This window comes from Mycobacteriales bacterium, assembly GCA_035690485.1.
In the GTDB taxonomy this organism is placed as follows: domain Bacteria; phylum Actinomycetota; class Actinomycetes; order JAFAQI01; family DASSKL01; genus DASSKL01.
In genome coordinates, this window is record DASSKL010000082.1 from 1 (window position 1) to 57,385 (window position 57,385).

A 57,385-nucleotide genomic window follows, 5' to 3' on the forward strand; every position below is an offset into this window, starting at 1 on the left:
TGTCGGCCAACGCCCGCCGGCTGCTCGACCAGCTGCAGCGGGCCAAGGAACAGCCGCTGTGGCGGGTGCTGGTCGCGCTGTCGATCCGGCACGTCGGCCCGGAGGTGGCTCGCCCGCTCGCTCGCGAGTTCGGGGACCTCGAGGCGATCGCGACGGCGAGCCTCGAGACGTTGTCCGAGGTGGAGGGCGTCGGGCCGACGATCGCCCAGTCGCTGCTCGACTGGTTCGCCGTCGACTGGCATCGCGCGATCGTCGACAAGTGGCGGGCTGCCGGCGTGCGGATGAGCGAGGAGCGAGAGGAGGCCGGGCCGCGCCCGCTGGAGGGCGTGACGGTGGTCATCACCGGCTCCCTGGCCTCGCACTCGCGCGACTCGGCGACCGAGGCGGTGCAGGCCAGGGGCGGCAAGGTCGCCGGTTCGGTCAGCAAGAAGACGACGTTCGTCGTCGTCGGCGACGCACCCGGCTCGAAGTACGACAAGGCGGTCCAGCTCGGTGTGCCCGTGCTCGACGACGACGGTCTGCGGGTGCTCCTGCGCGACGGCCCCGAGGCCGCCGCGGCCGTGGCCCGCCCCCCGGAGGGCTGAGCCGCCGGATATGCGGCATTCGTCCGCGGCTCGCCGGATTCCGCTGGCCGGTCAAGCGCGACGCGGTGCCGGACACTCGCAGGCGTGCGCGCCCGACGTCCCAGCTTCGCGCGGCACGTCGGGCTCACCGCGGGCGCCGGCCTGCTGCTGACCGTGGCCGCCCTCACGCGGCTGGCGCCGGCCGACCTGCGCCGGATGGGCTGGAGCCTGGTCGTGCTGGCCGCGCTCGTCGCGCTGGCCGAGATCCGCCCGCTCGTGACACCGCGCACCAAGCAGGCCGGCGGGCTGCCGCTGTCCTCGGCGTTCGTCTTCGCGCTGCTGATCCACTGGGGCCTGCCGACCGCGTTGCTCGTGCAGGGGGTAGCCACCGTGGCCGCCGACCTGGCCCGCCGCCGTCCGGTGTGGCGCTCAGCCTTCGATGTCGGGCAGCAGGCCCTCGCCTGGTGCTCCGCCGCCATCGTCCTCGTACTGGCCGGGAGCCTCGGCTCGCCCGCGCACCCCGAGGTGCCGGCGGGCGCCGACCTGCCGGCGATCCTGGTGGCCGGCACCTGCTGCTTCCTCGTCAGCGAGATCCTCGTCGGCCGGGCGATCGCGGCCTACGACGGGAGCGCCGTGCGTGCCGCGGTGCGTGCCGACATCCGGTCCCGCGCCGCCACCGCCGGCACGCTGCTCGGCCTGGCGCCGGTCGTCGTGGTCGTCGTCGACCACGGGCCGGCCCTGGTGCCGCTGCTCGCGCTGCCGCTCGTCGCCGTCTACACGACGGCCGCCGTCTCGGTCGATCGGGACCACCAGGCGATGCACGACGCGCTGACCGGGCTGCCCAACCGCAAGCTGCTGCTGCAGCGCGCCGACGAGCAGCTGGCCGCAGCTCTCGCCGGTCACCGCACGGCCGCCCTGCTGTTGCTGGACCTCGACCGGTTCAAGGAGGTCAACGACACCCTCGGCCACCAGGTCGGCGACGACCTGCTGCAGCAGGTGGCGAGCCGGCTGATCGCGACCGTGCGCCCGCACGACACGGTGGCCCGGCTCGGCGGCGACGAGTTCGCCGTGCTGCTGCCGGCCATCGACCACCCGGGTCGCGCCCTCGACGTCGCGCAGCGGATGCGGCGCGCGTTGTCCGAGCCGTTCCGCCGGGGCGAGCTGACGTTCGACGTCGACGTCTCCGTCGGCATCGCGCTGTGCCCGCAGCACGGTGACGACGTGGCCGCGTTGCTGCAGCGGGCCGACGTCGCGATGTACCTCGCCAAGGAGACCGGGTCCGGTGTCGAGGTCTACGCGCCCGACCGTGACCGCCACTCGGCTGCGCGGCTGGAGATGCTCGGCGAGCTGCGCGAGGCCTTGGCCCGCGGTGAGGTCGTCGTCCACTACCAACCGAAGATCGACCTGCGCGACGGTGCGGTCAGCGGCGTCGAGGCACTGCTGCGCTGGCCGCACCCGACCCGCGGTCTGCTGAGCGCGGCGGAGTTCCTGCCGATGGCCGAGCAGGCCGGGCTCACTCGCGTGATCACGCCCTACGTGCTCGACGCGGCGACCGCGCAGGCGGCGCGCTGGTGGCAGACCGGTGTGCGGGTGCCGGTCGCGGTCAACGTCAGTGCGCGCGACCTCTACGACGGTCACCTCGCCGAGGTCGTCGGGGAGTGCATCGCCCGCCACGGCGTCCCGGGCAACGCATTGGCGCTCGAGGTGACCGAGAGCGTGCTGATGAGCGACCTGGCCCGGGCGGGGGAGACCCTGCACCGGCTGGCGGCGCTCGGCGTGGGCGTGTCGCTCGACGACTTCGGCACCGGCTACTCGTCATTGGTGCACCTCACCCAGCTGCCGGTGTCGGAGATCAAGGTCGACCGGTCGTTCGTGCACCGGATGGCCGCGCACGCCGGCGACGCGGCGATCGTGCGCACGATCGTCGATCTGGGCAGCGCCCTCGGCGTACGCGTCGTCGCCGAAGGCGTCGAGGACAGCGACGCCTGGGACCGGCTGGCCGTGCTCGGCTGCGACGCGGTGCAGGGGTGGTACGTCTCCGACGCGCTGCCCGCCGACGAGGTCACCGCCTGGTTGAGCAGAGTGGCGTCTGTCGGGGCCCACCTAGACTGACGCGCGTGGCAGGCATCACCCGAGCCGAGGTCGCGCACCTGGCGGGACTAGCGCGCATCGCGATGACCGACGACGAACTCGACCGCATGCCGGCGCAGCTCGACGTGATTCTGCAGGCGGTGGCGCGGGTCGCTGAGGTCGTCGACGACGACATCCCGCCGACGTCGCACCCGGTGCCGCTCAGCAACGTCTTCCGGCCCGACGAGGTGCGGCCGTCGCTGCCGCGCGAGCAGGTGCTCGCCGGTGCGCCGGACGCCGAGCACGACCGCTTCCGGGTGCCCCGGATCCTGGAGGAAGAGTGAACGCCGGCCGCGACGGCAGCGCCCCGGGACGGTCGACGTGACGGACCTGGTCCGGCTGACCGCCGACGAGCTGAGCCGGTGGATCGCCGCCGGCGAGGTCTCCTCGGTCGAGGTCACCCAGGCGCACCTCGACCGCATCGCCGCGGTCGACGAGCGCGTCCACGCGTTCCTGCACGTCGACGCCGAGGGTGCGCTGAGCGCCGCCCGCGCGGTCGACGACCGGCGCGCCGCGGGCGACCCGCTGCCCTCGCCGCTCGCGGGCGTCCCGCTCGCCCTCAAGGACGTGCTCACCCAGAAGGGCGTCCCGACGACCTGCGGCTCGCGGATCCTCGAGGGCTGGCGACCGCCGTACGACGCCACCGTCGTGCGCCGGCTCAAGGAGGCCGGCGTCGTCATCCTCGGCAAGACCAACATGGATGAGTTCGCGATGGGCTCGTCGACGGAGCACTCGGCGTTCGGGCCCACGCGCAACCCGTGGGACCTCGAGCGGATCCCCGGTGGGTCCGGTGGCGGTTCGGCGGCTGCCGTCGCGGCCTACGAGGCACCGCTCGCGATCGGCACCGACACCGGCGGCTCCATCCGTCAGCCGGCCGCGGTGACGGGCACCGTCGGTGCCAAGCCGACCTACGGCGGGGTCAGCCGCTACGGGCTCGTGGCGTTCTCCTCCAGCCTCGACCAGGCCGGCCCGTGCGCCCGGACGGTGCTCGACGCGGCGCTGCTGCACGAGCTCATCGCCGGTCACGACCCGCTCGACGGCACCAGCATCGACGCGCCGGTGCCCCCCGTCGTCGAGGCGGCGCGCGCTGCCGACGTCAGCGGCATGCGGGTCGGAGTCGTTCGCGAGTTCGCCGGCGAGGGCTACCAGCCGGGGGTCGAGGCGCGGTTCGCGGAAACCGTTGCCCTGCTGGAGGAGCTGGGAGCAAGCGTTGTCGAGGTGTCGTGCCCGCACTTCGCCTACGCACTCGCCGCCTACTACCTCATCGCGCCGAGCGAGGCGTCGAGCAACCTGGCCCGCTTCGACGGCATGCGCTACGGCCTGCGCGTCGGCGACGACGGCGAGGCCAGCGCCGAGGAAGTGATGGCACGCACCCGCGACGCCGGTTTCGGCGACGAGGTCAAGCGCCGGATCATCCTCGGCACCTATGCGCTGTCCGCCGGCTACTACGACGCCTACTACGGCTCGGCGCAGAAGGTGCGCACGCTGATCAGTCGCGACTTCGCCGCGGCCTACGAGCAGGCCGACGTGCTGGTCTCGCCGACGACACCGACCACGGCGTTCCCGCTCGGTGAGCGGCTCGCCGACCCGCTCGCGATGTACCTCGCCGACCTGTGCACGATCCCGGCCAACCTCGCCGGTGGAGCGGCGATGTCGATCCCGTGCGGTCGCTCCGACGACGGGCTGCCGGTCGGGTTCCAGGTCATGGCACCCGCGCTGGCCGACGAGCGGATGTACCGCGTAGCCGCCGCCGTCGAGGCCGCGCTGCTCGACCGGTGGAGCCACCCGCTGCTCGACGAGGCGCCGGCGCTGTGAACGTCCTCGGTCGTGGGGTCGACGCCGACCTCGTGCGGGCCGTGTCCGCCGTCCTCGCCGTCGCGCTGCTCCTGCTCGGCGTCCTCGTGGTCTCGGTGGCGGCGCTGGCGCTCGGCGCCCTCGCCGGGCTCGTCGCGCTGACACTGTTCCTGGTCCGGGCCGAGGACCGCCGCCACTCCGGGAGAGGATCCGCGTGACGACGACAGCCCTTCCGGCCTACGACGACGTGCTGACGCGCTGGGAGCCCGTGCTGGGCCTCGAGACCCACGTCGAGCTGGGCACCGCGTCGAAGATGTTCTGCGGGTGCGCGACGACGTTCGGCGCGGAGCCCAACACGCAGGTGTGCCCGACCTGCCTCGGGCTGCCCGGCTCGCTGCCGGTCACCAACGAGGCGGCGATCCGCTCGACGGTCCTCATCGGCCTGGCGCTCGGCTGCGACATCGCGTCGTGGTGCCGGTTCGCGCGGAAGAACTACTTCTACCCGGACATGCCGAAGGACTTCCAGATCTCGCAGTACGACGAGCCGCTGTGCACCGACGGGCACCTCGACGTCGAGGTCGGCGGGCGCACCTGGCGGGTCGACATCGAGCGGGTGCACCTCGAGGAGGACACCGGCAAGACCCTGCACGTGGGCGGCGCGACCGGGCGCATCCACGGCGCCGACCACTCGCTGGTCGACTACAACCGGGCCGGGATCCCGCTGGTCGAGATCGTCACCCGGCCGGTCGTCGGGGCGGGCGCGGAGGTCGCGCGGGCCTACGTCGCCGAGCTGCGCGACCTGCTGCGGACGCTCGGCGTATCCGACGTACGCATGGAGCAGGGGTCGCTGCGCTGCGACGTCAACGTCTCGCTGCGACCGCGCGGCGAGCAGCGGCTCGGCACCCGCAGCGAGACCAAGAACGTCAACTCCCTGAGGTCGGTCGAGCGGGCGGTCCGGCACGAGGTCGAGCGGCAGGCGGCGGTGCTCGAGTCGGGCGGCCGGGTGGTGCAGGAGACCCGGCACTGGCACGAGGACACCGGCATCACGACCTCCGGGCGGAGCAAGGAGACTGCGGAGGACTACCGCTACTTCCCCGAGCCCGACCTGGTGCCCCTCGCTCCTGCCCGCGAGTGGGTCGAGGAGCTGCGGGCCACGCTGCCGGAGCTGCCCGCGGCCCGGCGGGCGCGGCTGCGCTCCGAGTTCGGCTACAGCGACCTCGACATGGAGCAGATGACCAACGCGGGCGTGCTCGACCTCGTCGCGGCCACGGTGGCGGAGGGGGCGTCGGCCGACGACGCCCGTGGCTGGTGGCTCGGCTACCTGGTGGGTCAGGCCAACGAGCGCGGCATCGAGCCGGCCGATCTCGCCATCACGGCGGCGCAGGTCGCCCGCGTGGCCGGCCTGGTGGCCACGGGCACGCTGACGGCGGCGCTGGCTCGGCAGGTCGTCGAGGGCGTGCTCGCCGGCGAGGGCGAGCCGGAGCGGGTGATCGAGGCCCGCGGCCTTCGGGTCGTGTCCGACACCGGTGCGCTCGACGCGGCCATCGACGAGGCGATCGCCGCGCAGCCGGACGTGGCCGAGAAGATCAGGGCCGGCAACGCCAAGGCGGTCGGCCCGCTGGTCGGCGCGGTCATGAAGGCGACCAAGGGCCAGGCCGACGCCGCCCGGGTGAGCCGGATGATCCTGGAGCGCCTGTCCGGCAGCTGAGGATGGCCATGGCGTCTCCGGCCGATCGGCGGTAGGTTCCGGCGATCCGAGCACGGAGGGGGCCGTGTGATGAGGATGCAACGACCCTTCGCGGCGCCCGACCACGTGCTCAGCCGCCGGGAGTGGCGCCGGTTGGGGCGCCGGGCTCAGCGGGCCCACGACGACGAGCAGCTGGCCCGGCTGCGTGAGCTGGCGCGGGTCGCGGCGCCGGTGCTGTTCGTCGAGACGTTCGACGACCGGGCCGCCGCCCGCCTGACCCTGCCCGAGGCCCTGGTGCTGATGGTCGGCGTCTCGCCCCGCGGCCTGGGCATCCTGGGCGACGTCGCGGCCCGCGGCCCCGCCCGGTTCGCGGACGCCGGTCGCTACCTGGAGCACTGGTGGGTGGAGGTCGACGCAGGTGAGCGGCAGACCGTCCTCGCGCCACGCCTGCGGCTGGTGCCGACCGGTGAGGACGACGGCGAGGTCGTGCCCTTCAGGGGAGCGGGCCTGTGGGAGGACTACTAGGCAGACCGGCCGGCGGTACCGACGAGCTCGTGGGCCGGCGGGGTGGGCACCTCTCGCACGCGCAGTAGCCGGGCGAGCGGCGACGGGAACCACCAGTTCCAGCGACCGAACAGGCTGACCAGCGCCGGCAGCAGCAGCGCCCGCACGATCGTCGCGTCGAGCAGGATGCCGGCGCCGAGGCCGGTGGCCATCACCTTCAGGTCGGTCTGCGGCGCCGACGCCAGCGAGGCGAACGCCAGGAACAGGATCAGCGCGGCGCTGGTCACCAGCCGCCCGGTGCGACCCAACCCCTCGATCACGGCTTCGTCGGTCGACGCGCCGCGGTCCACCGCCTCGCGCATGCGGGCCAGGATGAAGACCTCGTAGTCCATCGAAAGGCCGAACAGGAACGCGAAGACCATCAGCGGCACCCAGAACGTGATCGCCCCCGTGCCCGCGATGCCGAAGACGGCGTCGGACCCGTGGCCCTGCTGCCAGAACCACGTCATGAGCCCGAACGTCGCCGCCATCGAGACGAGGTTGAGCGCGATCGCCTTGAGCGGCAGCACGATCGACCGGAACGCCCGTGCCAGCAGCAGGAACGTCAGCAGCGCGATGATGGCGAACATCAGCGGGAAGTTGCCGAAGACCGCGTGCTGGTAGTCGAGCTGGACCGCACCGTCGCCGGCGATCCCCACGACGCCGGGCATCCCGTCGAGGGCGTCGCGAGCCGCCTTGACCGGGCCGATCGTGAGGTTGTTGACCGTGGCGTCGCGAGCGATGCCGAGCACGATCGTGGTGCCGTCGCGGTTGCTGCTCGCGTCGGTCGGGACCGCAACGCTCACGATGCCCGGCACCTTCGCGAGGCGGTCGGCAGCGGCCTGGGCGTGGCCGCGGTCGACGAGCACCTCGAGCGGCGTGAGGACGCCGCCGGGCACCCCGCCGTCCTGCAGGCGCTGGTAGGCCGCATGAGCCGGCCCGGTCTTGGCCAGCGCGTCCACCCCGGTCTCACCGGTGGTCAGGGAGAAGACCGGGACGATCAGCACGGCGAGGACGGCGAGCGCGGCGCCGGCGGCCACCCAGCGTCCGCGCACGACGGTCCGCGCCCAGGCGGTCCAGCCACGGCTCGCGGCGTCCTCGTGGCGGATCCGCGGCCAGTCCACCCGCGGCCCGATGCCGCCGAGCATCGCCGGCAGCAGCGTCAGGGTGACGGCGGTCGAGACCAGCGGGATCAGCATGCCGCCGTAGCCCACGCTGCGCAGACCGGGCGCCGGCAGCACGACGAGCGCGAGCAGGCCGATCGCGACGGTGAGTCCCGACAGCAGCACCGCGCGGCCGGCCGTCGCCATCGCCGTGCGCACGGCCGTGTGGTTGTCGGCGCCCCGTTGCCGCTCCTCCCGCCAGCGTGTCACCACGAGCAGCGAGTAGTCGATCGCGACGCCGAGCCCGATCAGCGAGACGAGGAACTGCACGATGAACGACACGTCGACGAGGTAGGTCAGCCCCAGGACGACGAGCAGCGTCGACGTGATGGCGACCGCGGCGATCAGCAGCGGTACGAACGCCAGCAGCGAGGCGAACACGAAGGCGAGCACCGCCAGCGCGCCGAGCCCGCCGAACAGCGTCTCCACCAGCACGCCCGGGCCCTCGGTGTGGCCACCGGTCGCCAGCTCGCCGAGGCCGGTCGCCCCCACCGTGTAGCCGGGCGGCAGCGCGCCGCGCACGATCCCGGCCGCCGCCTCGGACGGCAGCTTCGCCGAGAAGCTGGCCGGCATCGGCGCGAAGACCATGGCGTACGTCGTATGCCCGCCGGTCGTGCGGAAGACCGCGTCGTGGGTGGTCGCGAAGTCGACGACACGCAGGTCGGGACGGGCGGCTCGCAGCCGGTCGAAGGCGCCGGCGACCGCCTGGTCATCGAGCCCGGCACCGGTCGGCCCGGTGACCGTCACGAGCGACGGATCGGTCAGGCCGCCGTTGCCGTAGTCGTGCACGATCTGCTTCGCCGTCTCGTAGCCGGGCTGGCCGGGCAGCGAGAAGTCGACGGTCAGCCGGTTCGAGACGTGGCTCGCGCCCGCCGCGCCCGCCAGGAAGGCGACGATCCAGAAGGCCGTGACCAGCCGGCGGTGGTGGAGGACCCAGTCGGCGACGCGCGCGAGCGTGCCGGAGGCGACGGTGTCGGACATGTGGCGTTTCCCCCGGGGAGGTAGAGGCGTCGTGTAGTAGACCGCACGCGCGGTACGGCGCACAGCGATTTGGACGTCGCCTGGATCAGGAACTCATCGCAGGTCGCTGCGGTCGGCGAGCTCGCCGACCCAGCGGGCGATCTCGTCGGGGTACTCCAGCGGCAGGAAGTGCGAGCCCGGCAGGATCTTGATCTCCGCGTGCGGGATCTGCGCCGCCGCCTCGACCATGTCGCCGACGAACGTGAGCACGTCGTAGCGCCCGGCCACCATCGTCACCGGCATCTCGAGCGTCGTCAGGTCGATCGGCGCGTGGTCCTGCGCGCCGAGGGCGAGCGTGAAGTACCAGCGGAAGTCGTGCGTGCGGAACTCCCGCAGGGCCGGGATCAGCCGCTCCGGTCTCGCGGCGGGCAGCAGGAAACCCGAGTGGTTGATGACGCTGGCGGTCGCCGTGTTCAGCGGGATCGTGCGGGCCAGCGCGTTGAGGGCCGGTCCGACCGCCCGCATGGCGCGGGCCGCGGCGACGCCGCTGTCGTGCCGGATCGCGCGCGGCACCCGCATGAGCCCGAACATCGCCTGGAACATCCCGCCCGGGACCCCGGCGACCGCCATGAGGCCGGCGACCCGGTCCGGGTGTTGCCGGGCGAACTCGAAGCCGACGCTCACGCCCATCGACCAGCACGGCACGATCGCCCGCTCGATCCCTTCGTGATCCATCAGCGCGAGCAGGTCACCGACGTGGTCGTCGATGCGGACCCGGCCCGGGTCCTGCGGCCGGCCCCCGCCGCCGGTGCCGCGGTAGTACCACGTGCAGACCCGGAAGCCGCTGTCCCCGCGACAGAGGGCCGGCCACGCCTCGGGAGACGTGCCGAGGCCGTTGCTGATGACGACGGGGACGCCCGTGCCGTCGTTGCGCCACCCGCGCACCCGGGTGCCGTCGAGGCTCTCGAAGTCGAACTTCCCCATGGCGGGTGATCGTTCCATGCGCCGTAAAGTCCCTTGTATGAGCAAGCCGGACCGCAAGCCCCGCAGCCGCGACGTCACCGACGGGCTGGAGAAGGCCGCCGCCCGCGGCATGTTGCGCGCGGTCGGCATGACCGACGACGACTGGGACAAGCCGCAGATCGGCATCGCGTCGTCGTGGAACGAGATCACCCCGTGCAACCTGTCCCTCGACCGGCTGGCGCAGTCGGCTAAGGAGGGCGTGCACGCGGCCGGCGGCTACCCGCTGGAGTTCGGCACGATCTCGGTGTCCGACGGCATCTCGATGGGTCACGAGGGCATGCACTTCTCGCTGGTCTCGCGTGAGGTCATCGCCGACTCGGTCGAGACCGTCACGATGGCCGAGCGGTTCGACGGCTCGGTGCTGCTCGCCGGCTGCGACAAGTCGCTGCCGGGCATGCTGATGGCCGCGGCCAGGCTCGACCTTGCAGCCGTGTTCCTCTACGCCGGGACGACGCTGGCCGGTCACGTCGGCGACCGTGACAACATCACGATCATCGACGCGTTCGAGGCGGTCGGTGCCTGCGCCCGCGGCCTGATCACCAGGGAGGAGGTCGACGCGGTCGAGCGGGCGTTCTGCCCCGTCGAGGGTGCCTGCGGCGGCATGTACACCGCCAACACGATGGCCAGCGCCGCCGAGGCTCTCGGCATGTCGCTGCCCGGCAGCGCGTCGCCGCCCGCGCCGGACCGACGCCGCGACGGCTTCGCCCGGCGGTCGGGAGAGGCGGTGGTCGCCCTGATCGACCGCGGCATCACCGCGCGCCAGATCATGACCAAGCCGGCGTTCGAGAACGCCATCAGCGTCGTCATGGCGCTCGGCGGCTCGACCAACGCGGTGCTGCACCTGCTCGCGATCGCGCACGACGCCGGGGTCGACCTCACCCTCGACGACTTCAACCGCGTCGGCGACCGGGTGCCGCATCTGGCCGACATGAAGCCGTTCGGGCGTTACGTCATGGCCGACTTCGACCGCATCGGCGGCGTACCGGTCGTCATGAAGGCGCTGCTCGACGCCGGTCTGCTGCACGGTGACGCGCTCACGGTCACCGGGCGGACCGTCGCGGAGAACCTCGCCGACATCGCCCCGCCCGACCCCGACGGCGCGATCATCCGCGCCCGCGACAAGCCGATGCACAAGACCGGCGGGCTCACGATCCTGCGCGGGTCGCTCGCCCCCGACGGCGCGGTCGTCAAGACCGCGGGATTCGACCGGGCGGTCTTCGAGGGCCCCGCGCGGGTCTTCGACTACGAGCAGGGCGCGATGGACGCGGTCACCGGCGGGTCGCTGCAGGCCGGCGACGTCATCGTCATCCGCAACGAGGGCCCGAAGGGCGGGCCCGGCATGCGCGAGATGCTCGCGGTCACCGGGGCCATCAAGGGTGCCGGGCTCGGCAAGGACGTGCTGCTGCTCACCGACGGTCGCTTCTCCGGCGGTACGACGGGCCTGTGCGTCGGCCACGTCGCCCCCGAGGCCGCGCACGGCGGGCCGATCGCGCTCGTGCAGGACGGCGACCGCATCCGCATCGACATCAGCGAGCGCACCCTCGACCTGCTCGTCGACGAGGCCGAGCTCGAGCGGCGCCGGGCCGACTGGAAGCCGCTGCCGGCGCGCTACGAGACCGGCGTGCTCGCCAAGTACGCCAAGCTCGTCGGCTCGGCCGCCCAAGGCGCGGTCACCGACTGACCGCTCGCGGAGATCGTCAGGCCACACCGCAGCAGCAGTCGGGATAGCCTTGGTTACCGTGGCCAAGACGTACGACGGCATCGACGCGCGGCTGCGTGCGTTCATCGCCGCGCAACACGTGTTCTTCGTCGCGACCGCCCCGAGCGGGGGCGACGGCCACGTCAACGTCTCGCCGAAAGGCACGCCCGGCACGTTCGTGGTGTTCGACGAGCGCAGGGTCGGCTACCTCGACCTGACCGGCAGCGGCGCCGAGACCGCCGCGCACTTGCGCGACAACGGCCGCATCACCGTGATGTTCTGCTCCTTCGACGGGCCGCCCAAGGTGCTGCGGCTGCACGGCACCGGCCGGTTGGTCGTCCCCGACGACGGCGACTGGCCAGGCCTCGCGGCTCGCTTCCCGGACCACCGGGGCGCCCGGGCCATCGTCGTCGTCGACGTGCAGCGGGTCTCCGACTCCTGCGGCTACGGCCTCCCGATCCTGGCCTTCCAGGGAGAGCGGGACCTGCTCGACCAGTGGACCGACCGCAAGGACGACGCGACACTCGTCGACTACCGGTTGCGACACAACACCCACAGCATCGACGGGCTCGACGCGCTCCCCGTCCAGACGCCGCTGCCGACAGCTCACCATGAGACGAGCGTCTCGACCGGCGAGACGCCATCTCGCCTCGGCGGTTGACAAGCCGGCCGTGTATGCGTCAACGTCGAAGGGTGCGAACCCGCATTCTCGTAGTTATGCAGCGCGCCGGCTGACCTCGTCCGCCCGCGCGCTACCCCTCCGTGCTCTGCACGAGGGGTTTTTTGTTGCCCGTATGAACCCTCGAGCAGGAAGCCAGTCATGACCGACCAGATCACCGGAGCCCAGTCGTTGGTGCGTGCCCTCGAGGCAGTCGGCGTCGAGGTCGTCTTCGGCATCCCCGGAGGGGCCATCCTGCCGGCGTACGACCCGCTCTTCGACTCCACGAAGCTGCGGCACGTGCTCGTCCGCCACGAGCAGGGGGCGGGCCACGCGGCCACCGGCTACGCGCAGGCCACCGGCCGGGTGGGCGTGTGCATGGCGACGTCCGGCCCGGGCGCCACCAACCTCGTCACGCCGATCGCCGACGCGTGGATGGACTCCGTGCCGATCGTGGCGATCACGGGCCAGGTGCCCTCGGCAGCGATCGGGTCGGATGCCTTCCAGGAAGCCGACATCTGCGGCAGCACGATGCCGATCACCACCCACAACTGGCTGGTGCAGCGCGCCGACGACATCCCGCGGGTCATCGCCGAGGCGTTCCACGTCGCGTCGACCGGGCGGCCCGGACCGGTGCTCGTCGACATCACCAAGGACGCGCTGACGGCGTCGACGACGTTCCGCTGGCCGGTCGAGATGGACCTGCCCGGCTATCACCCGGTGACCAAGCCGCACGGCAAGCAGGTGCGCGAGGCGGCGCGGCTCATGGTCGAGGCCAAGCGCCCGGTGCTCTACGTCGGTGGGGGCATCCTCAAGGCCCACGCGTCCGACGAGCTGCGCCAGCTCGCCGAGCTGACCGGCATCCCGGTCGTCACGACGCTGATGGCCCGGGGCGCGTTCCCCGACTCGCACCCGCTGCACATGGGCATGCCCGGCATGCACGGCGGCGTGGGCGCGGTGGCCGCGCTCCAGAAGGCCGACCTGCTGGTGGCGCTGGGCTCCCGGTTCGACGATCGGGTCACCGGCAAGCTCGACACGTTCGCGCCCGACGCGGCGATCGTGCACGTCGACATCGACCCGGCCGAGATCTCCAAGAACCGCGTCGCCGACGTGCCGATCGTGGGCGATGCGAAGGAGACGCTGACCGAGCTGATCACGGCTGTGCAGGCCGAGCACGCCAACGGCCACACCGGCGACTACGAGGCGTGGTGGCGCCAGCTCGACGGCTGGCGCAAGACCTACCCGCTCGGCTTCGAGCAGCCGGCCGACGGTCTGCTCGCGCCGCAGTACGCGATCGAACGCATCGGCACGCTCACCGGTCCCGACGCCATCTACGTCGCGGGCGTCGGCCAGCACCAGATGTGGGCCAGCCAGTTCATCCGCTACGAGCACCCCTACACCTGGCTCAACTCCGGCGGCCTCGGCACGATGGGCTACGCCGTCCCGGCCGCGATGGGCGCCAAGCTCGGCATGCCGGACAAGATCGTGTGGTGCATCGACGGCGACGGCTGCTTCCAGATGACCAACCAGGAGCTGGCCACCTGCGTGATGGACAAGATCCCGATCAAGGTGGCGGTCATCAACAACGGCTCGCTCGGCATGGTGCGCCAGTGGCAGACGCTGTTCTACGGCCAGCGCTACTCCAACACCGACCTCAAGCGCGGCGCCCGGCCTGTGCCCGACTTCGTCAAGCTCGCCGACGCCTACGGCTGCGTCGGCCTGCGCTGCGACAACGCCGGTGACGTCGACTCGGTCATCGAGAAGGCGCTGGCCATCAACGACGTGCCGGTGCTCGTCGACTTCGTCGTCTCACCTGACGCGATGGTCTGGCCGATGGTGCCCGCCGGCACCAGCAACAGCGACATCCGCATCGCGCGCGACACCGCGCCGGACTGGGACCGGGAGGACTAACGATGAGCAGGCACACGCTGTCGGTCCTGGTGGAGAACAAGCCCGGTGTGCTCGCCCGGGTGGCGGCGCTGTTCTCCCGCCGCGGGTTCAACATCGAGTCGCTCGCGGTCGGTCCCACCGAGCACCCCGACGTCTCGCGCATGACGATCGTCGTCAACGTCGAGGAGTCGCCGCTCGAGCAGGTGACGAAGCAGCTCAACAAGCTGGTCAACGTCATCAAGATCGTCGAGCTCGAGTCGTCGGCCTCGGTGCAGCGCGAGCTGCTGCTGGTCAAGGTCAAGGCGGACCTGGCGACCCGCTCGCACGTGCTCGAGACCGTGCAGCTGTTCCGCGCCAAGGTCGTCGACGTCGCGCCGGACGCCGTGACGATCGAGGCGACCGGCAGCTCGGACAAGCTCGACGCCTTCCTGCGCGTGCTCGAGACGTTCGGGGTCCGCGAACTGGTGCAGTCGGGCATGGTCGCCGTCGGCCGCGGGCCGCGCTCGATCACCGACCGCACGCTGCGTCCGGTCGACCGGCCGCCGGCCGAGCGCACGGCCTGACCGACAATCATTCGCGAACCCACCCAGTGAAAGGGATCATCGGTGGCTGAGATCTTCTACGACGACGACGCGGACCTCTCGCTCGTCCAGGGCCGCAAGGTCGCCGTGCTCGGCTACGGCAGCCAGGGGCACGCGCACGCGCTCTCGCTCAAGGACTCCGGCGTCGACGTACGCGTCGGCCTGCCGGAGACCTCGAAGAGCCGCGCGCAGGCCGAGAGCGACGGCCTGCCGGTCGCGACACCGGCCGAGGCGTGCGCGCAGGCCGACCTGGTCATGGTGCTCGCTCCCGACACCGTGCAGCGCAGCCTCTACGCCGAGGCGATCGAGCCCAACCTGCAGGACGGCGACGCGCTGTTCTTCGCGCACGGGTTCAACATCCGCTTCGACTACATCAAGCCGCCGGGCGGCGTCGACGTCTGCATGGTCGCGCCCAAGGGACCGGGCCACCTGGTGCGCCGGCAGTTCGTCGAGGGCCGGGGCGTGCCCTGCCTGGTCGCGGTGGAGCAGGACGCCGGCGGGCAGGCACTTCCGCTTGCGCTGTCCTACGCCAAGGGCATCGGGGGCACCCGGGCCGGCGTCATCAAGACGACGTTCACCGAGGAGACCGAGACCGACCTGTTCGGCGAGCAGGCGGTGCTGTGCGGCGGCGCCTCCGCGCTCGTGCAGGCCGGTTTCGAGACGCTGACCGAGGCGGGCTACCAGCCCGAGGTCGCCTACTTCGAGTGCCTGCACGAGCTCAAGCTCATCGTCGACCTGATGTACGAAGGCGGCCTGGCGAAGATGCGCTGGTCGATCTCCGACACCGCGGAGTACGGCGACTACAGCCGCGGCCCGCGGGTGGTCACCCCGCAGACGAAGCAGGAGATGAAGAAGATCCTCGGGGAGATCCAGGACGGCACGTTCGCCCGTGAGTGGATCGCCGAGGACGACGCCGGTCGCCCGCAGTTCAACGCCTGGCGGCAGCAGGGTGCCGAGCACCCGATCGAGGAGGTCGGCGGCCGGCTGCGCTCGCTGATGAGCTGGATCCGTGAGGACTAGGTAGACACAACGGGGTAACAGAGGGTCGTGGCCCTGACCATCGACCCTCGACACCTGCGCCGCTACCGGGACATCGCCCGCCTGCTGGTCAAGTACGGCCGCAGCGACGTGGTCCAGGCGGCCGGGCTCGACGCGGTGCTGCGCGACGAGCAGGCCGCCCCCGGCGAGATGGAGACCGCCGAGCACCTCGCGGCGGACCTGGAGGCGATGGGCCCGACGTTCGTGAAGCTCGGGCAGCTGCTGTCGTCGCGGGTGGACCTCCTGCCCAGCACCTACACCGACGCGCTCAGCCGGCTCCAGGACAGCCTCGAGCCGTTCTCGTTCGACGAGGTCGAGGACGTCGTCACCAGCGAGCTCGGGGTGCGGCTCGCGCGCGCCTACGCCGACTTCGACGAGAAGCCGATGGCGGCGGCCTCGCTGGGGCAGGTGCACCGGGCGGTCCTGCGGAGCGGCGACGAGGTCGTCGTGAAGGTGCAGCGGCCAGGCGTACGCCGCACCGTCGCCGACGACATGGACGTCCTCGGCGAGATCGCGGAGTTCCTCGACGAGCACTCCGCGGCAGCGGCGCGCTTCGCGTTGACCGGCCTGCTGGAGGAGTTCCGGCGCTCGCTGCTCGACGAGCTCGACTACCGGCGCGAGGCCTCCAACCTGGTCCGGCTCGGCGAGATCGTGGCCGACCGGCCGCGGCTCGTCGTACCCCGGCCCTACGACGGGCTGACCACCAGCCGGGTGCTGACGATGGAGCGGATGCGGGGCCACAAGGTCACCGAGCTCAACCCCGTGGTGCTCACCGACATCGACGGGCCGACGCTCGCCGCCGACCTCGTCGCGGGCTACCTCGACCAGATCCTCGTCGCCGGCTTCTTCCACGCCGATCCGCACGCCGGCAACCTGCTGCTGCTCGACGATGCGCGGCTGGCGCTGCTGGACCTGGGGCAGGTGGCCCGCCTCGACGAGCGGATGCGCGGCCGGCTCGTGCGCATGCTGCTCGCCGTCGCCGAGGGCAAGAGCGGCGAGGTCGCGAGCATCGCCGCGGAGATGTGCGAGCGGATGCCGTCGTACGACGACCGGCTCCTGCGCCGGCAGATTGCCGACCTCGTCGATCGCGCCACCCGCGAACAGTCGGAGATGCAGGCCGGATCCGTGGTCCTGCACCTCACCCAGGTCTGCGGCGCCGCGGGCCTGCGACCGCCGCCTGCGCTGGCGATGGTCGGCAAGGCGTTGCTCAGCCTCGACGAGGTCGCCCGCACGCTCGACCCGCACTACCGGCCGGTCGAGGTGCTGCGCGAGCACACGGTCGCGCTCGTGCGCTCCGGGCTGCGGCCGAGCCTCGAAGGCACGTTCTCGGCGATGCTGCAGACGAAGGACCTCGTCGAGCAGCTGCCGGGCCGGGTCAACCGCGTGATGGCTGCCCTCGCCGACGGCGACCTGCGGGTGCGGGTGCAGGCCTTCGACGAGAAGGAGTTCCTCGACGGGCTGCACCGGATGGCCAACCGGGTCGCGACCGGTCTGGTGGTCGCCGCGCTGGTCGTGGGCGCGGCCGTCCTGTCACAGGTGCACTCGACCTCGACGATCCTCGGCTACCCGAGCGTCGCGTTCATCTTCTTCCTCATCGCCGCGGTCGCCGGCCTGGTGCTCGTCGTCTCGATCGTGTGGTCCGACCGCCGGATGCGCGCCCGCTACACCCGCTCGAGGGACCGCTCCTGACCGATCCGGCGGACATCGTGAAAGCTTTCACAAGCGGCCGGTTAGACTCTGCGGTGACACTCCCGCTGCGTCCCGAGGGATCCCCGTGACCGCTCCCACTCGTCCCGTCGTGCTCGTCGCCGAGGAGCTGGCCCCGGCCGCGCTCGCGGTGCTGTCCGGAGACTTCGAGGTGCGCCACTGCGACGGCGCCGACCGCTCGGCGTTGCTGCCGGCGATCGCCGACGTCGACGCGCTGATCGTCCGCAGCGCCACCAAGGTCGACGCCGAGGCGCTCGCCGCGGCCAAGCGCCTGCAGGTGGTGGCCCGCGCCGGCGTCGGTCTCGACAACGTCGACGTCGAGGCGGCCACCGCCCGCGGCGTACTCGTGGTCAACGCACCGACGTCCAACATCGTCTCCGCGGCCGAGCACGCCGTCGCGCTGCTGCTGGCCGCCGCGCGCCACATCCCCGACGCCAACTCCAGCCTGCACTCGGGGGAGTGGAAGCGGTCGAAGTTCACCGGGCTCGAGGTCACCGACAAGACCGTCGGCGTAGTCGGCCTCGGCCGCATCGGCGTGCTGTTCGCGCAGCGCATGAGCGCGTTCGGCACCCGGTTGCTGGCCTACGACCCCTACGTCCCCGCTGCCCGCGCCGCGCAGATCGGCGTCACGCTCGTCACCCTCGACGAGCTGTTGCGGGAGAGCGACTTCGTCTCGGTCCACCTGCCCAAGACGCCGGAGACGCTCGGCCTCATCGGCGAGCGCGAGCTGGCTCTGATGAAGCCGACGGCGATCCTCGTCAACGCTGCGCGCGGCGGCCTCGTCGACGAGCACGCACTCGCGCAGGCGCTCAAGGCCGGGGTGATCGGGGGCGCCGCGATCGACGTCTTCGCCAGCGAGCCGTGCACCGAGTCACCGCTGTTCGAGTTCGACAACGTCGTCGTGACGCCGCACCTCGGCGCCTCGACCGTCGAGGCGCAGGACAAGGCGGGGCTCGCCGTCGCGCGCAGCGTCAAGCTGGCCCTGCAGGGGGAGTTCGTCCCCGACGCGGTCAACGTGCAGGCGGGCGGCAGCGTCGCCACCGACGTGCGGCCCGGACTGCCGCTGATGGAGAAGCTGGGCCGCATCTTCACCGGCCTTGCCGGCCACGTCGCGAGCAGCATCACCGTCGAGGTGCGCGGCGAGATCGCGCGCAACGACGTCAGCGTGCTGCAGCTCGCCGCCCTCAAGGGAGTCTTCGCCGACGTCGTCGAGGAGCAGGTCTCCTACGTCAACGCGCCGTTGCTGGCCAAGGACCGCGGCGTCGAGGTCCAACTGTTCACGACCGAGGAGAGCCCCGACTACCGCAACCTGCTCACCGTCCGGGGGACGCTGCCCGATGGCAAGGAGGTCTCGGTCTCCGGCACGCTGTCGGGCCCGCGCCAGGTCGAGAAGGTCACCGAGGTCAACGGTTTCGACGTCGAGCTGGTCCCGACCCAGCACATGCTCTTCTTCCGCTACGAGGACCGGCCCGGGGTCGTCGGCACCGCCGGCAACGTGCTCGGCAACGCGGGCGTCAACATCGCGAGCATGCAGGTGGCCCGCACGTCGCAGGGCGGCGAGGCGCTGATGGCGCTGACCGTCGACGGCGGGGTCGACCCGGCGACGCTCGAGGAGATCGCCCGCGAGATCGGCGCCGAGCAGGTCCGCGCGGTCGACCTGGTCGACGCGTGATCTTCAGCTCCTACGACCGGGCGCGCCTGTCGGTCGAGCTCGTCGGCGAAGGCCCGACGGTCATCTGCCTGCCCGGTGGCCCCGGGCGCGCGGCCGCCTACCTGGAGGACCTCGGAGGGCTGGGCGCGTCGCGTCGCCTCGCGCTGCTCGACGGCCGCGGCTCGGGTCGCTCGCCCTTCCCCGACGACCCGGCGACGCTCGCCTTCCCGGCGCAGGCCGGCGACGTCGAGGCGCTGCGCGCCGAGCTCGGCGTCGACAAGGTCACCGTCCTCGGGCACTCCGCCGGCACGCTCGTCGCGATGGCCTACGCCGCGGCGCACGCCGACCGGCTGGAGGCGCTGGTGCTCGTCACGCCGACCGGCCGGATGCACGGCGTCGACCACCCCGACGTCGCGGCGATCCGCGCGGCCCGCTCCGGCGAGCCGTGGTACGCCGAGGCGCACGAGGCCGAGCAGCAGATGGCCGACGCCCCGCGGGGCATGCAGGCCGAGCTGGAGAAGGCGCAGCGGCCGTTCTTCTACGGCAGCTGGGACGACCGGGTGCAGGAGCACGCGGCGTCCGCCGACCGGCAGATGTCGCCGCGCGCCACGCTCGGCTTCGCCCCGCCGCCGGGCTTCGACGCGCAGACGATCCTCAGCCCGCTCTCGCAGGTGACCGCGCCGGTCCTCGTCGTCGCCGGCTCGCGCGACGGGCTCACCGGCGTCGAGGCCGCCCACGCCGTCGCGCGCGGCTTCCCCAATGCCGAGACGGCGGTGCTCGAGGGCGCCGGTCACTTCCCCTGGGTCGACGAGCCCGACGCGTTCCGTACGGCGGTGCTCGACTTCCTCGATCGCTGAGCGGGTCAGCCCCGCGCCAGCAGCTCGTCGAGGATCTCGGGCTCGCGGTGGTAGCCGGCCAGGTGCCCGTCGTCCTCGCCGAACAGCCGCAGCTCCGCGTGTGGAAGCCGGTCGACCAGCCTCCGGGCCGCTGACAGCGGCGCGTTCACATCGCCCGGGGCGTGCCACCAGGTGATCGAGGTCTGCACCGCCTCGACGTCGACATCGGCCCAGTCGCGCTCGATGGCCAGCGCCTCGTCGACCCATCCGTCGACGCCCTGGGCGAGCGCCTCCCGGGTGGCGAGGACGATCGATGCCTGCCAACCCGGGTCGGCCATCACCCGCTTGTCCGCCTCAGGAGCGGTGGCCATCAACCCGCTCAACGCCGTGAGCGGATCGGCGCGCATCGGCTCCCGATACGACTCGAGCAGCGCGGTGAGGCCGGCCACGTCACCGCCGCGCACCAGCCGGTAGGACTCCTGGTTGACCGGGATCATCTGGGCGACCTCGTCGTCCTGCAGCGGTGCGGCTCCCACGAGGACCGTCAGCGCCCGCACCCGGTCGGGGTGGCGGGCGGCGAACGCGAGCTCGTGCGGCGCCGCGCCGCTGCCGCCCAGCACGAAGACGCTCTCGACGCCGACCTCGTCGAGGATCGCGGCCAGGTCGTCGGCGTGCTCGGCGAACCCACGACCCGGCAGCCTCGTGGAGGCGCCGAACCCGGGTCGCTCCGTCGTGATCGCCCGCAGGTTCCGCTCCACCCAGGGGCTGCGGTCGGCGCGGATGGTGAAGCGGGAACCCGGCGTGCCCGGCACCCGCAGCAGCGGCGTGCCCGCGGCCGGTCCCCAGTCGGTCCAGGCGACGACCCGACCGTCCGGCCGCGTCAGCCGCCGGTCGCGGACACCGTCGAGCACGCTGGCCTCCATGGCCGAAGCCTGGCATGCGCGTCCGGCCATGCGTTAGTCTGATCGTGATGTTCGCGAGCCTGCTCCTTAGCCGCCGCAGCGGGGTCTGACAGCCGAAGACCGGCCCCTCCGCTGCGGGACTCGCGCGTGCCGGTCGTCCAGGTGTCGAGACCGAGGAGCACATCCATGCCGGGCATGCCCGCCGCACATCGTTACCAGCCGTTCGCACCCATCGACATCCCCGACCGCACCTGGCCGGGCAAGGTCATCACCGCGCCGCCGCTCTGGTGCAGCGTCGACCTCCGGGACGGCAACCAGGCACTGATCGACCCCATGGACGCGCAGCGCAAGCTGCGGATGTTCGACCTGCTCGTGTCCATGGGCTACAAGGAGATCGAGGTCGGGTTCCCGGCCGCGAGCCAGACCGACTTCGACTTCATCCGCATGCTGGTCGAGACCGACCGGGTCCCCGACGACGTCACGGTCCAGGTGCTCACCCAGGCCCGCGAGGAGCTGATCGAGCGCAGCTGCGAGTCGCTGGCCGGCTTCCGCGGCACCGCGCTCATCCACCTCTACAACTCCACCTCGACCCTGCAACGACGGGTGGTCTTCGGCCTCGATCGTGACGGCATCAAGGACATCGCCGTACGCGGGGCGCAGTGGTGCCAGAAGTACGCCGACGAGCTGCTGGGCGGCACCGACGTGCGCTGGCAGTACAGCCCCGAGTCGTTCACCGGGACCGAGCTCGACTACGCGGTCGAGGTCTGCGAAGCGGTGATGGACGTCTGGGAGCCGAGCCCCGAGCGCAAGGTCGTGCTGAACCTGCCGGCCACCGTCGAGATGGCGACGCCCAACGTCTACGCCGACCAGATCGAGTGGTTCGGCCGCAACGTCGCCCGCCGCGACTCCGTCGTACTCAGCCTGCACCCGCACAACGACCGCGGCACCGCGGTCGCGGCCGCCGAGCAGGGCGTCATGGCCGGCGCCGACCGGGTCGAGGGGTGCCTGTTCGGCAACGGCGAGCGCACCGGCAACGTCTGCCTGGTGACGCTGGGGCTCAACCTGTTCAGCCAGGGCATCGACCCGGGCATCGACTTCAGCGACATCGACGAGATCCGCCGAACGGTCGAGCACTGCAACCAGCTGCCCGTGCACCCGCGCCACCCCTACGGCGGCGACCTGGTCTACACGGCGTTCTCCGGCTCCCACCAGGACGCCATCAAGAAGGGCTTCGAAGCCCTCGAGCGCGACGCGGCCGAGGCCGGCGTGCCGGTCGACGAGTTCCGCTGGGAGGTGCCCTACCTGCCCATCGACCCGCACGACGTGGGCCGCAGCTACGAGGCGGTCATCCGGGTCAACTCGCAGTCCGGCAAGGGCGGCGTCGCCTACGTGCTGAAGAACGACTACCACCTCGACGTGCCGCGCCGGATGCAGATCGAGTTCGCGCGGGTCGTGCAGCACCTCGCCGACGACGAGGGCGGCGAGGTAGCGCCGAAGCAGATCTGGGAGCTCTACGAGCAGACCTACCTGGAGCACGGCGCGGTGCGGCTGCTCGGCTACACCGTCGACTCCGGCGACGTCGACCACATCACCGCACGGGTCGAGGTCGACGGCGCGGAGCACGAGATCGCCGGGGCCGGCAACGGTCCGATCGCGGCGTTCGTGCACGCACTCGGCCAGATCGGCATCGACGTGCGGGTGCTCGACTACCACGAGCACGCGACCGGCGCCGGCGAGGAAGCGCAGGCCGCGTCCTACCTCGAGGTCGCCGTCGACGACCGCGTGCTGTGGGGCTGCGCGATGCATCCGAGCATCACCACCGCCTCGCTGGGCGCCCTCGTGAGCGCCGTCAACCGCGCCCGCCGCTAACGCAGGGGCGGCCGGTCCGCGGTGCGCACCACCACCGGCCGGCCGTCGCCCGGCGGCGGATAGGTACCGTTGCCGCCCGTGAGCCGCACCCTCCGACTGGCAGTCATCCCCGGCGACGGCATCGGCACCGAGGTCGTCGCCGAGGGCCTCAAAGTCCTCGACGCGGTCGCGCCCGCCCACGGCCTGACCGTCGAGACGACCGGCTACGACCTCGGCGCCAAGCGCTGGCACGAGACCGGCGAGACGCTGCCCGACTCCGTGCTCGGCGAGCTCTCGACGGCCGACGCGATCCTGCTGGGCGCGGTGGGTGACCCCACCGTCCCGTCGGGCGTGCTCGAGCGCGGCCTGCTGTTGAAGCTGCGGTTCGCCTTCGAGCACGCGGTCAACCTGCGGCCGGTCAAGCTCTACCCGGGTGTCACCAGCCCCGTGACGGCCGGCACGCCCGAGAGCATCGACATGGTCGTCGTACGCGAAGGGACCGAGGGGCCCTACGCCGGCGTCGGCGGCTTCCTGCGCGGCGGCACCTCGCAGGAGATCGCCACCGAGCAGAGCCTCAACACCCGCTTCGGCGTGGAGCGGGTGGTGCGTGACGCGTTCCGCCGCGCCGACGGCCGGCGCAGGAAGCTCACGCTGGTGCACAAGACCAACGTCCTCACCCACGCCGGGTCGCTGTGGTTGCGGACCGTCGACGCGGTGAAGGTCGACTTCCCCGACGTCGACGTCGACTACGTCCACGTCGACGCGGCCTGCCTCTACTTCGTCACCCAGCCCGAGCGCTTCGACGTCGTCGTCACCGACAACCTGTTCGGCGACATCGTCACCGACCTCGGTGCCGCGATCGCCGGTGGCATCGGGCTGGCGGCGAGCGGCAACCTCAACGTCGACGGCACCGCTCCGAGCATGTTCGAGCCGGTGCACGGCAGCGCCCCCGACATCGCCGGGCAGGGCAAGGCCGACCCGACCGCCACCGTGCTCTCCGTCGCACTGCTGCTCGACCACGTCGGCTGCCCGGAGGCTGCGCGCAAGGTCGAGGCCGCCGTCGCCGACGACCTCGCCACGCGCGGCACCGCGCCGCGCAGCACCGCCGAGATCGGCGACGCGCTCGCGGCCCGCGTGGGCTGACTGTCTGGGATACTCGGAGGGCTGACGCCGTCGAAGGAGACCTCCCATGCCGCTCACGCCTACCCGGAAGATCTGGATGGAAGGCGAGCTGGTCGACTGGGACGACGCACGTATTCACGTGCTCAACCCGTCGCTGCACTACGGCTGGGGCGTCTTCGAGGGCATTCGCGCCTACGCCACCGACCGCGGCCCCGCGGTCTTCCGGCTGACCGAGCACATCGAGCGGCTGTTCCGCTCGGCGCACATCTACATGATGGAGCCCCGCTGGTCGGTCGCCGACATCGTCGCGGCCACCAAAGAGACGGTGCGGGTCAACGAGATCGAGTCGTGCTACATCCGGCCGCTGCTCTACCTCGACTACGGCGAGATGGGGCTCAATCCGCTGCCCAGCCGCACGGTCGCCTCGATCGCCTGCTGGCCGTGGGGCGCCTACCTCGGCGACGAGGCGGCCAACAAGGGCGTGCGCGCGGTCGTGAGCAGCTGGCAGCGCATCGGCCACAACACGATCCCGCCCGCGGGCAAGGCGACCGGGCAGTACATCAACTCGTCCCTCGCCAAGGTCGCCGCGCTCAAGGCCGGCTACGACGAGGCGATCATGCTGACCCCCGGCGGCAACATCGCGGAGGGCTCCGGCGAGAACATCTTCTGCGTCTACGGGCGCCGGCTCATCACCCCGCCGCTCGTCGACGGCGTGCTCGCCGGGCTGACCCGCGACGCGGTGATGACGATTGCCCGTGACGAGGGCTACGAGGTCGTCGAGGCGACGCTCACCCGGGCCGACCTCTACCTCGCCGACGAGGCGTTCTTCACCGGCACCGCCGCCGAGATGGTGCCGCTCGTCGAGGTCGACGACCGCGCGGTCGGCTCCGGCAAGCCCGGCCCGGTCACCCGGCACCTGCTCGAGCTCTTCCAGCAGGCCACCGTCGGCAAGCTGGACCGCTACAAGCTGTGGAACGAATTCGTCTCGGAGTAGCAGGTCCCTGGCCTTCCCCTGGCGGCTTCCCTAAACAGCGCCGCGCTGCCTACGATCCTCGGCACGACCCGGGAGGTGGGCCATGCAGGTGCGCGACGGCATGAGCACGGACGTGGTCTCGATCGGTCCCGCGCACACGCTGCGCGAGGCCGCCAAGATCATGTCGGACCGGCGGGTGGGTTCGGCGGTCGTCCTCGACGGTGACACCGACCATCCGGGGATCCTCACCGAGCGCGACATCCTCGCGAGCCTCGCAGCCGGCCAGGACCCCGACGCCGAGAAGGTCGGCGACCATCTCACCGAGGACATCGTCGTCGGCGCGCCCGACTGGAGCGTGCACCAGGCGGCGGAGACGCTGGTACGCCGCAGCTGGCGGCACCTCGTCGTGTGCGAGGGCGACGACGTGGTCGGGATCCTGTCGGTGCGTGACGTCGTCCAGCTCTGGGTCGAGGATCGTTTATCGGGCGGTGTCGCGGCGTCATCCGCGTAGCATGGGCAGGCGTGCGACCCGCCGACGACTTTCACGTTTACGACACCACGCTGCGCGACGGCGCCCAGCGTGAGGGGCTCTCCCTCACGGTCCAGGACAAGCTCGCGATCGCACGGCACCTGGACGAGCTCGGTGTGGGCTTCATCGAGGGCGGCTGGCCGGGCTCCAACCCGAAGGACGCGGAGTTCTTCCGCCGGGCCCGGACCGAGCTGCAGCTGACGACGGCGACGCTCGCGGCGTTCGGCGCGACCCGCAAGGCCGGAGCGGTCGCTGCCGACGACCAGCAGGTCGCCGCGCTGCGCGAGTCGGGTGCCCCCGTGGTGACGATCGTGGCCAAGTCGCACGACCGGCACGTCGAGCGCGCGCTGCGCACCACGCTCGACGAGAACGTCGCGATGATCCGCGACACCGTCGCCCACCTGCGGGCCGAGGGCCAGCGGGTGTTCCTCGACGCCGAGCACTTCTTCGACGGCTACCGCGCCAACCCGCACTACGCGCTCGCGGTCGTCGAGGCCGCGGCCGAGGCCGGGGCCGACGTGGTCGCGCTGTGCGACACCAACGGCGGGATGCTCCCGCACCAGCTGGCCGACATCGTCCACGAGGTCGTGGCCCGCGGCCTCCGCGTGGGCATCCACGCGCACGACGATGCCTCCTGCGCGGTCGCCAACAGCCTGGCGGCGGTGCAGGCCGGGGCCAGCCACGTGCAGGGGACGGCCAACGGCTACGGCGAGCGGTGCGGCAACGCCAACCTGTTCAGCGTGGTCGCCGGGCTCGAGCTCAAGCTCGGCCGGCCGGTCCTGCCCGAGGGCCGGCTGCGCGAGCTCGTGCGCGTCAGCCACGTCATCGCCGAGGTCGCCAACATCGCACCCGACCCGCACCAGCCCTACGTGGGGCAGAGCGCGTTCGCGCACAAGGCGGGGCTGCACGCATCGGCGGTCAAGGTCGACCCGGACCTCTACCAGCACGTCGACCCGTCGACGGTCGGCAACGACATGCGGATGCTCGTTTCCGAGCTCGCCGGTCGGGCGAGTGTCGAGATGCGCGGCAAGGCGCTCGGCCTCGACCCCGACCGCGAGACGGTGGGCCGGGTGATCCAGCGGGTCAAGGATCTGGAGTCGATCGGCTTCACGTTCGAGGCCGCCGACGCGTCGTTCGAGCTGCTGCTGCGCGAGGAGATCGACGGGTCGCGCCGCCGCTACTTCGAGCTGGAGTCGTGGCGGGTCATCGTCGAGCGGCGCGACGGCCACGTCGTCAGCGAGGCGACGGTGAAGCTGCACGCCAAGGGTGAGCGCATCGTGGCGACGGGAGAGGGCAACGGTCCGGTCAACGCGCTCGACCGGGCGCTGCGCTCGGCGCTCGAGCAGCTCTACCCCGGGCTCGCGTCACTCGAGCTGGTCGACTACAAGGTGCGCATCCTCGAGGGCGCGCACGGCACCGGCGCGGTGACCCGCGTGCTGGTCGAGACCGGCGACGGGCGCGCCGAGTGGGACACTGTCGGGGTGCACGAGAACGTCATCGAGGCCTCGTGGCAGGCGCTCGAGGACGCCTACACCTACGGCCTGCTGCAGCAGGAGGACGGGCAGCAGCCCGCGGCCGCGTCATGACGGCGCCGGCCGTGCCGCCCGTGCACGCCGGAGTGGTCGGCGGGCACGGCGACGTGGTCGCGCTGCTGGTGGTCCTGCTGATCCTCGCCTGCACGCTGCTGGCCGTCGTGCTGCCGGGCAGCGTGCGGATCCTGCAGCTGCGGCGCACCGCGCGCCGGCACCGCCGCGGCTAGTCGGTGATCTCCTCCCACCACTGGCACCACCAGTCGGCGCCGACGAGGATGCGCAGCTTCGGGTGCCAGCAGTAGGAGATGTCGTCGTCGGAGTCGAGGTAGTAGAGGCAGTTGCCGCACTTCTCGTCACCGTAGGGCTTGCCGCGCAGCACCGAGTCCTCGCGCAGGTGCATCAGCTCGCGGTTCTTCTGCTCGTCGACCTCGTTGGGTTCGGGGGTCGACAGACCGGTGCTCTCGCTCACCGCGGGCTCCTCACCTCGTGGGCCAGATATGAGAATGATTATCACAACGGGCCCCGGCGGCCCCTCGGCCCGGCCCCTACCCGTGGCCGCTTCGCTGGATAACCTCGGCGTCGTGCGCATCGCGAGGTTCAGCCCACCCGGAAGCGCTGAGCAGACGCCGGCTTTCGGGATCGTCGAGGGAAGCCCGGGGGAGGAGACCGTCGCCGAGATCGACGGCCATCCGTTCGCGGCGTTCACCTTCACGGGCGAGCGGCACGCTCTCGCCGACGTACGGCTGCTGGCGCCGGTGCTGCCGAGCAAGGTCGTCGCGATCGGCAAGAACTACGCGGCGCACGCGGCCGAGATGGGCTCCGACCTGCCCCCCAACCCCACCATCTTCCTGAAGCCGTCGACCGCGGTGATCGGTCCCGGCGACCCGATCGCCTACCCCCCGTCGTCGACCCGGGTCGACTACGAGGGTGAGCTCGCGATCGTCGTCGGCCGGCTCTGCCGCGACGTGCCGGAGGGGCGGGCGGCCGACGTGATCCTCGGCTACACCTGCGCCAACGACGTGACCGCGCGCGACCAGCAGGCCGCCGACGGGCAGTGGTCGCGGGCCAAGGGCTACGACACGTTCTGCCCGCTGGGACCGTGGATCGAGACCGACCTCGACCCCTCCGACGTCGAGCTCGTCACGCGGCTGCAGGGCGAGGTGAAGCAGCAGTCCCGCACCTCGCTGCTCGTGCACCCGGTGCCGAAGCTCGTCGCCTACATCACCGCCGTGATGACGCTGCTGCCGGGCGACGTGATCCTCACCGGCACGCCGGCCGGCATCGGGCCGATGGAGGTGGGCGACGAGGTCTCGGTCACGGTCGAGGGCATCGGCACGCTGGCCAACCGCGTGGTGGCCCGTGCCTGAAACCGTGCGGGTGCGCGTCGCACCGTCGCCCACGGGTGACCCGCACGTCGGCACGGCGTACATGTCGCTGTTCAACCTGGCCTTCTCCCGCCAGCAGGGCGGGGTGTTCGTGCTGCGCATCGAGGACACCGACCGGGCGCGGTACGTCGCCGACAGCGAGCGGCAGATCTTCGAGACCTTGCACTGGCTGGGACTGGACTGGGACGAGGGCCCCGACATCGGCGGCCCTTACGCGCCGTACCGTCAGTCGGAGCGGTTGCAGACCTACGCCGGCCCGGCCCGGCAGCTGCTCGACGACTGCCGTGCCTACCACTGCTGGTGCACGCCCGAGCGGCTCGCGCAGATGCGCAAGGAGCAGCAGCAGGCGAAGCGACCGACCGGCTACGACCGGCTGTGCTACGGCAAGAGCCGCGAGGAGCGGGCCGCGCTGCCGGGCTTCTCCGCCGCGCCGGTGCTGCGGATGCTGGTCCCCGACGACCCGCCGCTGTCGTTCCCCGACCTGATCCGTGGCGAGGTGCACGCCCCGCACCCCGACGACCAGGTGATCGTCAAGGCCGACGGCTTCCCCACCTACCACCTCGCCAACGTCGTCGACGACCACGAGATGGGCATCACGCACGTCGTGCGCGGCGAGGAGTGGATCTCCTCGACGCCCAAGCACCTCCTGCTCTACGACTGGCTCGGCTGGCAGCGGCCGCTCTTCGCGCACATGCCGTTGCTGCGCAACACGGACAAGTCGAAGATCAGCAAGAGGACCAACCCGGCCGCGCGGCTCACGTGGTTCCGCGAGCGGGGCTACCTTCCCGAGGCGCTGCGCAACTTCCTCGCCCTCATGGGTTACGCCCTGCCGGACGGCCGCGAGATCTTTACCTTCGACGAGATGGTCGACACCTTCGACTGGTCGCGGGTCAATCCGGTCGGGCCGGTGTTCGACCTCGACAAGCTGCAGTGGCTCAACGGCCACTACATCCGCGACCTGCCCGTCGAGGACCTGGCGACGCGGATGGTGCCCTACCTGCAGGCGGCCGGGCTCGTCGGCGAGCCGATCGCCGACGCCGAGCTGCAGCTGCTGTACGCCGCAACCCCGCTCGTGCAGGAGCGCATCGGCGTCCTGTCGGAGGCGCCCGACATGCTCGGATTCCTGTTCACCGAGGGCGTCGAGATCGACCCGCAGGCCGCGGAGAAGGCGCGCACCGACGCGCCCGTGCTGCCGGCCGCCATCGAGGCGCTGGAGCCGTTGCCGGCGTGGGCAACGGCCGATATCCAGGCCGCCTTGCGCGCCGCCCTCGTCGACAGGCTCGGGCTCAAGCCGCGGCAGGCTTTCGGGCCGGTGCGGGTCGCGGTCACCGGCCGCAGCGTGTCGCCGCCGCTGTTCGAGTCGATGGAGCTGCTCGGGCGCGAGCGGTCGCTCGCTCGCCTGCGTGCGGCGCTCTGACGCCGTTTTGGGCGGTCGCCCGCCCGGCGGGTATCATCGACGGCGAGCCTGCGGCAGCAGGCTCGATTGGGGTATGGGGTAATTGGCAGCCCGGCGGATTCTGGCTCCGCTAGTCTAGGTTCGAGTCCTGGTACCCCAGCGGGAGTCGGCATTTTCAGGCCGGCTTTGCTCCAAGCCCCCGTCGTCTAGAGGCCTAGGACGCCGCCCTCTCAAGGCGGTAACGGCGGTTCGAATCCGCTCGGGGGTACACAGGGACTTCCCCTTCGTCGATCTCGGCGGATGCCGATCATGACGGCGGAGGTCGCCACCCGGTGACGCGCCTCCGCGCGCCGCGCCGCTGGTCTGCTTGAACAGCGGCGGCCGGCGGCACAATGTCGGTGGTCGTGAGAACGGAGGACTCCCGTTGCGCCCGGACGAACTGCTGCTCGGTGACGAGCCGGAGGCAGTCCGTGCCGCGCGGGAGTTCGTCGCCGAAGCGCTCGCGGGCAGCGATCCGGACCTCATCGTCGATGCCCAGCTGCTCGCCACCGAGCTGGTGACCAACGCGTCCCTGCACGGCGAGCCGCCGATCCTCGTGCGTGCCGTCCGCCTCGACGACCGGGTGCGCCTGGAGGTGGAGGACACCGGTCGCGAGCTGCCGTTGCGGGCCCGCGACAGCGTGGATGCGATGACCGGTCGCGGCCTCACGCTGGTCAGCGCCATGGCGAGCTCCTGGGGTGTGGATCCGGGGACCCGTGGCGGCAAGGTCGTCTGGGCCGAGCTCGGACCCGGGCGCCCGCTCGGGGTCATGCCGCCAGACATCGACATCGCGGCGTTCCTCGCGGCCTGGCCCAACGACCTCGAGCACGAAGCCCGCTTCCGGGTGCGCATCGGCGCCGTTCCCACCGAGCTGCTCCTGGCCGCCAAGGCCCACATCGACAACGTCGTTCGTGAGCTGACGCTCGTGCGCGCGGAGGAGGCTTCGAAGGGACGCGCGGTGCCCGCGCCACTGGCCGCGCTCATCGACACGGTCACCGAGGACTTCGCCGAGGCTCGTGCAGAGATCAAGCGGCAGGCGCTCGCCGCGGCCGAGCGCGGTGACCTGTTCACCGACCTGGTGCTGGAGCTGCCCCTGTCGGCGGCCGACGCGGGGGAGCGTTACCTGCTGGCGCTCGACGACGCCGACCGGCACGCACGGGCCGCCCGGCTGCTGACCCTCGCGCCGCCGCAGTCGCACCGCGCCTTCCGGCAGTGGTACGTCCGGGCGATCGTCGACCAGCTCCGCGCGGCGAGCCGGGGAGAGCTGGCCGACAGCCCGCCGCCCTACGCTCAGGTCCTCGCCAACCACGTCGACCAGCTGGCCGCGCTGGAGGAGAGCCACGAGCGGCTCCAGCTGCTGCAACGGGTCATGTCGCGCCTGACCGACGCCACTTCGGTCGAGGAGATCGCGTCGATCGTCGTGCGCAATGCCGGTGCCTACACCGGGGTCGAGAGCGCGCGGGTCTTCGTGCTCACCGCCGGCCGGACTCTGCGGTCCATCGCCTGGCACGGCCGCGGGCAGGACGACGACCCGTTCGACGAGTTCTCGCTCGACGCCGACCTGCCCGGAGCGGTGGTCGCGCGCACCGGGGAGCCGCTGTTCCTGCGGTCACTGGCGCATATCTACGGCCGCTTCCCGGAGATGGAGGGCTACTACCCCGGCGAACGCAGCCTGCACGTCGTGCCGCTGACCGTTGGCACCCGGCGACTCGGCCTGCTCGCGATGACCTTCCTGAGCGGTGCGGTCGACGACGAGGCCCAGATGTCGTTCGTGGGTGCCATTGCCAGCACTCTGGCCTCCGCAATCGACCGGGCACAGGCCACGGCGCGGGCCGAGGCCGAACGCGCCCGCGAGCTCCACCTGCTCACCGCGCAGCTCGACGTGCTCACCGGCATCGTGGCCAGCGTGCCGATCCACCAGGCGCTGGAGTCACTCATCCGCGCGGTCGAGGCGGTGTCCGTCGACGGGATGCTCGGCTCCGTGCTGCTGCTCGACCGCGACGGCGTACACCTCCGGCACGGTGCCGCGCCGAGCCTGCCCGACGCCTACAACGACGCGATCGACGGTCTGGCGATCGGACCGGCGACGGGTTCCTGCGGCACGGCGGCCTACCGCCGCGAGCAGGTCATCGTCCAGGACGTGCTCACCGACCCCCTGTGGGCCGACTTTCGCGACGTGGCGGCGCTCGCCGGCGTGCGTGCCTGCTGGTCCACGCCGATCCTCGGCCGCGACGGCACCGTCCTCGGCACGTTCGCGATGTACTACCCGCAGCCGCGGGTGCCCAGCGCGGCCGACCTCGCCCTCATCGACGTGCTCGTCCGCACGGTCGCAATCGCTCTCGAACGCAACCGCAGCGACGAGGACCGTGAAGCCGCGCTGGCCGCGGAGAGCGCAGCCGCCCTGACCCTGCAGCACAGCCTGCTCCCCGCCGTTCCGCCCCGGCTCGGCCCCGTCATGCTGGAGGCGCGCTACCGCACCGGTGACCCGGGCGTCGAAGTCGGTGGCGACTGGTTCGACGCGATCGCGGTCGACGACGCCACCGTGCTCGTCGTCGGCGACGTGCAGGGCCACGACCTGCAGGCGGCTTCGTTGATGGGCCAGCTGCGCACGGTGGCTCGCGCCGGCGCCGGTGAGGGTCAGTCGCCCGGCGAGATCTTGGCCGGCATGAACCACTACCTGCGGCGGGTCGACACCGAGCTCATCGCCACCGCCGTCGTGGTGCGGCTCGACCGGGACGGTACGACGGCGACGGTGGCCACCGCCGGCCACCTGGCACCGTTGCTGCTCGCGCCGTCCGCCGACGGGTGGGTCGTCGGTGACGTCGACGTCGCGGTCGGCCCGCCGCTCGCGATCGACTACCGGTGGGGCGAGACCACGACCGTGATGCCCCGCGGTTCGGTGCTGCTTCTCTACACCGACGGCCTGGTCGAGACCCGGTCGTGGCCGCTCGACCACGGGTTGGGGTTGCTGCGCCGGGCCATGGCGGCCCTGCCTCCCGATGCCGACCTGACCGCCGTCCTCGACGCCGCGCTCGAGCTCGTGCCGACCGGGTCGCGTGGTGACGACGTCGCCGTGCTGGCCGCCTCGGTGACGGCCGACGCGCCGGCACGTCGGCCGCCGGTCAGCGGCTGACCGGCACCGTGCCGGCGGCGCAGGCTTCGGCGAGCCCGGCCGGCAGTGGCGCTGCGCCGACGGTGGCGAGGGCGAAGCCGGCTGCCAGCCGGTGCCAGTCGCGCGCCCGGCGCAGCATCGCGTGGCCGGTGCCGTGCAGCTCGATGCAGCAGACACGGGCGGCCACCTGCTGCGCCTGCACCGCGAACCGGTAGGACAGCCGCGGGCTCGTCGTACGGTCGCGGTCGCCGTGCAGGATCAGCACGTCGCGGCCGGCGAGCGCCCCGACCGGTTCGTCCCGGGGCAGCCACGGTGCCAGCGCGACGACACCGCGTACGTCGGGGTCGTCGGCCACCCGCATCACGGTGCGCCCGCCCATCGAGTGCCCGACGAGCACCGTGGGCATCGCGCGTCCGACCAGCCGCCTCGCCTCGTCGAGCGCCCACCGGGCGTCGGCGACCGGGTGCTCGTGGGGCGCGTTCCAGCCGACGTAGCGGTAGCCGACGAGCCCCACGGCCAGGCCGCCGGCCGCGCCCTCGCGCCGCAGCCGGTCGACGAAGGGCCGCATGCGCACGGCGGCCGGGCTCCAGGGACGGGCGGTCAGCAGGCTGTTCTCGGCGCCGCCGGGCAGCACGAGCGCCAGGGCCCGCACGTCGCCTTCGGGCCGGTGCAGCCGTAGCCCGGGCTGCCGTTCGGGACTCAGGGAACCGACGACGGCCCCCCCTGCGACGGTTCGCCGCGCGGATGGTTCGTCGTCAGCCGTCCGAGGGTTCACCGCCGCACCGCCGCACGCGACAGTGCATCGGCGGCCCGCATCACTGCGGCGGAGTGGCGACGCCCGGGGGAGCGGCCGAGCCGGTCGATCGGGCCGGATACCGAGACGGCGGCGACGACGCGACCGCTTCCGTCGCGGACCGGCGCGGACACCGAGGCGACGCCGGGCTCCCGCTCCGCCACGCTCGCCGCCCAGCCACGGCGGCGCACGTGCGCCAGCGTGGCGATCGAGAACGCGGCTTTGGCCAGCAGCGGCTGCGCCTCGGCGGTCGGCTCCCAGGCGAGCAGCACCTGGGCCGCGGACCCTGCCGTCAACGGCATCGCGAGCCCGACCGGCACCGTGTCGCGCAGGCCGCTCGCGCGCTCGGCCGCGACGACGCAGCGGCGGATGTCGCCCTCCCGCCGGTAGAGCTGGGCGCTCTCGCCGGTCGCGTCGCGCAGGCGCGAGAGCACCTCGGAGGCCGCGGCGAGCAAGGGGTCGTCGTTGGTCGCGGAGGCGGCGAGCTCGGTCAGCCGCGGGCCGAGCGTGAAGCGGCCGAGCTGGTCGCGCACCACCAGGCGGTGGTGCTCGAGGGCGACGGCCAGCCGGTAGGCCGTGGGCCGGGACAACCCGCTCGCCTCCACGAGGGACGTCAGCGTCTTGGCGCCGTCTTCGAGACAGTCGAGCACCACTATCGCTTTGTCGAGCACGCCGACTCCGCTATGGTTGTCCATGGATTGATATTGCCGTTTCGAAATATGAAATGGCAAGCCGGCGCGAGGAGGTGGCCGATGGGCCGCACGATGGTCGAGAAGGTGTGGGACGCGCACGCGGTGCGTCGGGCCGAGGGGGAGCCCGACCTCCTCTACATCGACCTGCACCTGATCCACGAGGTGACCAGCCCGCAGGCGTTCGACGGCTTGCGGCTCGCCGGTCGCGGCGTACGCCGTCCCGACCTCACCATCGCGACCGAGGACCACAACGTGCCGACGACCGACCTCGGCCTGCCGATCGCCGACCCGGTCAGCCGCACCCAGGTCGAGACCCTGCGGCGCAACTGCGCGCAGTTCGGGATCCGGCTGCACCCGATGGGGGATCGCGGCCAGGGCATCGTGCACGTCATCGGCCCGCAGCTCGGCCTCACCCAGCCCGGCATGACCGTCGTCTGCGGCGACAGCCACACCTCGACGCACGGCGCCTTCGGCGCGCTGGCCTTCGGCATCGGCACCAGCGAGGTCGAGCACGTGCTCGCCACGCAGACGCTGCCGCTCGCCCGGCCGAAGACCATGGCGGTCGAGGTCGACGGCGACCTGCCCGCCGGGGTCAGCGCCAAGGACCTGATCCTCGCGATCATCACGCAGATCGGCACCAGCGGCGGCCAGGGGCACGTCCTGGAGTACCGCGGCGCGGCGGTCCGCTCGCTGTCGATGGAAGGCCGCATGACGGTCTGCAACATGTCGATCGAGGCCGGCGCGCGCGCCGGCCTGGTCGCGCCCGACGAGACGACGCTCGCCTACCTGCAAGGCCGGCCGCACGCCCCGCAGGGCGCCGACTGGGACGAGGCCGCCGCGCACTGGCGCTCGCTCGTGACCGACGACGACGCGGAGTTCGACCGGGTGGTCCGGGTCGACGCGACCGCGCTCACCCCCTGGGTGACCTGGGGGACCAACCCGGGGCAGGGCGCGCCGTTGAGCGCCGCCGTCCCCGATCCCGAGCGGATCACCGACCCGGTCCAGCGGGCGGCGACCGAGGCGGCCCTGACCTACATGGGGCTGCAGGCAGGTACCCCGTTGCGCGAGGTGGCGGTTGACACCGTGTTCATCGGGTCCTGCACCAACAGCCGCATGGAGGACCTGCGCGCGGCAGCCGACGTGCTGCGCGGCCGCAAGGTCGCGGGCGGCGTCCGGGTCCTCGTCGTCCCCGGTTCGGTGCTGGTCAAGGAGCAGGCCGAGCAGGAGGGCCTGGACGAGGTGTTCGTCGCCGCCGGCGCGGAGTGGCGCGGTGCCGGGTGCTCGATGTGCCTGGCGATGAACCCCGACCGGCTGGCGCCGGGGGAGCGGGCCGCCTCGACGTCCAACCGCAACTTCGAGGGCCGGCAGGGCAAGGGCGGCCGCACCCACCTGGTGTCGCCGCAGGTGGCCGCGGCCACCGCCGTTACCGGCCGGCTGACCGCCCCGGCGGACCTGTAGGGAGAGACCGATGGAGAAGTTCGTCACCCACACCGGGCGGGCCGTGCCGCTGCGGCGCAGCAACGTCGACACCGACCAGATCATCCCGGCGGAGTACCTCAAGCGGGTCACCCGCACCGGCTTCGCCGACGGCCTGTTCGCCGCCTGGCGCGCGCAGGGCGACTTCGTGCTCGACGACCCGGCCTACGCCGGGGCCTCGATCCTGCTCGCCGGGCCCGACTTCGGCACCGGCTCGTCGCGCGAGCACGCCGTCTGGGCCCTGCAGGACGGCGGGTTCCGCACCGTCGTGTCCGCACGCTTCGCCGACATCTTCCGGGGCAACGCGCTGAAGGGCGGCCTGCTGCCGGTGCAGCTGCCGGCGGAGACGGTCGAGACGCTGATGGCTCTCGTCGAGGCCGGTCCGGCGACCGAGGTGACCGTCGATCTCGAGGCCCGTGAGGTCCGAGCCGGCGACCTGCGAGCGTCGTTCGACATCGACGACTACACCCGCTGGCGGCTCATGGAAGGCCTCGACGACGTCGGACTCACACTCCGGCACGAGGACGCCATCAGGGCCTTCGAACAGGCCCGACCGGGCTGGCTGCCCACGACCTTGCCTGCTTGAAACCCCTGCTGCGTAAGGAAAATTCGGCTGTCGGGCGGTCCGTCTGCCAGGTTCTTGACGACTCCGGAGCCCGAACCGGTGGCTCGAAACCTGTTGCGACACAAGAAAAATTTGGTGCTGTGGTCGTTGTGTCGCGCCGGTAGCGGCCATACCTTGCGCTCAACGTCGAGCAAGGGGCTCGGCAAACCAGGCGGAGGGGAAGCCGTGAACAAAGCCGAGCTGATCGACGCAGTCACCAGGCATCTGGGCGCTGACAAGCGGACTGCGACCCATGCCGTGGAGGCGGTGGTCGACACCATCACCCGCACGGTCGCTGCGGGAGAGAAGGTCGCCATCACCGGCTTCGGCGTCTTCGAGAAGATCGAGCGGGGCGCCCGCACCGCTCGCAACCCGGCCACCGGTGCCACGGTCCGGGTGAAGAAGACGTCGGTGCCGAAGTTCCGCCCCGGCAGCAACTTCAAGGACGTCGTCTCCGGCGCCAAGAAGATGGCGAAGGCCGCCGATGCGGCGACCAAGGCGGCCGCCAAGTCCGCGGGCAAGACCGCGGCCAAGACCGCCCGCACCGCGGCGGCCGGGCCGGGCAAGGCGGCGAGCGCCGCGAGCAAGGCGGCGTCGAAGTCGACGGCCAAGAAGGGCGCGGCGAAGAAGAGCACCGCGAAGACCAGCGCGGCCAAGAAGACGACCGCGCGCAAGACCGCGACGAAGAGCACCGCGAAGAAGGCGCCCGCCAAGAAGGGCGCGGCGAAGAAGACCGCTCGTCGCTGACACACCCTGAGCAACAGGGGCCGGGCTCAACGAAGCGCCCGGCCCTTGTTGGCTTTCCGGGCCGGTCAGCTCCCGGAGAGCAAGGCCGAGGTGTGCGGGCCGAAGCCGAGCCGGCGCGTCGCCTCGAGGTCCTCCGCCGTGTCGACATCGCGGCGCAGGCGCTCCAGCGGCGACTCCAGCGCGACCGCGCCGGCGGCCGTGTGCGCGGCCAACGACTCCGCGCCGAAGGCAGGGGCGAGCGGCACTCCCGGCAGCGCGGTCAGCAGCACCGTCCCGGTGCCCGCGTGGTCGGCGACCACGCTCACGTCGTACGCCGCCGCCTGGTCCAACGCTTCCGCCAGGTCCGCCGCCTGCAGAGCCGGCAGGTCGGACGACAGCAGTGCGACGCCGCAGTCCGGTCGGGCGGCCGTTGCGACTCCTACCCCGTGCGCGAGCGCCGGGTTGAGGCCCGCGTCGGGCTCGTCCGCGACGACCTCCGCGCCCAGCGCCGCCAGACGCGGGCTGGCGACCGGGTCGTCGCAGACCGCGACGACCGTGCTGACGGCCGGGCACGCGAGCGCCGCCTGCACGGTGTCGAGCGCCATCGCGAGCGCCAGGTCCTCGCGCCGCACCGTCCCCGGCGGCCGCAGGCGCGTCTTCGCGGCCGGCAGCCGCTTGACGGGCACGACGACCGACCAGCAGATCCGGTGCGCCGTCACCCGGTGATTGTGGCAAGTCCGCGGGCGGGGCAGACTTCAGCCGACGTCAGCGGCCGCCGGGTGCCGCGGCGGAGGAGGGCGGAGTGGGTCGCGGCAAGGAGCGTCCGGGGTTCTGGTTCGGCCTTGCCGTGGTCGTGCTCAAGCCGTTGCTCATGACGTTCACCCGCCGGGACTGGCGCGGCCGCGAGCACATCCCGGCGGCCGGCGCGGCGATCATCGCGGCCAACCACATCTCGCACATCGACCCGCTGACGTTCGCGCATTTCGTCTACGACAACGGGCGCGTCCCGCGTTTCCTGGTGAAGCAGGAGCTGTTCGGCGTGCCGTTCGTCGGGCGGCTGCTCCGCGGTGCGGGCCAGGTGCCGGTCCAGCGGCGCACCCGCGACGCCGCGCAGGCCGTGCAGGCGGGTGTCGACGCGCTGGCCGCCGGCAAGTGCGTGGCCATCTATCCCGAGGGCACGATCAGCCGAGACCCGCAGCTGTGGCCGATGCTGCCCCGCACCGGGGTGGCCCGGCTCGCCCTCACCGCGGGCGTGCCGGTGATCCCCGTCGGCCAGTGGGGCGCTCAGCAGGTGCTGTGGCCCTACACGAAGAGGCCGCACCTGATCCCGCCGCGGACGGTGCACTACGCGGCAGGGCCGCCCGTCGACCTGTCGGCCTACGCCGGCAAGGAGCTGACCGTCGAGGTCCTGCGCGCGGCGACCGACGACATCATGCGGGCCGTGCGGGCACAGGTTGCGCAGCTGCGGGGCGAGACCGCACCCGAGGAGTTCTTCGACCCGCGCGGTGCCGACGACCACGGCGAGCGGCGATCTGCGTGAACGCACCGGTGCGTGCAGCGGTGCTCGGGGCCGGCTCGTGGGGCACGGCCTTCAGCACCGTGCTCTGCGACGCGGGCACCGACGTGCGCCTTTGGGCCCGGCGCTCCGCGCTGGCCGCGCAGATCAACGAGTTCCACGAGAACCCCGACTACCTGCCGGGCGTGCCGCTGCCCGACCCTCTCTACGCGACCTCCGACCCTGCGGAGGCGCTCGACGGAGCCGACTTCGTCGTCATCGCCGTACCGTCGCAGACCTGCCGCGAGAACCTCGCCCACTGGCGGTCGCTGCTGCCTGACGACGCCGTGCTGGTGAGCCTCATGAAGGGCATCGAGCTCGGCACCAGCAAACGGATGAGCGAGGTCATCCGCGAGGTCGCCGGCGTGCCCGAGGACAGGGTGGCCGTCGTCAGCGGCCCCAACCTCGCGAAGGAGATCGTGCACCGGCAGCCGACCGCGACCGTCGTCGCGTGCACCGACGGGGCTGTCGCCCGGCGGCTGCAGCAGGCCTGCAACGCGCGCTACTTCCGGCCCTACACCAACACCGACGTCGTGGGCTGCGAGCTCGGCGGCGCGGTCAAGAACGTCATCGCACTGGCGGTCGGCATGGCTGCCGGCATGGGCTTCGGCGACAACACCCGGGCGGCGCTCATCACGCGGGGGCTGGCCGAGACGTCCCGGCTGGCCGAGGCGCTCGGTGCCGACCCGATGACGATGGCGGGGCTGGCCGGGCTCGGCGACCTCGTCGCCACCTGCTCCAGCCCGCTGTCGCGCAACCGGACGTTCGGGGAGAACCTCGGTCGCGGCATGACGGTCGAGCAGGTCGTCCAGGTGACCAACCAGACGGCCGAGGGTGTGAAGTCGTGCCGCTCGATCCTCGACCTCGCACGGGCGCACGGCGTCGACATGCCGATCACCGAGTCGGTCGTGTCGGTCGTGCACGAGTGCAAGACGCCCGAGGACATGTTGCGTGCCCTGCTGTCCCGCGACCCGCGCCCCGAGCGGAGATCGCGCTGAGCGACGACGGCGCCGACCCCGAGGGCTACGGCGAGCAGACCCGCGCGGTGCACCTGCCGCTGCCCGAGCCGCTCGAGCAGCGCCCGCTCGGTCTTCCGGTGCACCGCACCTCCACGTTCGCGTTCGCGACGGCTCAGGACTACGCGGACGTGCTCGGCTTCCGCAAACCCGGCTACTCCTACAGCCGCATCGAGAACCCCACGGTGGTCGCCTTCGCGCGCGCCGTCGCGGCGCTGGAGGGGCACGGCGTCGACGGCCCCGTCGCCGCCGACGCGTTCGCCTCCGGCATGGCGGCGATCGCGACCGTGCTGCTCACCCTCTGCCGGGCGGGCGCCAACGTGGTGGCGCCGCGCGCACTGTACGGCGGGACCTACGGCGTGCTCACCGCGGATCTCGCCCGCTTCGGGGTCGAGACCCGGCTGGTCGACGGCGGCGACCTGAGTGCGGTCCGCGCCGCGGTCGATGCCGACACGGCCGTGCTCTGGGCGGAGACGCTGGCCAACCCGACGATGGCCGTCGCGGACCTGCCGGCCCTCGCCGGGGTCGCCCGCGAGTCGGGCGTGCCGCTCGTCGTCGACTCGACGTTCGCCTCGCCCGCCGTCTGCCGGCCGCTCGAGCACGGCGTCGACCTCGTCGTGCACTCGGCGACGAAGTACATCAGCGGCCACAGCGACGTGACCGGAGGCGTCGTGGTCGGCCGGCCCGAGCTCGTCGAACGCGTGCGCGGCGCCCGCATCAACCTCGGCGGGTCGCTCTCGCCCGACGACGCCTTCCTGCTCCACCGCGGGCTGGCCACGCTTCCGCTGCGTGTCGAGCGCCAGTGCGCCAGTGCGCTCGCCTACGCCCAGGCTCTCAGCCGGCACCCGCGGGTCGCCCGGGTCGACTACCCAGGCCTGCCGGGCCACCGCGACCACGACCTGGCCCGGCGGCTGTTCGACTCCGGCCCTGCCGGCACCCGTTACGGCGCCGTGGTCACGGTCACCCCTGCAGGCGGCCGCCCGGCCGGGCTCCAGTTCTGCGACCGGCTGCGGCTGGCGACGATCGCCACCAGCCTCGGCGGCCACCACACGGTCGTCAGCCACGCCGCCTCGACGACGCACCGCCAGTTCGACGACGCGGCCCTGGCCGCCGCCGGCATCGACCCCGGCGCGGTCCGCGTGTCGATCGGGCTCGAGGACGTCGGCGATCTCATCGCCGACGCCGTCCACGCGCTCGACGGCCTCGACTGAGCCCGGTCGGGCGACACACCAGATCCGGAATCTCCCCGGTTCGAGTCACAACTTTCACTACAGTCACGGCGAGGTGTGGCCGAGATGCGCGGGGGAGGCGCGCGTCGGACGTAGCGAGAGGAGCGGCAGCGTGCAGGTGCGGGCGGCATTTCGGGCGGCGGCGCTGGCCGTCGCCCTGACCACGCTCGCGACCCTCACCACCGTCGCCGGCCCGGCCGCCGCCGACCCACCCGGCGCGCCGAGCACGCAGGACATCCAGCGCGGCAAGGACCTCGTCGCCCAGCGGGCGCAGCAGGTCGCCGACGCCCGCGCCAAGGTCGCGGCCACCACCGCGCAGCTCGCGACCCTCGGCCAGGCCGCGGAGATCGCGGTCGAGCACTACAACGAGGCGCAGGTCAAGCTGGCCGGGGCCCGCAAGCGCGAGCAGACCAGCCGGCTGGTGCTCGCCGCGGCGCAGAAGCGCGTCGACGAGGCGCAGCAGCGGATGAACGGCTTCGTCGCCGCGGCGTACATGTCCGGCGGCGACCTCGTGCAGCTGAACACGCTGATCAGCGCCGACGCCCCGCAGACGTTCCTGCGCAAGATGAGCTCGCTCGACGCGGTCTCCAAGCGCCAGCGTGACGCGGTCGGTGCACTCTCCGGCGCCCGGGCCTACCAGCACGTCCTGCTGCGTGAGGCGCAGAGCATCACGCAGCAGACCCAGCAGGCGGCGGCCGCCGCCGACGCGGCCCGGCACACCGCCGAGGACAAGGTCGCGAGGCAGCAGGCCGTGGTCAGCCAGCTGCAGGCGGCGCAGAACCACCTCGAGGACCTGCTCGCCGGCGCGCAGGCCAACGTCCAGCGGCTCGAGCGGGCCCGCCAGGCGGCCATCGCGCGCCAGCAGGCGCTGGAGCGTCAGCGCGCGATCGAGGCGGCCCGCCGCGCGGCGGAGGCCGCCGCCCGCCAGCCGCTCGTCATCGAGGGCGGCAACCCGGGCGCGGTCGCGGTGCGCTGGGCGATGAAGGAGCTCGGGGTCCCTTACGCCTGGGGCGGCGGGGACGCCAACGGCCCGACCTACGGCATCGGCTACGGCTCGTCGTCGTACGGCTTCGACTGCTCCGGCCTCACGCTGTTCGCCTACGCGCACGCCGGCATCTACCTCGACCACTGGACCGGGTCGCAGTGGAACTCCGGCCGGCACGTCGACCGGAGCCAGCTGCAGCCGGGTGACCTGGTGTTCTTCGCGACCGACACGACCAATCCCGACACCATCCACCACGTCGCCATCTACATCGGCAACGGCCGGATGATCGAGGCGCCCTACACCGGCAGCTACGTGCGCATCTCCAGCGCGTTCCGGCCCGACTACATCGGCGCGGTGCGTCCCTACGCCGGCTGACCGGCGGCCGGTAGGGTCGGCACCCGTGCCGGCCGCCCCTCGCAAGACGCGCGTCGCCGTCGTCTTCGGGGGCCGCAGCACCGAGCATGCGATCTCCTGCGTCTCCGCGGGCAGCGTGCTGCGGGCCATCGACCGGGACCGCTACGACGTCGTCCCCGTCGGCATCACGCCGGAAGGTCGCTGGGTCCTGGCGCCCGACGACGCGGACGCGCTGGCGATCGCCGGCGAGCGGTTGCCCCAGGTCGATCCCGCCGGCCGCACGCTGGCCCTCCCCGGCGACCCCACCCGCAAGAGCCTCGTGGTGCTCGACGTCAGCGAGGTGCCCGGCGACCTCGGCCGGGTCGACGTGGTCTTCCCGCTCCTGCACGGCCCGCACGGCGAGGACGGCACGATCCAGGGCCTGCTCGAGCTGGCCGGGGTGCCGTACGTCGGATCCGGCGTGCTCGCCAGCGCGGCCGCGATGGACAAGGAGTACATGAAGCTGCTGCTCGCGGCCCGCGGTCTGCCGGTGGGTGCGTGGGTGATCGTGAGCCGGCGACAGTGGGACACCGACCGGGTGCGGGTCGAGGAGAGAGTGCGCGACCTCGGCCTGCCGGTGTTCGTCAAGCCCGCCCGTGGCGGGTCGAGCATCGGCATCACCAAGGTCGACGACTGGGACCTGCTGCCCGAGGCGCTTGCGGCCGCTTTCGCCAGCGACCCCAAGGCGATCATCGAGGCGGCGGTGCCCGGGCGCGAGGTCGAGTGCGGGGTGCTCGAGGCGGCGCAGCCCGGTGGTCCCGCGGAGGCCAGCCTCCCCGCCGAGGTCCGCGTCACCGGCGGGCAGACCTTCTACGACTTCGAGGCGAAGTACCTCGACGGGGCGACCGAGTTCGACGTGCCCGCCGACCTGCCGGCAGAGGTCACCTCGCTGGTGCGCTCGACGGCGATCGAGGCGTTTCACGCGCTCGGCTGCGAGGGCCTCGCCCGGGTCGACTTCTTCGTCCAGGGCGACGGCACCCTCGTCGTCAACGAGGTCAACACGATGCCGGGCTTCACGCCGGCCTCGATGTTCCCGCGGATGTGGGCCGCGACGGGTGTCGACTACCCGGCGCTCGTCGACCGGATGCTGCAGACCGCGTTGCGCCGCACCACCGGGCTGCGCTGAGCGACACCTTCCTAGACGCCGGTTCAACAGGCGCTTTACGGTGATTCGTGCCCAGCCTGGTGTCGACCGGCGTCGTCGACGCGGCCGGGCTGGCCGCCGTACTCTCGCCGCGCACCGGCGCCGTCCTCGAACGGGCCGTCGGCGACCGGGAGTTCGCCCTCGAGCGCGGGGCGGTCACCGACTACCGCCGCCACGTCGAGGTCGAGGCCCGTGACGACGGGCGGTTCGCCGTCCGCCAGCACGTGACCTACCGGCTGCCGCTGGTCTTCTTCCGCTGGCTCTACGGGCCGCTGACCCGCCGGGAGATGCGCCGCCTCGTCGAACGTCCGGGGATGCCGTGGTGGCTTCCCGCCGAGCGGCTCGACGGCGAGGCGGCGCGCACTCTCGACACGCTGGCGGTGTTCGCGCTCGTCGTCGGCTACCTCGTCGCGCTGGTGCCGCAGACCTTCACCTACGTCGCGCACGGGTTCGGCGTGGGGCTCGCCGACCAGGGCGTCACGCTGGCCACGTTGCGGGCCGACGCGCTGCTCTCGTTGCCGCTGGTCGCACTCGCCGACCGGCACGGGCGCCGGCGGCTGCTGGTCGTCGCCCTCATCGCGGCCTGCCTGGCCACGGCGACCGGGGCGCTCGTCCCGTCGCTCGGCGCCTACACCGCCAGCCAGCTGGTCGCCCGGGGGTTCGTCAACGCCGGCTTCGTCCTGCTGCCCGTGCTCGCGGTGGAGGCCATGCCCGCCGGCGCGCGCGCCTGGGCCATCGGCCAGCTGGTCATGGCCGGGGCGCTCGGCGGCGGGCTTGCCGTCGCGCTGCTCCCACTCACGTCGACCGGGCCGGGCTGGCGGCTGCTCTACGTGGTGCCGCTGCTGGCCCTGCCGTGCATCGGCCGGCTCGGCCGCCGGCTGCCCGAGAGCCGCGCGGAGCGGGCGGCACGGCACGGGCGCGTGTCTCTCCGCGGCCACGGCCGGCGCCTGCTGCTCCTCGCGGCCGGGGCACTGCTGGTGAACGCCTTCCTGCTGCCGGTCGCGCAGTTCCAGAACGAGTTCCTGCGGGTCGAGCGTGGTTTCGGTCCCGGAGAGATCTCGCTGTTCACGCTGCTGACCGGGGTGCCCGGCGCGATCGGTGTGCTGGTCGGCGGCCGGATCGCCGACGTCCGAGGCCGGCGGCTGGTCCTCGCCATCTCCACGGGCGGCTTCGCGGTCTTCACGGTCGCCGCGTTCCTCAGCCCCGGGGCCGGGCTGTGGCTGTTCGCCGTGGTCGCCTCCGTCGTCGGCGGGGCGATCGCTCCCACCCTGGGCGCCTACGGCCCGGAGCTCTTCCCGGCCGCGATGCGCGGGGTCACGTCGGGAGTGCTCTCGGGTTTCGGTCGTGCCGGCAGCGTCATCGGGCTGCTGGCCATGGGGTTTCTCGGCGCCCAGCTCGGCCGGCTCTCGCTCGCGGTGACCGTGCTCGCGGTGGGCCCGCTGCTGCTGGGCGTGCTGGTGCTCGCCGCCTACCCGGAGACCGCGGGCCGCTCGCTGGAGGAGCTCAACCCCGAGGACGCCGACGCCACCGACAACCAGGTGGTCGAACCGGCGGAGCCCGCCCCCGCCGTCGAGCTGCCCGACGTCAGCGCGGCTGCTGGGCCTGCAGCGGAAGCGACCGCTTGATCGGGTCGGCCAGGTCGACCAGGAAGGCACCTTGACCGTCGTACGACGTCGGCACCGTGAGCTCCACCTGCGTGATGCGGTCCACCGTCGTCCAGAGCACGCGGGCGTCGACGACCTGCTGGAACCACGCCACGTCGTTGACCTGCGTGAGCGACGCGCCGGTCGTGAAGCCGGCTGGTAGCCCGACGCCGCAGCGGAGCACCACGGGCGGGTCGCCCCATGCCGCGGTGAGGCCCGACGTCGGCGTCGTCGGCCGAGCCTGCAGGTGCTCGAGCGTGCGGGGGAGCGCGCGCTCGAGAGCGCGGCAGGCCGCCCGTTGCGCTGTGCCGGCGGCCGGTGGCTGGACGTGCACCGGGCTGGACGCGGCGCTGCGACCGCCGGAGCAGCCCGCCGTGGTCAGCGCGAGCGCGAGGCAGACGAGCGCGACTCTCAGAGGTGGACCACCGGGCAGGTGAGCGTGCGGGTGATGCCGGTGACGCCCTGCACCCGGGCGACGACGAGCTTGCCGAGCTCGTCGACGTTGCGCGCCTCCGCGCGGACGATGACGTCGTAGGGACCGGTCACGTCCTCGGCGAGCGTCACGCCTTTGATCTGCCCGATCTCCTGGGCCACCTCGGCAGCCTTGCCGACCTCGGTCTGGACCAGGATGTAGGCCTGGACGGTCACGCGACCTCCCCGTGCTGTACGACGGGTGGACGCTATCCGATCACCGCGAGGAGGCCGACATCACCGTCGGGCAGGCCGGGGAGTTCGGGCTGATCGCCCGGGTCGTCGCGCGGCTGGTCGCTGCGAGCGATGAAGACTCTGCGGGCGCGGGCGCGGGCGCGGGCGCGGCGCCGGCCGGCGGGCTGCTGCTCGGCCCCGGCGACGACGCGGCGGTGCTCGCCGCGCCCGACGGCCGGGTCGTCGCGACGACCGACCTGCTCGTGGACGGCCGTCACTTCCGGCGCGACTGGTCGAGCGGCTACGACGTAGGTCGCAAGGCGGCCGCCCAGAACCTCGCCGACGTCGCAGCCATGGGTGCGCGGCCGACCGGCCTGCTGGTCGGGCTCGCTGCGCCGGCCGACCTCCCGGTGGCCTGGGCCGAGTCGCTGGCCGACGGGCTGCGTGACGAGTGCGCCGAGGTCGCGACAGCCGTCGCCGGTGGCGACGTGGTGGCCTCGGACCGCTTGACCATCGCGGTCACGGCACTCGGCGACCTGGAAGGTCGCGCCCCGGTGACCCGGTCGGGTGCGCGGGCCGGGGACGCCGTCGTCGTCGCGGGACGGCTCGGGTGTGCGGCGGCCGGGCTCGCCCTGCTGCGGCGTGGCGACCCGGCGCTGCTCGACCGCTTCGCCGACCTCGCCGACGCGCATCGCCGGCCCCGGCCGCCCTACACGACCGGGCCGGCGCTGGCCCGGCTCGGTGCGACCGCGATGATCGACGTGAGCGACGGGCTGGCCCAGGACCTCGGGCACCTCGCTACCGGCTCGGCCGTGCGCATCGAGGTGGATCTCGCCGCGCTGCGCTCGGCATTCGTCGACGAGTCTCTCGCGGCCGCACTGGCCGTGCTCGGCGACGACTCGCTGCTGTGGGCCGGCGGTGACGACCACGCGCTGGCGGCGACCGTGCCCGCCGACAAGCTCGCCGCTGCCGAGCGGCTCGGCGCGCGGTTCGTCGGCCGGGTCACTGCCGGGACCGGCGTCGTCGACGGGACCGGTGCCGCGCTCGTCGGCGGCCACGACCACTTCCGGTCCTAGGCTGGACCGCGTGCGTCCGCCCGTGACCGTGCTCACCGTGGCCGGGTCCGACTCGGGCGGGGGAGCCGGGATCCAGGCCGACCTCAAGACGATGCTCGCCCTCGGCGTGCACGGCATGTCGGTGATCACGGCCGTCACCGCGCAGAACTCCGTCGGTGTCCAGGGGGTCTGGCCGCTGCCGGCAGAGGCGGTCCGCGCCCAGCTCGACAGCGTGCTCTCGGACATCGGCGCTCAGGCGGTGAAGACCGGCATGCTCGCCGACGCGGCGATCGTCTCGACGGTCGCCGACTCGCTGCACGCGGTCTCGACCCCGGTCGTCGTCGACCCGGTCTGCGCCTCCAAGCACGGCGACCCGCTGATCGACGACGCCGCGCTCGCCGTGCTGCGCGACGCCTTGCTTCCGGTCGCGACGGTGGTGACGCCCAACCTGCCCGAGGTGGCGCGGCTGACCGGCGTACACACTGAGACCCGAGAGCAGATGCGAGCGGCCGCCGACGCGGTGCTGGCGCTGGGTCCACGCTGGGTGCTCGTCAAGGGCGGCCACCTCGGCGGTGACGCCGACGACCTGCTCACCGACGGCGACGAGGTGGTGTGGCTCCGCGGTCCCCGACTCGACAACCGGCACACGCACGGCACCGGGTGCACGCTGGCCGCCGCGCTCGCGTCGTACCTCGCGCTCGGCCGCGACGTCGCCACCGCTGCGCGCGAGGCGAAGGACTACGTGACCGGCGCCATCGCGCACGGCTTCCGGCTCGGCGCCGGCATCGGCCCGGTCGACCACGGGTGGCGGTGGCGGTGAGCGACCTGGAGCTGCGCGACGAGTCGTACGACGGGCCGGTCGGGCGGCTTCTCGTCGAGCGGGTGCAGCAGGAGTACGTCGCCCGCTACGGCGGGCGCGACGAGACCCCGGTCGATCCGGCGGAGTTCGCGGTGCCCGGCGGGCGGTTCCTGGTCGGTTTCCTCGACGGCGAACCGGTCGCCTGTGGGGGTATCCGGGTGACCGGGCCCGACGTCGCCGAGCTCAAGCGGATGTACGTCGACCCCGCACAGCGCGGCCGGGGATTCGCCCGGCTCCTGCTGGCGGCTCTGGAGGAGGCCGCGCGAGGGCTCGGCTGCACTCGGGTGCAGCTGGAGACCGGCGACCGGCAGCCGGAGGCGATCCGTCTCTACCAGACGTCGGGCTACCTCCCGGTCGAGCCGTTCGGCCACTACCGCTGCACGCCCGGCAGCCACCACTTCGGCAAGGACCTCGGAACGCCGGCCCCGGCGATGTCGATCTGGTCGGATGCCTAGAGCTGGCCGAGCATCGCCAGGCCGAGGGAGCGGCCGCGTGCCCGGGAGGGCACGCAACGCGACCGAGAACGCCGCGAGGCGACGGCCAGGGACCGTCTAGCGGGAGACCTTGCCGGCCTTGATGCAGCTCGTGCAGACGTTGAGCTTCTTGCGGGTGCCCCGGCCGACGACCGCGCGGACGGTCTGGATGTTGGGTCGCCACATCCGGTTGGTCCGGCGGTGGGAGTGGGACACGCTCATGCCGAATCCCGGCCCCTTGCCGCAGATGTCGCACACGGAGGCCACAGGGATCTCTCCAGCTCGATCGAAAGAGGTTGCGCCCCGCAACGGGTAGGCGCACGAATGTCCTGACTAGGGTAGCCGACATGCACCGGTCGTGAGGAGGCACGGGTGCGCGACGTCATCGACGCCACGCTCGTACGCCGCTGGTGCACGGCCGGTCTCGACGCGCTGCGCAACGCGCGCGAGGAGATCGACGCGCTCAACGTCTACCCGGTGCCCGACGGCGACACCGGCACCAACCTCGTGCTCACGATGCAGGCCGTCGCGGAGTCGCTGCCGGCCGACGAGCTGGCCGACCTCGAGGCGACGATGACGGCCGTCGCGCGGGGCGCGCTGATGGGCGCGCGGGGGAACTCGGGCGTCATTCTCAGCCAGATCCTGCGCGGCCTGTCCGAGGTGTTCTGCGACCTGCCCCGGGTCAGCGGCACCGAGCTGCAACGCGCGTTGCGGCGCGCGGCCGACCTCGGCTACGCCGCGGTGGCGGAGCCCGTCGAGGGCACCGTCCTCACCGTTGCCCGGGCCGCCGCCGACGCGGCCGAGCGCTGCCCGACCGCCGACCTGGCGGCGGTGGCCACGGCGGCGGCCGCCGGCGCGGCCGAGGCGCTGGCCCGCACCCCGGAGCAGCTGGAGGCGCTCGCCCGGGCCGGGGTCGTCGACGCCGGCGGCCGCGGGCTCGTCGTGCTGCTCGAGTCGCTTGCGCTGGTCGTCTCCGGAGAGTCCGTGGCGGTCGGCCCGGCGCCGGCCGTCGTACGCACCGCGCTCGAGGGAGTGCGGGAGGGCGGCAGCTCGGCGTACGGCTACGAGGTGCAGTACCTGCTCGACGCCGACGAGCGGGCCGTCGACGCCTTGCGGGAGCGGCTGTCCGGGCTCGGCGACTCGTTGCTCGTCGCCGGCGGCGACGAGCTGTGGAACGTCCACGTGCACGTCAACGACGTCGGCGCCGCGATCGAGGCGGGTGTCGAGGCCGGGCGCCCGCACCGCATCCAGGTAACCCGGTTCGCCGACCAGATCGCTGCTCGACCGGCCGGTGACCGCCGCGAGCCGTGCTTGATCGTCACGACGGTCACCGGTGCCGGGCTGCGCCGCCTGTTCGAGGAGGAAGGCGCCGTCGTGGTCGGCTCGCCCGCGGCCCGGCCGTCCACGCAGGAGATCGTGGAAGCGATCGAGTCCTGCACCGGCGACCGGGTCGTCGTGCTGCCCAACGACCCGGACATTCACGCCGTCGCCGCGGCCGCCGCCGACCTGACCCGTGGGGAGGGCCGCCTGGTCGCGGTGGTGCCGACGCGTTCACCGGTGCAGGGCCTCGCCGCCCTGGCCGTGCACGACCCGGAGCGGCCCTTCGGCGACGACGTCATCGCGATGACCGCCGCCGCCGGCGCCACCCGCTACGGCGCGCTCACCCTCGCGGCCCGCGAGGCGCAGACGACGGTCGGCGTGTGCCGCGCCGGCGACGTCCTCGGGCTGGCCGGCGACGACGTTACCCTGATCGGCACCGACCTCTTCGACGTCGCGGTCGGGTTGCTCGACCGCATGCTCATCGGTGGCGGCGAGCTCGTGACGCTGGTCGTCGGCAGCGGGGCGCCGGCCGGCCTCGGCGACCGGGTCGTCGACTACCTGTCCGCCGTGCGGCCGACGGTCGAGGTCGTGGTCTACGACGGGGGGCAGCCGCACTACCCCCTGCTGCTCGGCGTGGAGTAGCGGGTGACGGACCTCGCCACCCCGTTGCGCAGCGCCGTCGGCGGCCGGACGGCCACCCCGCTCGAGAAGCACCTCGGCCTGCGGTCGGTGGGGGACCTCGTGCACCACTACCCGCGGCGCTACGCCCGGCGCGGCGAGCTGACCTCGCTCGCGGACCTGCGCGTCGGTGAGCACGTGACGGTCATGGCCGAGGTCCGCAAGGTCAGCGGTCGCAACATGAAGGAGCGCAAGGGGCACGTGCTCGAGGTCGAGGTCACCGACGGCACCGGTCGCCTCTACCTGACCTTCTTCAACCAGAAGTGGCGCGCCGACCGCGACCTCTTCGTGGGCCGGCGCGGCCTGTTCGCCGGGCAGGTCTCGGTCTTCAAGGGCAAGCGGCAGCTGACCCACCCCGACTACGAGATGATCGGCGAGGCCGCTGACGCGGACGCCTACGCCGGTGCCCTGATTCCGATCTATCCCGCGGCCACCAAGTACGCCTCCTGGCAGATCGCCAACGCGGTGCGGATGGTGCTGCCGACGTTGCAACCGCCGCCCGACCCGATCCCGACCGACGTCCGCCGTCGCCACGACCTGCTTCCCCTCGACGACGCGTTGCACAAGATCCACCAGCCCGCGTCGTACGACGACGTCCGGCAGGCGACCAGCCGGCTCAAGTGGGACGAGGCGTTCACCCTGCAGGTGTCCCTCGCCCGGCGCCGCGCCGCCAGCCGGCAGCAGCAGGCCGCCTCCTGGGAGGTCCGCGACGACGGGTTGCTCGCGGCGTTCGACGCCCGGCTGCCGTTCGCGCTGACCGAGGGGCAGCAGCAGGTCGGCGACGAGATACTCGCCGACCTGGCGCAGCCGCACCCGATGCACCGGCTGCTCCAGGGCGAGGTCGGCGCGGGCAAGACCGTCGTCGCGCTGCGCGCGATGCTCGCGGTGGTCGACGGCGGTGGGCAGACCGCGCTGCTCGCGCCGACCGAGGTGCTCGCGCAGCAGCACGCCCGGTCCATCCGCGACCTCCTGGGGCCGCTCGCGATGGCGGGCGAGCTGGGCGGTGCCGAGGTCGCGACGCGGGTCGCGCTGCTCACCGGCTCGCAGGGCGCGGCGGCCCGACGCGCCGCGCTCGACGAGGTGGCCGACGGTACGGCGGGCATCGTCGTCGGCACCCACGCGCTCCTGCAGGAGGGCGTCGAGTTCCGCGACCTGGGACTGCTCGTCGTCGACGAGCAGCACCGGTTCGGCGTCGAGCAGCGTGACGCGCTGCGGGCCAAGAGCACGACCCCGCCGCACGTGCTGGTCATGACCGCGACGCCGATTCCGCGGACCGTCGCGATGACCGTCTACGGCGACCTGGAGACCAGCGCCCTGACCCAGCTTCCCCAGGGCCGCTCCGAGATCCAGACCACCGTCGTCCCGGTCGCCGAGAAGCCGGCCTGGCTCGACCGGGTCTGGCAGCGGGTGCGCGAGGAGGCCGAGGCCGGCCGGCAGGTGTTCGTCGTCTGCCCGCGGATCGGCGACGCCCCGTCCACCGACGACGCCGACGCGCCGGCCGGTCCGGAGGACGACGAGGGGCCGCAGCGCCCGACCGCAGCGGTGACCGACGTGCTGCCCATGCTCGTCGACGGGCCACTGGCAGGGCTGCGCGTCGACGCGCTGCACGGGCGGCTGGCGCCCGATGCAAAGGACGACGTCATGCGCCGGTTCGCCGGCGGCGACCTCGACGTGCTGGTCGCCACCACCGTCATCGAGGTCGGCGTCGACGTGCCCAACGCCACCGTCATGGTGGTGCTCGACGCCGAGCGCTTCGGCGTCTCCCAGCTGCACCAGCTGCGCGGGCGTGTCGGGCGCGGCAGCCATCCGGGCCTGTGCCTGCTCGTCACCGGCTCGGTGCAGGCCTCGCCCGCCCGCACCCGGCTGGAGCACGTGGCCGCGACGACCGACGGGTTCGAGCTCGCCCGGCTCGACCTGCAGGAGCGCCGGGAGGGCGACGTGCTCGGCGCCGTCCAGCACGGTCGCCGTTCCAGCCTCAAGCTGCTGGCGCTGCTCGAGGACGAGGATCTGATCCGGGCGGCCCGCGACGAGGCGTCCGCGCTCGTCGATGCCGACCCGGACCTGGCCGACCACCCGGTGCTCGCCGCGGCGGTCGAGCGGCTCGTCGACGACGAGCGCGCCGAGTACCTGGAGAAGACGTGACCCGCGTCATCGGCGGCGTCGCCGGAGGCCGCCGGCTGCGCGTGCCGCCCGGCGTGCGCACCCGGCCCACCTCCGACCGGGCCCGCGAGGGGTTGTTCTCCACGCTCGAGTCGTTGCTCGGCACTCTCGACGGCATTCGGTTCGCCGACCTGTACGCCGGCTCCGGTGCGGTGGGCCTCGAGGCGTTGTCGCGAGGCGCCGTTCACGCGCTGCTCGTCGAGTCCGACGTCCGCGCCGCTGCCGTGCTCCACGACAACGTGCGCAGCCTCGGCGTCACCGGTGCGCAGGTGCGCCAGGAGTCAGTCGCCCGAGTGATCGCGGAGCCACCGCCCGCGGCGTACGACGTCGTCTTCCTCGACCCGCCCTACGCCGATCCCGTCGACGCCGTGCTGGCCGCGGTCGCGACGAACGGCTGGCTGCGGCCGGGCGGCGTGCTCGCCGTCGAGCGGGCCAGCCGCGACCCGGAGCCGGCCTGGCCCGCCGGCGTCGAGGGCCTGCGCTCCCGCCGCTACGGCGAGGGGACCCTCTGGTACGGTCGGCGATCATGACCCGTGCCGTCTGCCCCGGCTCCTTCGACCCGGTCACCAACGGCCACCTCGACATCGTGGTCCGGTCGGCGCGCCTCTACGACGAGGTCGTCGTCGCCGTCCTGATCAACCCGAACAAGCAGGGCCTGTTCACCGTCGACGAGCGCATGGGGATGCTCCGCGAGGTCACCGCGGACCTGCCCAACGTCAAGGTGGAGAGCTTTCACGGGTTGCTCGTCGAGTTCTGCCGGGCCCACGACATCCCGGTGATCGTCAAGGGCATCCGCGCGGTCAGTGACTTCGACTACGAGCTGCAGATGGCACAGATGAACTACAACCTCGCCGGCGTCGAGACGCTGTTCCTGCCGACGAACCCCGTCTACTCTTTCCTCTCGTCCAGCCTCGTGAAGCAGGTCGCGTCCTACGGTGGTGACGTGACCGGGCAGGTCCCCGAGCTGGTCCTGCGGCGGCTCGTGGACCGGTTCGACCGCACCAGCTGACCACCGTTCGTCCGTTCGGAGAGGCCGTCATCGTGGACGTGCAGGCCAAGCTCGACGAGATCGAGGCTCTCGTCGAGGGCGCACGGGCGATGCCGATGTCCGCCTCGTGCATCGTCAACCGCGGCGAGATGCTCGCCCACCTGGAAGAGCTGCGGGCGCTGGTGCCGTCGGAGGTGCAGCAGGCCCGCAACGTGCTGCGCGACCGCGAGGGGGTCGTCGAGGACGGCCGGCGGGAGGCCGAGGACATCGTCGAGGCCGCGCGGGCCGAGCAGCGACGCATGCTGTCGAAGACGGAGATCGTGCAGGAGGCGCGCCGCGAGGCCGAGCGGGTGATCGACGACGCGCGGGGCGACGTGGCCCGGATGCGCGCGGAGGTCGACGACTACGTCGACTCCAAGCTGGCGAACTTCGAGGTCGTGTTGCACAAGACGCTGCGCGCGGTCGAGCGGGGCCGCAGCAAGCTCCGCGGCCAGAACGAGATCGACGTCGACGGCGAGGACGTCGAGCCGCTGCCCGGCTGAGCTGCCGGCGCCGTCGAGCGCAGGCCGGCAACCGCCGTCAGCCGCGGCGCACCCGGGCGAGGTAGTCGGCGGCGGCCGCGCGCGACTGCGGGTCGATCAGGGCGGTCACCAGCGAGTCGGCGTCGTTCCACGCTCGGGCCGGCGCGACCATCCCGTCGGTCACCGCGTTGGTGTGCCGCTTCGTCGCCGTGAGCGTCAACGCCGACTTGCGCTCGAGCACGCCGACCAGCTCCTCGACGGCCGCGTCGAGGTCGGGGTCCGGCACCACCCGGTTGAGGAACCCGGCCGCCCGCGCTTCCTCCGCCGAGAACGGCCGGCAGGTCATGACCAGCTCCTTGGTGAGCGCGGGCCCGATCTCGCGCACCAGCCGCGGGATGCCGCCCCACGCCAACGGGATCCCCAGGTCGACCTCCGGGATGGCGAACCGCGTGGTCTCCGCGGCGACCCGCAAGTCGCAGGCCGCGGCCAGCACCAGGCCGCCGCCGACGCAGTGCCCCTGGATCCGGGCCACCGTGACCGCGCGCATGGCCTCCACGGCCTCGGCCATCTGCCGCCCGGCATCCGCGGCCTCCCTGCGACCGGCCGCGTCCACCCGACCGCCGCCGCCGTCGAACGCAGCCAGGTCGGCACCCGCCGAGAACGCGCGGCCGTGCCCGCCCACGACCACGACCTTCACGCCGGGCTGCGCGTCGAACCAGCGCGCGGCCGCGGCCAGCTCCTGCAGCGTCGTCGTGCTCAGCGGGTTGAGCTTCTCGGGCCGGTTGAGCGTGAGGCGCCCGCGGGGTGGCGCCGCTTCGACCTCGAGCGTGGTGAACTCCATGGGTCAGCCTGGCACGCCCCGCCGGCCGCACCGCGGGCCGTTCGGCGCCCGGTCGCCGGCTGGCCGGGGTCGCGCCCGACCGCGTACCATGACGGGTCGGTCTTCGAGCCGCCCGGCTCGCCGCCCCGACCACTCACTGTGTTGCGCACCCTCATGAAGCCGTCCACGAAGCCGCCCACCGCGCCTCTCGATGCGCGCGCGCCCTTCGTCCTCGACACCCGCGAGCTCGGCCGCCGCCCCGGGTCGATGACCCGTGTCCACCGCGAGGTGCCGGCCCCGGACGACTTCCGGCTCGAGCTCGTCGGCGTGCCCGCCGGCGCGACGGTCGAGCTGGACCTGCGCATGGAGGCGGTCGTCGACGGCGTGCTGGTCAGCGGCACCGTGACCGCTCCGGTCGCGGGGGAGTGCGGCCGCTGCCTCGAACCGGTCAGCGACGAGGTCGACGCCGAGGTGCAGGAGCTCTTCGTCTACGAGCCGGTCGAGGGCGACGACGACGACGTGAGCCTGCTGCAGGGCGACCTCATCGACCTCGAGCCGGCCGCCCGCGACGCGATCGTGCTCGCGCTGCCGCTCGCACCGCTGTGCTCCGACGACTGCCCGGGGCTCTGCCCCGAGTGCGGTGCCCGCCTCGCCGAGGCCGGCCCGCAGCACCACCACGAGCTGGCGGACCCTCGGTGGGCCGCCCTGGGTTCGCTGCTGCCGCAGGGCGATCCCGCCGACGAGACGAACCAGGAGATTTGACGTGGCCGTCCCCAAGCGCCGGATGTCGCGCAGCAACACCCGCTCGCGCCGCTCGCAGTGGAAGGCCACCGCGCCGTCCCTCGTCGCGTGCAAGCGTTGCCGCCAGCCGAAGCTGCCGCACGTCGCGTGCAGCGTCTGCGGCACCTACAACGACCGCCAGGTCCTCTCGGTCTGATCGGCGCGTGACCAGCGCGAGCGGACACCCGCCGGTGCGGGTCGCGCTCGACCTGCTCGGCGGCGACCACGCCCCCGAGGCCGTGCTCGACGGCGCCCTGCTCGCATGCGGGCGCCGCCCCGACCTGGCGATCACGCTCGTCGGGCCCCCCGAGCAGGCCGCGGCGATGCTCGACGCCCGCGGCAGGTCCGGCGCGCTGACCGTCGCCGCCGCCCGCGAGGTGGTCGGCATGGCGGAGGACCCGGCCCGCGGCGTACGACGCAAGCGCGACGCCACCGTGCGCGTCGCCGCGCGCCTCGTCCGCGACGGCGCCGCCGATGCCATGGTCTCCGTCGGCTCCACCGGCGCCGCGATGGCGGCGGCCGTCTTCACCCTCGGCCGGCTCCCCGGGCTGACCCGCCCGCCGCTCGCCGCCGTCGTCCCCGCCGCCGCAGGGCCGCTCGTCCTCCTCGACGTCGGCTCGACCGTCGACAGCACCGCCGACGGGCTCGCGCAGTTCGCGCTCGCCGGGGCCGCCTACGCCGAAGTGCGGCTCGGCCTGCAACGCCCGCGCGTGGGGCTGCTGTCCAACGGCGGCGAGCCGGGGAAGGGCGACGCCCTGCGCCGCGCCGCCCACGACCTGATCGCCGCGCTTCCCGTCGACTTCGTGGGCAACGTCGAAGGTCACGACGTCGCGCGCGGCGGGGTCGCCGACGTCGTCGTCACCGATGGCTTCACCGGCAACGTCGTCATCAAGGTGCTCGAGGCCGCCACAGCACCCGGCGCGGCACGCACCGGCGCGGGCGCCGTGCTCCTGGGCGTCGACGGGGTCGTCGTCGTCGGGCATGGGGCGGCCGACGCCGCCGAGGTCGCCTCCTGCATCGAGGTGGCGGAGCAGGCCGTCACCGAGCGCCTGGTGGCCCGCACCGCGGGCGCGCTGGCCGCGCTCGTCGCGCGTCGCCGCGAGACGGCCGGGCTGCCGGTCGCCGTGGCGCGTGCATAGCTGCGGGTCGAAGGCGGCATGATCGTTGCCATGGCCGTGGAGGAGCAAGACGTGCTCGCGGTCGTCCGCCGTGCCGTCGCCGACGTCCTCGAGATCGATCCGGCCGACGTCCTGCCGGTCACGGCACTCGTCGCCGACCTGCACGCCGACTCCCTCGCCCTCGTCGAGCTGGTCGAGATCCTCGAGGAGCGCTACGGCCCCGGGCTGCACATCCCCGACGAGGACATCGACCGCCTGGTCACCGTGGCGGACGTCGTCGACTACGTGCTCCTGCGACGTGCCGAGGCACGCCGGTGAGCGACGATGCCCCGGTTGCCGACCTGGCCGCCGCACTCGGTGTCGACCTCGACCCGGCGGTGCTCGAGCCGGCGCTGGTGCACCGCTCCTACGCCTACGAGAACGGCGGGCTGCCCACCAACGAACGGCTGGAGTTCCTCGGTGACGCCGTCCTCGGCGTGATCGTCACCGACAGCCTCTACCGCCGCCACCCCGACCTGCCCGAGGGCCAGCTGGCCAAGCTGCGGGCGGCCGTCGTCAACTCCCGTGCCCTCGCCGGCGTCGCCCGCGAGCTCCATCTCGGCCGGCACGTCCGGCTCGGTCGCGGCGAGGAGTCGAGCGGCGGCCGGGACAAGTCCTCGATCCTCGCCGACACCCTGGAGGCGCTCATCGGGGCGATCTACCTCGATCGGGGCATGGAGGCCGCGGCCACCGTCGTACGACGCCTCTTCGAGCGTCTCATCGAGGACTCCGCCTCCCGCGGCGCCGGCCTCGACTGGAAGACGTCCTTGCAGGAGATCGCGGCCGCGGGCTCGCTCGGGGTGCCGGAGTACCTCATCGCCGAGAGCGGGCCCGACCACGCGAAGACGTTCGCGGCCACGGTCCGGGTCGGCGGGCGGGAGCTCGGCGCCGGCCAGGGCCGCAGCAAGAAGG

The 57,385-nt window shown here is 72.9% G+C and carries 56 protein-coding genes, 2 tRNA genes and 1 pseudogene (1 of these 59 cut by a window edge); 48 read left to right on the top strand and 11 right to left on the bottom strand.

The features are described from left to right. The 7 genes from VFJ21_12290 to VFJ21_12320 all read left to right on the top strand — a co-directional run. Positions 1-584, top strand: a 584-nt coding sequence (locus VFJ21_12290; protein ID HET7407899.1) for a helix-hairpin-helix domain-containing protein, incomplete at its 5' end; no start/stop codon positions are given. A gap of 84 nt (positions 585-668) precedes the next feature. Then, the gene (locus VFJ21_12295; protein ID HET7407900.1) at positions 669-2,675 is read left to right on the top strand and encodes an EAL domain-containing protein; all 2,007 of its coding nucleotides are present in this window, start codon (positions 669-671) and stop codon (positions 2,673-2,675) included. Positions 2,676-2,680: 5 nt separating this feature from the next. Beyond that, the gene (gene gatC / locus VFJ21_12300; protein HET7407901.1) at positions 2,681-2,977 is read left to right on the top strand and encodes an Asp-tRNA(Asn)/Glu-tRNA(Gln) amidotransferase subunit GatC; all 297 of its coding nucleotides are present in this window, start codon (positions 2,681-2,683) and stop codon (positions 2,975-2,977) included. 37 nt (positions 2,978-3,014) lie between these two features. After that, positions 3,015-4,508, top strand: a complete 1,494-nt coding sequence (gatA, locus tag VFJ21_12305) for an Asp-tRNA(Asn)/Glu-tRNA(Gln) amidotransferase subunit GatA (GenBank protein HET7407902.1) — start codon at positions 3,015-3,017, stop codon at positions 4,506-4,508. Further along, positions 4,505-4,705: a hypothetical protein gene (locus tag VFJ21_12310; GenBank protein ID HET7407903.1), complete on the top strand. Its 201-nt coding sequence runs from the start codon at positions 4,505-4,507 to the stop codon at positions 4,703-4,705. Before gatA ends, VFJ21_12310 begins: the two co-directional genes overlap by 4 nt. Continuing rightward, positions 4,696-6,195: an Asp-tRNA(Asn)/Glu-tRNA(Gln) amidotransferase subunit GatB gene (gatB, locus tag VFJ21_12315; protein HET7407904.1), complete on the top strand. Its 1,500-nt coding sequence runs from the start codon at positions 4,696-4,698 to the stop codon at positions 6,193-6,195. The genes VFJ21_12310 and gatB overlap by 10 nt, the downstream gene beginning before the upstream one ends. A 75-nt stretch (positions 6,196-6,270) precedes the next feature. Then, positions 6,271-6,699, top strand: coding sequence for a hypothetical protein (locus tag VFJ21_12320; GenBank protein HET7407905.1), 429 nt, complete (start codon positions 6,271-6,273; stop codon positions 6,697-6,699). Here VFJ21_12320 and VFJ21_12325 read toward each other — a convergent pair. Continuing rightward, the gene (locus VFJ21_12325) at positions 6,696-8,861 is read right to left on the bottom strand and encodes an MMPL family transporter (GenBank protein HET7407906.1); all 2,166 of its coding nucleotides are present in this window, start codon (positions 8,859-8,861) and stop codon (positions 6,696-6,698) included. The two genes, VFJ21_12320 and VFJ21_12325, sit on opposite strands and share 4 nt — an antisense overlap. A gap of 93 nt (positions 8,862-8,954) precedes the next feature. After that, the gene (locus VFJ21_12330) at positions 8,955-9,842 is read right to left on the bottom strand and encodes an alpha/beta hydrolase (protein ID HET7407907.1); all 888 of its coding nucleotides are present in this window, start codon (positions 9,840-9,842) and stop codon (positions 8,955-8,957) included. A gap of 19 nt (positions 9,843-9,861) precedes the next feature. On the opposite strand from VFJ21_12330, the gene ilvD reads away from it, so the two are divergent. The 8 genes and pseudogenes from ilvD to VFJ21_12370 all read left to right on the top strand — a co-directional run bounded on the left by ilvD (position 9,862) and on the right by VFJ21_12370 (position 19,944). Continuing rightward, complete coding sequence (ilvD, locus tag VFJ21_12335; GenBank protein HET7407908.1) at positions 9,862-11,544, top strand: dihydroxy-acid dehydratase; 1,683 nt, start codon at positions 9,862-9,864, stop codon at positions 11,542-11,544. 58 nt (positions 11,545-11,602) lie between these two features. Beyond that, positions 11,603-12,223 (top strand): pyridoxamine 5'-phosphate oxidase family protein, encoded by a 621-nt coding sequence (locus VFJ21_12340; GenBank protein HET7407909.1) that lies wholly within the window; start codon positions 11,603-11,605, stop codon positions 12,221-12,223. Positions 12,224-12,367: 144 nt separating this feature from the next. Next, positions 12,368-14,131 (top strand): annotated as a pseudogene (locus tag VFJ21_12345) (acetolactate synthase large subunit). Positions 14,132-14,133: 2 nt separating this feature from the next. Then, positions 14,134-14,673 carry an acetolactate synthase small subunit gene (gene ilvN / locus VFJ21_12350; protein ID HET7407910.1) on the top strand — a complete coding sequence of 180 codons (540 nt, stop codon included), beginning with the start codon at positions 14,134-14,136 and terminating at the stop codon, positions 14,671-14,673. A gap of 42 nt (positions 14,674-14,715) precedes the next feature. Then, positions 14,716-15,711 (top strand): ketol-acid reductoisomerase, encoded by a 996-nt coding sequence (ilvC, locus tag VFJ21_12355; GenBank protein HET7407911.1) that lies wholly within the window; start codon positions 14,716-14,718, stop codon positions 15,709-15,711. 27 nt (positions 15,712-15,738) lie between these two features. Then, a complete protein-coding gene (locus tag VFJ21_12360) occupies positions 15,739-17,418 on the top strand; it encodes an AarF/UbiB family protein (protein ID HET7407912.1) in 1,680 nt (559 codons plus the stop codon). A 109-nt stretch (positions 17,419-17,527) separates the two neighbouring features. Beyond that, positions 17,528-19,108, top strand: coding sequence for a phosphoglycerate dehydrogenase (serA, locus tag VFJ21_12365; protein HET7407913.1), 1,581 nt, complete (start codon positions 17,528-17,530; stop codon positions 19,106-19,108). Further along, positions 19,105-19,944, top strand: coding sequence for an alpha/beta hydrolase (locus VFJ21_12370; GenBank protein HET7407914.1), 840 nt, complete (start codon positions 19,105-19,107; stop codon positions 19,942-19,944). The genes serA and VFJ21_12370 overlap by 4 nt, the downstream gene beginning before the upstream one ends. Before the next feature lie 5 nt (positions 19,945-19,949). Here the strand turns inward: VFJ21_12370 and VFJ21_12375 are convergent, their stop codons facing one another. After that, the gene (locus VFJ21_12375; protein HET7407915.1) at positions 19,950-20,846 is read right to left on the bottom strand and encodes an alpha/beta hydrolase; all 897 of its coding nucleotides are present in this window, start codon (positions 20,844-20,846) and stop codon (positions 19,950-19,952) included. Between the two features lie 165 nt (positions 20,847-21,011). Between VFJ21_12375 and leuA the strand changes: the two genes are divergently transcribed. From leuA to VFJ21_12405, 6 genes are all read left to right on the top strand, one after another. Next, positions 21,012-22,694, top strand: coding sequence for a 2-isopropylmalate synthase (gene leuA / locus VFJ21_12380; protein HET7407916.1), 1,683 nt, complete (start codon positions 21,012-21,014; stop codon positions 22,692-22,694). A 78-nt stretch (positions 22,695-22,772) separates the two neighbouring features. Continuing rightward, positions 22,773-23,816, top strand: coding sequence for a 3-isopropylmalate dehydrogenase (locus VFJ21_12385; GenBank protein HET7407917.1), 1,044 nt, complete (start codon positions 22,773-22,775; stop codon positions 23,814-23,816). 46 nt (positions 23,817-23,862) lie between these two features. After that, positions 23,863-24,789 carry a branched-chain-amino-acid transaminase gene (gene ilvE, locus VFJ21_12390; protein ID HET7407918.1) on the top strand — a complete coding sequence of 309 codons (927 nt, stop codon included), beginning with the start codon at positions 23,863-23,865 and terminating at the stop codon, positions 24,787-24,789. A gap of 82 nt (positions 24,790-24,871) precedes the next feature. Beyond that, the gene (locus VFJ21_12395) at positions 24,872-25,279 is read left to right on the top strand and encodes a CBS domain-containing protein (protein HET7407919.1); all 408 of its coding nucleotides are present in this window, start codon (positions 24,872-24,874) and stop codon (positions 25,277-25,279) included. Between the two features lie 11 nt (positions 25,280-25,290). Beyond that, positions 25,291-26,883: a citramalate synthase gene (cimA, locus tag VFJ21_12400; protein ID HET7407920.1), complete on the top strand. Its 1,593-nt coding sequence runs from the start codon at positions 25,291-25,293 to the stop codon at positions 26,881-26,883. Next, positions 26,880-27,056, top strand: coding sequence for a hypothetical protein (locus tag VFJ21_12405; GenBank protein ID HET7407921.1), 177 nt, complete (start codon positions 26,880-26,882; stop codon positions 27,054-27,056). Before cimA ends, VFJ21_12405 begins: the two co-directional genes overlap by 4 nt. Here VFJ21_12405 and VFJ21_12410 read toward each other — a convergent pair. After that, on the bottom strand, positions 27,053-27,298 hold the full coding sequence (locus tag VFJ21_12410; GenBank protein HET7407922.1) for a hypothetical protein: 246 nt from the start codon (positions 27,296-27,298) through the stop codon (positions 27,053-27,055). The two genes, VFJ21_12405 and VFJ21_12410, sit on opposite strands and share 4 nt — an antisense overlap. A gap of 112 nt (positions 27,299-27,410) precedes the next feature. On the opposite strand from VFJ21_12410, the gene VFJ21_12415 reads away from it, so the two are divergent. From VFJ21_12415 to VFJ21_12435, 5 genes are all read left to right on the top strand, one after another. After that, positions 27,411-28,196 carry a fumarylacetoacetate hydrolase family protein gene (locus tag VFJ21_12415; protein ID HET7407923.1) on the top strand — a complete coding sequence of 262 codons (786 nt, stop codon included), beginning with the start codon at positions 27,411-27,413 and terminating at the stop codon, positions 28,194-28,196. Beyond that, positions 28,189-29,631 carry a glutamate--tRNA ligase gene (gene gltX, locus VFJ21_12420; GenBank protein HET7407924.1) on the top strand — a complete coding sequence of 481 codons (1,443 nt, stop codon included), beginning with the start codon at positions 28,189-28,191 and terminating at the stop codon, positions 29,629-29,631. Before VFJ21_12415 ends, gltX begins: the two co-directional genes overlap by 8 nt. A 67-nt stretch (positions 29,632-29,698) precedes the next feature. Further along, a tRNA-Gln gene (locus VFJ21_12425) sits at positions 29,699-29,770 on the top strand. A 35-nt stretch (positions 29,771-29,805) separates the two neighbouring features. Continuing rightward, a tRNA-Glu gene (locus VFJ21_12430) sits at positions 29,806-29,878 on the top strand. 156 nt (positions 29,879-30,034) lie between these two features. Further along, on the top strand, positions 30,035-32,782 hold the full coding sequence (locus VFJ21_12435; GenBank protein HET7407925.1) for a SpoIIE family protein phosphatase: 2,748 nt from the start codon (positions 30,035-30,037) through the stop codon (positions 32,780-32,782). Here VFJ21_12435 and VFJ21_12440 read toward each other — a convergent pair. Together VFJ21_12440 and VFJ21_12445 are read right to left on the bottom strand one after the other, a co-directional pair. After that, complete coding sequence (locus VFJ21_12440; GenBank protein HET7407926.1) at positions 32,772-33,413, bottom strand: alpha/beta fold hydrolase; 642 nt, start codon at positions 33,411-33,413, stop codon at positions 32,772-32,774. The two genes, VFJ21_12435 and VFJ21_12440, sit on opposite strands and share 11 nt — an antisense overlap. Before the next feature lie 119 nt (positions 33,414-33,532). After that, the gene (locus VFJ21_12445) at positions 33,533-34,249 is read right to left on the bottom strand and encodes an IclR family transcriptional regulator (protein HET7407927.1); all 717 of its coding nucleotides are present in this window, start codon (positions 34,247-34,249) and stop codon (positions 33,533-33,535) included. Positions 34,250-34,306: 57 nt separating this feature from the next. On the opposite strand from VFJ21_12445, the gene leuC reads away from it, so the two are divergent. From leuC to VFJ21_12460, 3 genes are all read left to right on the top strand, one after another. Beyond that, complete coding sequence (leuC, locus tag VFJ21_12450) at positions 34,307-35,704, top strand: 3-isopropylmalate dehydratase large subunit (GenBank protein ID HET7407928.1); 1,398 nt, start codon at positions 34,307-34,309, stop codon at positions 35,702-35,704. Positions 35,705-35,714: 10 nt separating this feature from the next. Then, on the top strand, positions 35,715-36,308 hold the full coding sequence (leuD, locus tag VFJ21_12455; protein ID HET7407929.1) for a 3-isopropylmalate dehydratase small subunit: 594 nt from the start codon (positions 35,715-35,717) through the stop codon (positions 36,306-36,308). Between the two features lie 204 nt (positions 36,309-36,512). Next, positions 36,513-37,073: an HU family DNA-binding protein gene (locus VFJ21_12460; GenBank protein HET7407930.1), complete on the top strand. Its 561-nt coding sequence runs from the start codon at positions 36,513-36,515 to the stop codon at positions 37,071-37,073. Positions 37,074-37,138: 65 nt separating this feature from the next. Here VFJ21_12460 and cofC read toward each other — a convergent pair whose 3' ends face one another. Continuing rightward, positions 37,139-37,771, bottom strand: a complete 633-nt coding sequence (gene cofC, locus VFJ21_12465; GenBank protein ID HET7407931.1) for a 2-phospho-L-lactate guanylyltransferase — start codon at positions 37,769-37,771, stop codon at positions 37,139-37,141. Positions 37,772-37,854: 83 nt separating this feature from the next. Here cofC and VFJ21_12470 point away from each other — a divergent pair, with 83 nt between their 5' ends. The 6 genes from VFJ21_12470 (at position 37,855) to VFJ21_12495 (ending at position 44,999) form a co-directional block, all read left to right on the top strand. Next, entirely contained in the window at positions 37,855-38,592 is a 738-nt protein-coding gene (locus VFJ21_12470) for a lysophospholipid acyltransferase family protein (protein ID HET7407932.1), read from the top strand. Continuing rightward, a complete protein-coding gene (locus VFJ21_12475; GenBank protein ID HET7407933.1) occupies positions 38,589-39,605 on the top strand; it encodes an NAD(P)H-dependent glycerol-3-phosphate dehydrogenase in 1,017 nt (338 codons plus the stop codon). The genes VFJ21_12470 and VFJ21_12475 overlap by 4 nt, the downstream gene beginning before the upstream one ends. Then, positions 39,533-40,834 (top strand): aminotransferase class I/II-fold pyridoxal phosphate-dependent enzyme, encoded by a 1,302-nt coding sequence (locus VFJ21_12480; protein HET7407934.1) that lies wholly within the window; start codon positions 39,533-39,535, stop codon positions 40,832-40,834. Before VFJ21_12475 ends, VFJ21_12480 begins: the two co-directional genes overlap by 73 nt. 130 nt (positions 40,835-40,964) lie before the next feature. Next, a complete protein-coding gene (locus tag VFJ21_12485) occupies positions 40,965-42,212 on the top strand; it encodes an NlpC/P60 family protein (GenBank protein HET7407935.1) in 1,248 nt (415 codons plus the stop codon). 25 nt (positions 42,213-42,237) lie between these two features. Beyond that, positions 42,238-43,356 (top strand): D-alanine--D-alanine ligase family protein, encoded by a 1,119-nt coding sequence (locus VFJ21_12490; protein ID HET7407936.1) that lies wholly within the window; start codon positions 42,238-42,240, stop codon positions 43,354-43,356. A 47-nt stretch (positions 43,357-43,403) separates the two neighbouring features. Next, entirely contained in the window at positions 43,404-44,999 is a 1,596-nt protein-coding gene (locus VFJ21_12495) for an MFS transporter (protein ID HET7407937.1), read from the top strand. Here VFJ21_12495 and VFJ21_12500 read toward each other — a convergent pair. Both VFJ21_12500 and VFJ21_12505 read right to left on the bottom strand, forming a co-directional pair. Continuing rightward, positions 44,959-45,450, bottom strand: coding sequence for a DUF3515 domain-containing protein (locus VFJ21_12500; protein ID HET7407938.1), 492 nt, complete (start codon positions 45,448-45,450; stop codon positions 44,959-44,961). The genes VFJ21_12495 and VFJ21_12500 overlap by 41 nt on opposite strands. Then, positions 45,429-45,665, bottom strand: a complete 237-nt coding sequence (locus VFJ21_12505) for an Lrp/AsnC ligand binding domain-containing protein (protein HET7407939.1) — start codon at positions 45,663-45,665, stop codon at positions 45,429-45,431. The genes VFJ21_12500 and VFJ21_12505 overlap by 22 nt, the downstream gene beginning before the upstream one ends. A gap of 11 nt (positions 45,666-45,676) precedes the next feature. Here VFJ21_12505 and VFJ21_12510 point away from each other — a divergent pair, with 11 nt between their 5' ends. Genes VFJ21_12510 through VFJ21_12520 form a run of 3 tightly spaced genes read left to right on the top strand, consistent with a single transcriptional unit; the run spans position 45,677 to position 48,031 of the window. Further along, complete coding sequence (locus tag VFJ21_12510; protein ID HET7407940.1) at positions 45,677-46,738, top strand: thiamine-phosphate kinase; 1,062 nt, start codon at positions 45,677-45,679, stop codon at positions 46,736-46,738. A gap of 10 nt (positions 46,739-46,748) precedes the next feature. Continuing rightward, a complete protein-coding gene (gene thiD / locus VFJ21_12515) occupies positions 46,749-47,537 on the top strand; it encodes a bifunctional hydroxymethylpyrimidine kinase/phosphomethylpyrimidine kinase (protein ID HET7407941.1) in 789 nt (262 codons plus the stop codon). Beyond that, on the top strand, positions 47,534-48,031 hold the full coding sequence (locus tag VFJ21_12520; GenBank protein HET7407942.1) for a GNAT family N-acetyltransferase: 498 nt from the start codon (positions 47,534-47,536) through the stop codon (positions 48,029-48,031). The genes thiD and VFJ21_12520 overlap by 4 nt, the downstream gene beginning before the upstream one ends. Positions 48,032-48,127: 96 nt before the next feature. Here VFJ21_12520 and rpmB read toward each other — a convergent pair whose 3' ends face one another. Then, on the bottom strand, positions 48,128-48,316 hold the full coding sequence (gene rpmB / locus VFJ21_12525; GenBank protein HET7407943.1) for a 50S ribosomal protein L28: 189 nt from the start codon (positions 48,314-48,316) through the stop codon (positions 48,128-48,130). Between the two features lie 105 nt (positions 48,317-48,421). Between rpmB and VFJ21_12530 the strand changes: the two genes are divergently transcribed. The 5 genes from VFJ21_12530 to VFJ21_12550 are packed head-to-tail and all read left to right on the top strand — an operon-like array spanning position 48,422 to position 53,737. Next, positions 48,422-50,011 (top strand): DAK2 domain-containing protein, encoded by a 1,590-nt coding sequence (locus VFJ21_12530; GenBank protein HET7407944.1) that lies wholly within the window; start codon positions 48,422-48,424, stop codon positions 50,009-50,011. A 3-nt stretch (positions 50,012-50,014) separates the two neighbouring features. After that, a complete protein-coding gene (gene recG / locus VFJ21_12535; protein ID HET7407945.1) occupies positions 50,015-52,189 on the top strand; it encodes an ATP-dependent DNA helicase RecG in 2,175 nt (724 codons plus the stop codon). Then, complete coding sequence (rsmD, locus tag VFJ21_12540) at positions 52,186-52,737, top strand: 16S rRNA (guanine(966)-N(2))-methyltransferase RsmD (protein HET7407946.1); 552 nt, start codon at positions 52,186-52,188, stop codon at positions 52,735-52,737. The genes recG and rsmD overlap by 4 nt, the downstream gene beginning before the upstream one ends. Then, the gene (gene coaD / locus VFJ21_12545; GenBank protein HET7407947.1) at positions 52,734-53,216 is read left to right on the top strand and encodes a pantetheine-phosphate adenylyltransferase; all 483 of its coding nucleotides are present in this window, start codon (positions 52,734-52,736) and stop codon (positions 53,214-53,216) included. The genes rsmD and coaD overlap by 4 nt, the downstream gene beginning before the upstream one ends. Before the next feature lie 32 nt (positions 53,217-53,248). Then, positions 53,249-53,737, top strand: coding sequence for a hypothetical protein (locus VFJ21_12550; GenBank protein HET7407948.1), 489 nt, complete (start codon positions 53,249-53,251; stop codon positions 53,735-53,737). Between the two features lie 37 nt (positions 53,738-53,774). Here VFJ21_12550 and VFJ21_12555 read toward each other — a convergent pair whose 3' ends face one another. Further along, the gene (locus VFJ21_12555) at positions 53,775-54,557 is read right to left on the bottom strand and encodes an enoyl-CoA hydratase/isomerase family protein (protein HET7407949.1); all 783 of its coding nucleotides are present in this window, start codon (positions 54,555-54,557) and stop codon (positions 53,775-53,777) included. Positions 54,558-54,710: 153 nt separating this feature from the next. Between VFJ21_12555 and VFJ21_12560 the strand changes: the two genes are divergently transcribed. The 5 genes in view from VFJ21_12560 to rnc are tightly spaced (at most 30 nt apart) and all read left to right on the top strand, a layout consistent with a single transcriptional unit that may run on beyond the window. Further along, positions 54,711-55,298 (top strand): DUF177 domain-containing protein, encoded by a 588-nt coding sequence (locus VFJ21_12560; GenBank protein ID HET7407950.1) that lies wholly within the window; start codon positions 54,711-54,713, stop codon positions 55,296-55,298. A 1-nt stretch (position 55,299) separates the two neighbouring features. Continuing rightward, positions 55,300-55,473, top strand: coding sequence for a 50S ribosomal protein L32 (rpmF, locus tag VFJ21_12565; protein ID HET7407951.1), 174 nt, complete (start codon positions 55,300-55,302; stop codon positions 55,471-55,473). 7 nt (positions 55,474-55,480) lie between these two features. After that, positions 55,481-56,455, top strand: coding sequence for a hypothetical protein (locus VFJ21_12570; GenBank protein ID HET7407952.1), 975 nt, complete (start codon positions 55,481-55,483; stop codon positions 56,453-56,455). 30 nt (positions 56,456-56,485) lie between these two features. Further along, entirely contained in the window at positions 56,486-56,752 is a 267-nt protein-coding gene (locus VFJ21_12575) for an acyl carrier protein (GenBank protein ID HET7407953.1), read from the top strand. Continuing rightward, a protein-coding gene (gene rnc, locus VFJ21_12580) for a ribonuclease III (GenBank protein ID HET7407954.1) crosses the window boundary here: on the top strand, positions 56,749-57,385 show its 5' portion. 89 nt of this gene lie beyond the right edge of the window; 637 of the gene's 726 nt are visible here — the first part of the coding sequence; the start codon lies at positions 56,749-56,751; its stop codon lies off the right edge, out of view. The genes VFJ21_12575 and rnc overlap by 4 nt, the downstream gene beginning before the upstream one ends.

Coding starts and splice junctions, on each gene's coding strand:
- VFJ21_12320 (HET7407905.1), top strand. CDS start 6,271: ATGCAACGACCCTTCGCGGCGCCCGACCACGTGCTCAGCCGCCGGGAG.
- VFJ21_12325 (HET7407906.1), bottom strand. CDS start 8,861: ATGTCCGACACCGTCGCCTCCGGCACGCTCGCGCGCGTCGCCGACTGG.
- VFJ21_12330 (HET7407907.1), bottom strand. CDS start 9,842: ATGGAACGATCACCCGCCATGGGGAAGTTCGACTTCGAGAGCCTCGAC.
- ilvD (HET7407908.1), top strand. CDS start 9,862: ATGAGCAAGCCGGACCGCAAGCCCCGCAGCCGCGACGTCACCGACGGG.
- ilvN (HET7407910.1), top strand. CDS start 14,134: ATGAGCAGGCACACGCTGTCGGTCCTGGTGGAGAACAAGCCCGGTGTG.
- VFJ21_12375 (HET7407915.1), bottom strand. CDS start 20,846: ATGGAGGCCAGCGTGCTCGACGGTGTCCGCGACCGGCGGCTGACGCGG.
- leuA (HET7407916.1), top strand. CDS start 21,012: ATGCCGGGCATGCCCGCCGCACATCGTTACCAGCCGTTCGCACCCATC.
- ilvE (HET7407918.1), top strand. CDS start 23,863: ATGCCGCTCACGCCTACCCGGAAGATCTGGATGGAAGGCGAGCTGGTC.
- VFJ21_12395 (HET7407919.1), top strand. CDS start 24,872: ATGCAGGTGCGCGACGGCATGAGCACGGACGTGGTCTCGATCGGTCCC.
- VFJ21_12405 (HET7407921.1), top strand. CDS start 26,880: ATGACGGCGCCGGCCGTGCCGCCCGTGCACGCCGGAGTGGTCGGCGGG.
- VFJ21_12445 (HET7407927.1), bottom strand. CDS start 34,249: ATGGACAACCATAGCGGAGTCGGCGTGCTCGACAAAGCGATAGTGGTG.
- leuC (HET7407928.1), top strand. CDS start 34,307: ATGGGCCGCACGATGGTCGAGAAGGTGTGGGACGCGCACGCGGTGCGT.
- leuD (HET7407929.1), top strand. CDS start 35,715: ATGGAGAAGTTCGTCACCCACACCGGGCGGGCCGTGCCGCTGCGGCGC.
- coaD (HET7407947.1), top strand. CDS start 52,734: ATGACCCGTGCCGTCTGCCCCGGCTCCTTCGACCCGGTCACCAACGGC.
- VFJ21_12555 (HET7407949.1), bottom strand. CDS start 54,557: ATGGAGTTCACCACGCTCGAGGTCGAAGCGGCGCCACCCCGCGGGCGC.
- VFJ21_12560 (HET7407950.1), top strand. CDS start 54,711: ATGAAGCCGTCCACGAAGCCGCCCACCGCGCCTCTCGATGCGCGCGCG.
- VFJ21_12575 (HET7407953.1), top strand. CDS start 56,486: ATGGCCGTGGAGGAGCAAGACGTGCTCGCGGTCGTCCGCCGTGCCGTC.